Genomic DNA, 56,795 nt, shown 5'->3' with positions numbered 1-56,795 from the left:
ATGTCCAGTCTGGCAGATGCAATTGTCCAGAGTGATCTGGATATCGCCCCCCTGTTGTTGCCCGCGCAAGTGCTGCGCAACGACGCACAAGCCATCAAGGCCGCCCACGAACTGGCGCAGATAGCACGCCTGCACGCGGCCAAACGTGACCAGCAGCGCAAGTTGCCATGGTCGGAAATCGAACAATTCACCCGCAGCGGGCTGGGCAGCATTGGTATCCCGCGGGAGTACGGTGGCCCGCAAGTTTCGTTCGTCACCCTGGCCGAGGTTTTCGCGATCATTTCTGCGGCGGACCCGGCCCTCGGACAGATTCCACAGAACCAGTTCGGCATCCTGAACCTGGTGTTGGGCAGCGCCACCGAAGCGCAGAAAAAACAGCTGTTCAAAAGCGTGCTCGAGGGCTGGCGCATCGGCAATGCCGGGCCGGAGCGAGGCAGCAAGAACACGCTGGACCTCAAGGCGCGCATCACCGCCGATGGCGATGGCTTTGTCCTCAATGGGCAAAAGTTTTACTCCACCGGCGCGCTGTTCGCGCACTGGGTTGCGGTCAAGGCCCTGAACGACGATGGCAGGCAGGTACTGGCCTTCGTCCGTCGCGGCACACCGGGATTGCGCATCGTCGATGACTGGTCCGGTTTCGGCCAGCGCACCACCGCCAGCGGTACGGTTTTGCTCAACAACGTACGGGTCGACGCCGAACTGGTAGTGGACAACTGGAAGATCAACGACAAGCCCAATACTCAGGGCGCCGTCTCGCAATTGATCCAGGCAGCCATTGATGCCGGAATCGCCCGGGGTGCCATCGACGATGCCATCGAGTTCGTGAAAACCCGCTCCCGGCCATGGATCGATGCCAACGTCGACAGGGCCAGTGATGACCTCTATGTGATCGCCGACATCGGCAAACTGAAAATCGAGTTGCACGCTGCCGAAGCCCTGCTGCGCAAGGCCGGACACGTGCTTGATCAGGTCAACGCTGCGCCGCTCACCGCCGAGTCAGCCGCCCGCGCTTCGATTGCCGTGGCCGAAGCCAAGGTGCTGACCACCGAGATCTCACTGTTGGCCAGCGAAAAGCTTTTCGAACTGGCCGGCAGCCGCGCGACCCTCGCCGAATTCAACCTCGACCGCCACTGGCGCAACGCCCGCGTGCACACCCTGCACGACCCGGTGCGCTGGAAGTATCACGCAGTCGGTGCCTATCACCTGAACGGCACGTTGCCGGCTCGCCACTCCTGGATCTGACGACCAGACATCTGGAGAAACACATGACAAGTTCTCAGCACGTCGCGGTCCTGACCAGCGATGAGCAAGCCCTGATTGTCGCCAGCGACCTGGCCGACGATTTCAAGCGCGATAGCGCCCTGCGTGACCGCGAGCGTCGACTGCCGCACCCGGAGCTGGAAGTGTTTTCCCGTTCCGGTCTGTGGGGCGTCAGCGTGCCCAAAGAGTATGGCGGCGCTGGCGTTTCCAACGTCACCCTGGCCAAGATCATCGCGCTGATTGCGCAGGCTGACGGCTCGCTCGGGCAAATTCCGCAGAACCATTTCTATGCCCTTGAAGTGTTGCGCGTAAACGGCAACGAAGAGCAGAAAAAACGCCTGTACGCCGAAGTGCTGGCCGGACAGCGCTTCGGCAATGCGCTCGCCGAGCTCGGCACCAAAACCGCTCACGACCGCGTCACCCGCCTCACCCCTGATGTGCAGGGAGCGCGCAAGGGCTATCGCATAAACGGTCGCAAGTTCTACGCCACCGGTGCGATATACGCCCAACGCATCCCGACCTCGGTGATCGATGAAAACGGCGTGCAGCAATTGGCCTTCGTCCCAAGCAACAGCAAAGGCTTGACCGTCATCGACGACTGGAGCGGCTTCGGCCAGCGCACCACCGGTAGCGGCTCGGTGGTGTTCGAAGATGTCTTCGTCGCCGCCGAAGACGTCATCCCGTTTCAAAGCGCGTTCGAGCGCCCGACACCGGTCGGCCCGTTGGCGCAAATTCTCCATGCGGCCATCGACACCGGCATCGCCCGCGCCGCCTACGAAGATGCCCTGCACTTCGTGCGCACCAAGACCCGCCCGTGGATCGACGCGACGCATGAAAAAGCCACCGACGATCCACTGACCCTCAAGAGCTTCGGCCACTTGAGCATTCGTTTGCACGCCACCGAAGCGCTGCTGGAGCGCGCCGGTGAGTTCCTCGACAAGGCCCAGGCCGACACCAACGCCGAAACCGTCGCCGCTGCATCGATTGCCGTCGCCGAAGTTCGGGCCATCAGCAGCGAAGTTTCCCTGGCCGCCGGCAGCACCCTGTTCGAATTGGCCGGCAGCCAGGCAACCCTGATTGAACACGGTCTGGATCGCCACTGGCGCAACGCTCGGGTGCATACCCTGCACGACCCGGTGCGCTGGAAGTATCACGCGGTGGGCAATTACTACCTCAACGATGAAAACCCGCCACTGCGGGGGACCATCTGATGGCCAAGAAAAAGATCCTGCTCAATGCATTCAACATGAACTGCATCGGGCACATCAACCATGGTCTGTGGACGCATCCCCGGGACACCTCGACCCGGTACAAAACCATCGACTACTGGACCGAACTGGCGCAGTTGCTCGAGCGCGGGTTGTTCGACGGCTTGTTCATCGCCGACATCGTCGGGGTCTACGACGTCTACCAGAATTCGGTGGACGTTCCACTCAAGGAGTCGATCCAGCTGCCGGTCAATGACCCGCTGCTGCTGGTCTCGGCCATGGCTGCCGTGACCAAAAACCTCGGCTTCGGCCTCACCGCCAACCTCACTTACGAGCCGCCGTATCTGTTCGCCCGACGCATGTCGACGCTGGATCATCTGAGCCGTGGCCGGGTGGGCTGGAACATCGTCACCGGTTACCTCGACAGCGCCGCCAAAGCCATGGGCCTGAGCAAACAGGTCGAGCACGACCGCCGTTACGACCAGGCCGACGAGTACCTGGAGGTGCTCTACAAACTCTGGGAAGGCAGCTGGGAAAACGCTGCGGTGCTGAACGATCCACGGCAACGCATCTATGCGCAACCGGACAAAGTGCACAAGGTCGAGCACAAGGGCGAGTTCTATCAGGTCGAGGGATATCACCTGTGCGAACCCTCGCCACAACGCACGCCGGTGTTGTTCCAGGCCGGCAGTTCCGATCGTGGCCTGGTGTTCGCCGGCCGGCACGCCGAGTGCGTGTTCATCAGCGGCCAGACCAAGGCGTCGACCATGGTGCAAGTGGACAAAGTCCGCGCCAGCGCTGTCGACGCCGGGCGCAATCGCGAAGACATCAAGGTGTTCATGGGCCTGAATGTGATCGTCGGCGAAACCGAAGAACTGGCCTGGGCCAAGCACGCCGAATACCTGAGCTACGCCAGTGCCGAGGCCGGGGTGGCGCATTTCTCGGCCTCTACCGGGATCGATTTTTCCGAGTACGCCATTGACGAACCGATCCAGTACGTCAAAAGCAACGCGATCCAGTCAGCGACCAAAAACCTGCAGAACAATGACTGGACCCGACGCAAATTGCTGGAGCAACACGCTCTCGGCGGGCGCTACATCACCGTGGTCGGCTCGCCGCAGCAAGTGGCGGATGAACTGGAATCGTGGATCGCCGAAACCGGCCTCGACGGCTTCAACCTGACGCGGATCGTCACGCCGGAAAGCTATGTGGACTTCATCGAACTGGTGATTCCCGAGTTGCAACGACGTGGCTCGTACAAGACCGCTTATGACGATGGCAGCCTGCGGGAAAAGCTGTTTCGCGAAGGGGCGCATTTGCCTGAGCAACATACCGGCTCTCACTACCGACACTAACCCGATCGTTCCCACGCTCCGCGTGGGAATGCAGCCAGTGACGCTCCGCGTCACAACCGCAGGGACGCGGAGCGTCCCGAGAGGCATTCCCACGCAGAGCGTGGGAACGATCGCACTGACTGGAAAAAACATCATGACCAAGAAGCTCTTCTCTCACCCAGTCAAAGCACTGGCCCTGGCCCTCGGCCTGTTCAGCTCTGCGGTTTTCGCCGCCGACGCTCCGCTGAAAATCGGCACCACCGCCGCCTTCGCCATTCCTCTGGAAGCGGCGGTCGAAGAAGCCGGCAAGCACGGCCTGAAAGTCGAGCTGGTGGAGTTCACCGACTGGATCGCACCCAACGTCAGCCTGGCTGCCGGCGACATCGACGTGAACTACTTCCAGCACATTCCGTTCCTGGAAAACGCCAAGGCTGCTTCCGGTTTTGACCTGGTGCCGTTCGCGCCGGGAATCATCAACAACGTCGGCCTCTACTCGAAAAAATACAAAAGCTTCGACGAGCTGCCGCAAGGCGCCAGCGTCGCCATCGCCAACGATCCGATCAACAGCGGTCGTGGTTTACAGTTGCTGGCCAAGGCTGGCCTGATCACCCTCAAACCCGGTGTCGGCTACAAGGCCACCGAAGAAGACATCATCGCCAACCCGAAGCAAATCAAGATTCTCCAGGTTGAAGCCGTGCAACTGGTGCGTGCCTACGACGACGCCGATCTGGTCCAGGGTTACCCGGCCTACATTCGATTGTCGAAGACCTTCGATGCGGGCTCCGCGCTGCTGTTCGACGGCCTCGATCACAAGGAATACGTGATTCAATTCGTGATCCAGCCGAAGAGCAAAACCGACCCGCGCCTGATCAAGTTCGTCGACATCTATCAGCATTCGCCAGCCGTTCGCGCCGCTCTGGATAAAGCCCATGGCAAGCTCTATCAAGCCGGTTGGGAGAGTTGAGCATGACGGCTGCCACGCAACGGCGACTGGAAACTCCAGCGCCTCACAAAGCACAACAGACCGAGTTGCACCCAGCGCTCAATAGCGCTCACGTGCGCTTCATCGGCCTGGGTAAAACCTACGACGGCAAACAAGGTCCGGTGGCCGCGCTGCACGGCATCGACCTGGCGATCCAGCACGGTGAAGTGTTCGGCATTATCGGTCGCAGCGGCGCCGGCAAGTCGTCGTTGATCCGCACCATCAATCGCCTTGAGCAACCGAGCTCGGGCCGGGTGCTGATCGATCAGATCGACATCGGCGAGTTCGATGAGGACCGCCTCGTAGCGCTGCGCCGGCGCATTGGCATGATCTTCCAGCACTTCAATCTGATGTCGGCCAAGACGGTTTGGCAGAACGTCGAACTGCCCCTGAAAGTCGCCGGTGTCGCCAAGGAAAAACGCGAGCAAAAGGTCCGCGAGCTGCTGGAATTGGTGGGTCTGCAAAACAAGCACAAGGCCTACCCGGCGCAGTTGTCCGGCGGTCAGAAACAGCGTGTCGGTATCGCCCGCGCGCTGGTGCACGACCCGGCGATTCTGCTGTGTGACGAGGCCACTTCGGCACTGGACCCGGAGACCACGCAGTCGATCCTCGGGCTGTTGCGCGAGATCAATCAACGCCTGGGGCTGACCATCATTTTGATCACCCATGAAATGGCGGTGATCCGCGAGATCTGCGATCGCGTCGTCGTCCTCGAACATGGCCGGATCGTTGAACAAGGCCCGGTGTGGGAAGTGTTCGGCAATCCGCAGCATGAAGTCAGCAAGACCTTGCTCGCGCCGTTGCAACATGCCCTGCCGCCGGAGCTGCAAAGCCGTTTGCAGCCTCAACCACGCTCCGCCGAAGACGCTGTGGTACTGCGCCTGCAATTTACCGGAGCGGCCCAGGCTGAACCGGACCTGGCCGCGCTGTTCGCCGCTCTCGGTGGACGCGTGCGTCTGTTGCAGGGTGGCGTGGAACGGATTCAGGGACACGCGCTTGGGCAACTGCTACTGGCAGTGACCGGATCATCCCACGCTGCCGAAGAATTGCAGCAACGCGCCGGCCGTTGGGCGCAACAGGTGGAGGTATTGGGTTATGTGGTTTGATCGCTTGCTGCAAGGCTTCATAGATACGTTTCTGATGGTCGGTGTGTCATCGCTGATCGCCCTGCTGGCGGGTATTCCGCTGGCGGTGATCCTGGTCACCAGCTCCAAGGGCGGCATCTACGAAGCCCCGGCGCTTAATCGCGCATTGGGCGCGTTCGTGAACTTGTTCCGTTCGATCCCGTTCCTGATTTTGATGGTCGCGCTGATCCCCTTCACCCGCCTGATCGTCGGCACCACCTACGGCGTCTGGGCGGCTGTGGTGCCGCTGACCATCGCCGCGACACCGTTCTTTGCGCGTATTGCCGAGGTCAGTCTGCGTGAAGTCGACCATGGCTTGATCGAAGCGGCGCAAGCCATGGGTTGCCGGCGCGAGCACATCGTCTGGCACGTGCTGTTGCCGGAAGCGCTACCGGGGATTGTCGGCGGATTCACCATCACCCTGGTGACCATGATCAATTCGTCGGCCATGGCCGGGGCGATCGGTGCGGGCGGCCTGGGTGACATCGCCTACCGGTATGGCTACCAGCGCTTTGACAGCCAGATCATGCTGACGGTGATTGTGTTGCTGGTGGCGTTGGTGGCAGTGATTCAGTTGGGCGGGGATCGGTTGGCGCGGGGGCTCAACAAGCGCTGAGTAGGCTGGGGGATGGAGGCGCTTTTGTGGCGAGGGAGCTTGCTCCCGCTCGATTGCGCAGCAATCGCAAAAACTGACACCCGCATGTTTCTGATACACCTCTTTGAATGGTCTGGGGGGCTTCTTCGCAGCCCAGCGGGAGCAAGCTCCCTCGCCACAAAGCGTGTTTGTCCTGCATAACAGCTTCCTGGCCATGAGGGATTATTGGACGCAGAAGGGAAGTTTTCCCACAGAGAAATCGGCAATTCCGAAGTCCCGATTCCTTTCCTTTGCAGGTCATTTCCTAGATCATTTCGCTCGCTTGCGCCTGGCAAATTCGCTGGCTAGTCTCGGTTCGTCACTGCTCATCAGTGAACGGGTTTAGTCGCCCGGTTCCTCTAGGCGTACAGCGTCACCTCTTTCAGGTGTTTTTTATTGCCTGAATTTTATGGTGGCTGTGCGCAGGGCACCTTCGGGTGCGCCGGTATTCCTAGAGGCCGGTCGACTAACCTGCGTGCAGCCGCCACCCCTGTTCGTTTAGTCGCGATATCGGTTACCCAATGTAGGCGCTGCCGTAGGTTGCGATCTTTTGAAGCGCGAAAGCGCTTATAGTCGGCACAACTCCTTTACCTGCGCAGCCGACCATGAAACAAACCCCCGACGACCTCAAGCAGATCACCGCCACCACTCTGGGCCATTACAACTCGGTCGCTGAGAACTTTCGTGAGGGGACACGCGATCACGATGTCAGCCAGAATATCGACGCGCTGTTGCGGCACATTCAAGGCACGGCGCCGTTCGACATTCTCGATTTTGGCTGCGGTCCCGGTCGTGATTTGCAGACGTTTACGCGCATGGGCCATCGGGCCGTCGGACTGGACGGTTCGGAAAGGTTCGCGCAAATGGCCCGTGACGACAGTGGCTGCGAAGTCTGGCAACAGGACTTCCTGAAGCTCGACTTGCCGGCCGAGCGTTTCGACGGGATTTTTGCCAACGCGGTGTTGTTTCATGTTCCGCGACAGGAACTGCCGCGGGTGTTGAAACAGTTGTGGGGAACGTTGAAACCGGGAGGGGTGTTGTTCAGTTCCAATCCTCGTGGCGAAAATCAGGAAGGCTGGAACGGGCCACGGTATGGGGCGTATCACGATCTTGCGGCCTGGCAACAGCTGCTGACCGAGGCGGGCTTTGTCGAGCTGGAGCATTACTACCGGCCGGCGGGGCTGCCGCGCGAGCAGCAGCCCTGGCTGGCGAGTGTCTGGCGGCGCGTCGACTGATCGTTCCCACGCTCTGCGTGGGAATGCAGCCAGTGACGCTCTGCGTCATGCCGCAGAGCGTGGGAACGATCACTGCGCGGCGTCTTTCTTCGGCTCGCGAATCTTGTACCAGGCCACATACAGTGCCGGCAAAAACAGCAGCGTCAGCAAGGTCGCGACGATGATCCCGCCGATCATCGCGTAGGCCATCGGTCCCCAGAACACTTCCCGGGCAATCGGGATCATGCCCAGGCTCGCCGCCGCGGCGGTGAGCAAAATCGGGCGCCGCCGGTGTTCGGTAGCTTCCACCACGGCATCCCATGGTGAAGAACCGTCGGCGATGAACGTGTCGATCTGGGTTACCAGGATCACCGAGTTGCGGATGATGATGCCGATCAGCGCCAGGATGCCGAGTATCGCCACAAAGCCCATTGGCGTTCCGGTCGGCACCAGCGCCAACACCACGCCGATCAAGCCCAGCGGCGCGACGCTGGCTACCAGGAACATCTTCTGCACGCTGTGCAGTTGAATCATCAGAAAGGTGGCCATCAGGAATATCATCAACGGCACGACTTTGTTGATCGGCCCCTGGGCCTTGGCACTCTCCTCCACCGTACCGCCCGTGGCGACCTTGTACCCCGCAGGCAATGCGGCGGCGTACTTGTCGATGTCCGGTTTGAGCAGCTTCACCAGATCGGTTGGCTGAATATCACCGATCACTGCGGTCTTGATGGTGATTGTCGGTTTGCGGTCGCGACGCCACACAAGCGGTTGCTCCAGTTCGTAACGCACCGAGGCAAACGCGAGCAGGGGAATCGAGGTGCCGCCCGGCGTGAGAATTTGCAGGTTCTGCAGGGTTTCCGGCGAGCCCCGTTCAGCATCCACGGCGCGGCCGACCACATTGATCAGGTAGATATCGTCGTCGACCTGCGTCACCGTCGAGCCAGTGACGATGCTGTTCATCAGGTTCGCCACGTCTTCGGAAGACAAGCCGAGCTGGCGAGCCTTGTCCTGGGCGATATCGATGCGCAGCACCTTGCCAGGCTCGTTCCAGTCGAAAATGATTTCGCCGATGTGCGGGTTCTTGTCCAGCTGGCTGGCCAGATCGATGGCGTGCTTGCGCACCTGGTCGATGTCCGGGCCGCTGACGCGGTACTGGATCGGCCGCCCCACAGGCGGGCCTAACTCCAGCGCCTGGACGAAACTGCCGATACCCACGAAATCATTGCGCAGACGTTCACGCAGCCGATCGCTGAGGGCGGCGCGCGTCTCGAAGTCTTTGGCGACGATCACCAGTTGCGCGTAATACGGGTTCTGCAGTTGCTGGTCGAGGGGCAGATAAAAACGAATCGCACCCTGGCCGACGTAACTACTCCAGCGCACGATATCCGGGTCACCCTTGAGCGTCGCCTCGAGCTTGTCCACGGCCTTGCGGGTTTCATCGATCGAGGCGTTTTGTGGCAGGTTCAGATCCACGAGGATTTCCGGGCGATCCGAGGCCGGAAAGAATTGGTTCTGTACAAACTGCATACCCACAACCGACAGCGCGAACAGCAGCACCGTGATGCCGATCGCCCACCACCGGTTGCGCATGCACCACAACAGACCGCCGTTGAATGCCCGCCCCAGTCGACCGGGCTCCGCCGCGTGCGGCTTCACATTGGCACTGAGGATGTGCACGCCGATGACCGGCGCAAACAGCACCGCGACCACCCACGAAACCATCATCGCGACGGCAATTACCGCGAACAGGGTAAAGGTGTATTCGCCGGCCGAGCTGCCATTCAAACCAATGGGGACGAAACCGGCGACGGTCACCAGCGTGCCGGTGAGCATCGGGAACGCGGTCGAGGTGTAGGCAAAAGTCGCAGCCTGTTCCTTGGACTCGCCCAGCTCCAGACGCGAGACCATCATCTCGACCGTGATCATTGCGTCATCCACCAGCAGGCCCAGCGCGATGATCAACGCACCGAGGGAAATCCGCTGCATGGTGATTCCGCTGTACTCCATGAACACGAACACCATGGCCAATACCAGCGGGATCGAGCAAGCCACCACCAAGCCAGCACGCAAGCCGAGGCTGATGAAGCTGACCACCAACACGATCACCACCGCTTCGAACAACGCACTGGTGAAGCCGCCAACAGCGGCTTCTACCACAACAGACTGATCGGACACGTTGTGCACACCGACACCCATCGGCAGGTTGGCAGTGAGCTCATTAATACGCTGATGCAGCGCCTTGCCGAATTCCTGGATGTTGCCCCCGGTCTGCATGGCTATGGCCAGACCGATAGCCTGTTGGCCATTGAAGCGGAATTCCGGCGTCGAGGGGTCGACGTAGCCTCGGCGGATATCGGCTATATCGGCCAGACGATAAAAGCGATCATTGAGTCGCAGATTGACGTTGGCCAGATCCTTCTCGGAAATGAACTGCCCTGACGTGCGTACGGAAATCCGCTCGGGTCCCGCCTCGATCACCCCGGCCGGGGTCACGGCGTTTTGTGTTTGCAGACTTTGCACAACCTGTTGCTCATCGATACCCAGCGCCGCCAGTTTGCGGGTCGAGAAGTTCAGGTACAGGACTTCGTCCTGCTGGCCAATCATCTCGATCTTGCCCAAGCCCGGTACGCCGCGGATATCGGCACGGGCCTGTTCGACGTAGTCGCGCAATTGGCGCAATGTCAGACCGTCGGCGGTAAAGGCATAGATCGAACCGAACACGTCGCCGAATTCATCGTTGAACGACGGTCCCTGAATGCCTTGTGGAAACGAATAACGGATGTCGCCGATCTTCTTGCGCACCTGGTACCAGATTTCCGGAATGTCCTTGGCCTTGGTCGTGTCGCGCAAGTAAACGTAGACCGTGGACTCACCCGGTCGGGTATAGCTTTTCACGTAGTCGAGCGAGTCGAGTTCTTCGAGTTTTTTCTCGATGCGGTCAGTGACCTGCTTGAGAGTTTCCTCCTGGGTCGCACCTGGCCAGCGGGTCTGGATAACCATGGTCTTGATCGTGAAGGAAGGGTCTTCCTCGCGCCCCAGGTTCAGGTATGAAAACACGCCCATCAGCAATGCGACGAACATCAGATACCAGACAAACGACTGATGTTTGAGCGCCCATTCGGATAAGTTGAAACTCCCTTTCATTGTGGGCTGCCCTCATCTACTTTCACTTTTTGCCCCGGTTTGAGGCTGTTGACTCCCGCACTGACAATCCGCTCGCCGGACTTCACGCCGCTGGCGACTACGACGGTGCTGTCCGTGCGGCTGATGATGCTGACATCCCTGGGAGAAACGGTTTGCGCCTGGGCATCGATTACCCAGATGCGCGACTTGCCTTCGACTTCCTGCAATGCGCTAAGAGGCAATTCGATCTGCGGCTTGATCGCCGAAATCAATGTCACGCTGATCGCCGTGCCCAGGCGAAATCCGCTGGGTGTTTCGGAAAGGGTCAGGCGCGCGCGTCGGGTACGGGTTGCACTTTGTGCCTGGGGCTCGATTTCCCGCACGATAGCCGTGGTGTTGATCTCCGGGCTCAATTGCGAAGCAACCTGGAACACCACGTCTTCGGGTAACTGATCGACCAGGGTGTCCGGCAGATCGATCACCGCCTCCTTGATGTCCGGTCGCGCCAGGGTAACCACTTGCTGGCCGGCGGTGACCACTTGTCCGGCTTCGGCCATCCACGCGGTGACGACCGCTTTGTGATCGGCACGCAATTCAACGTAGTTGAGTTGATCCTTGGCCTGGCTGACCGCTGCCTGAGCCTGGTCCAGCGAGGCCTGGGTGGTCTTCAGGTCAGTCAGTGCAGCGTCGAGTTGCGCCTGGGAGCCCACGCCTTGATCGAACAGGCTCTGCTGTCGCCGGGCGGTGGCCTGGGCGTTGATCAGATTCGCCCGGATGCTCGCCAGGTCGCCCTCTGCCGAGCGCAATTGGTTCTGCTGATCCGTAGGGTCCAGCGAGGCAAGCAACGCCCCCTTGTCGACCTCCGCGCCGACATCGACGCTACGGCTCGCGATGCGTCCCGGTACACGGAAACCGACATTGCTCTCATAGCGGGCCTGGATGCTCCCCGCGAATCGGCCAAGGTTTTGTTCACCCAGTGCCTCGACCTTGATCGACAACACCGGTCGCACCGGCTCCGCTGGCGCTTCTTTTTCCGAGCAGGCCGCCAGCATCACACTGGTCAGAACCAGTAACAGATGCTTCATGGTTGACTCTCCGCGGCCAATTCCTTGTAGGTGTCTTCAGCGATTTCCACCGTCACGCCGGGATGCAGCAACTGGCCACCGGCAACGACGACTTTTTCACCACCTTTTAGGCCCTCACTGATGATGACTTTACCGGTCAGATAGCGGCCGACGGTGACGGTATGCAACTGCGCCTTGCCTTCGCCGTCTACCAGCCATACCGCGGGCTCGCTGATTTTTTTGGTCAGCGCCGACCACGGCAATTCCACCGCGGACTTGCCCCGGGTATTGGCTGTGGCACTCACCACCGAACCCAGTTGCATGCCGGGCGGCAAGCTGTCGAGGGTGACTTTGACTTGCACAGTGCCAGTCTGCTCGGAGACCGCCGGGGTGATTTCGCGGACTGTACCGGTGGTTTTGATCGCCGGATTATCGAGCAGGCTGACCACAACGCCCTTGTCTGATGGTGGTTCGGCCAGCAGCGATTCATAGACGTTGAACACCGCATCGCGCGCACCGTCCTGGGCCAGGCTGAAGATCGGCACGGTGGCCTGAACCACCTGCCCGACTTCTGCCTGACGCGCAGTGATCACGCCCGGCGCATCCGACATCAACGCGGTGTAACTCAATTGCTCACGGGCATTGGCCAACTGCGCCTGGGCCGCCGCGAGTGAGCTTTGGCTACTGCGCAATGCCGCCTGCGCAGAGTCGTACTCGCTTTGGCTGGTATAACCCTTGGGCAACAGTTTTTGCTGGCGCACGAAAGACGCGGCGTTCTGTTTGACCTTGGCCTGCTCGGCCACCACTTGAGCCTGTGCCGAGTCGAGACTGGTTTGCAGGTCCTTCGGGTCGAGCCGGGCAAGGACCTGCCTGGCCGAGATCCGGTCACCCACATCGACCGTACGCTGGATGATCTTTCCACTCACGCGAAAAGACAGCTCGGTCTGCACCCGAGCCTGCACATCGCCGGTCAAGGTGATGTTGGCAGCGTAATCGGTGAGTTTGACTTCCTGAACGAAAACCCGTGGCCGAGCCTTTTCGAGCGGTTTCTCTTTGTCGCAGGCACTCAGTAAAGCCAGGAGGCTCAGGCCAAGCGCTAATCTCAATCCGGGACCAGCCATGCAGGCTCCTTTGCGTTTAACGGGCGCGATTCGTTTGTCAGCTTAGAACAGGGATTAACCTTCGCCTACGCAAATTCAGCTTTTCCTCTTGTACGAGCTGCCGCGGGCTGCGATCTTTTGATCCTGATCAACTCAAAGGCAAGAGATCGTAGCTGCGGCAGCGCCTGCAGGGTCGGCCAATAGGGACATTTTCCATGCTCAACACCCTCGCGGTGGCCAATTACCGCTCGATCAACAAACTGGTGATCCCACTGGGTCGTTTGAACCTGATCACCGGGCCAAACGGCAGCGGCAAATCGAACCTCTACCGCGCGCTGCGCTTGCTGGCGGAAACCGCTCAGGGTGGCGTGGTCAATGCACTGGCCCGTGAGGGTGGGCTGGGCTCGACCTTCTGGGCGGGACCGCAAACCATCTCCCGGCGCATGCGAAATGGCGAGGTGCCGGTCGAGGCCGGCGTGCGACAGGGCGCCAAACGCCTGCGCCTGGGATTTACCAGTGAGGACTTCGGTTACTCGATCAGCCTCGGCCTTCCTGAATCCAACGGCCACTTCATGCTCCCAGGGCACGACACGCCCCTCCCCTCACGGTTCAGCCTCGATCCGCAGATCAAGCGCGAATGCATCTGGAACGGTGCGTTCTATCGTCCGGCAAGCCTGTTAGTGGATCGCGACGGCCCGATGATTCGCAGTCGGGCCGATCGTCAATGGGATGTACTGGCACAGCACACCCCGAATTTCGACAGCCTTTTTGATCAGGTCGGCAGCTTGCGCACCTCGCCGGAAGTTCTGGAACTGCGCGAATTCATCCGCCGCTGGCGCTTCTACGATCACTTTCGCAGTGACGTCGACGCACCAGTGCGCCAACCGCAATTAGGCACCCGTACGCCGGTTCTGCACCACGACGGCCGCGACCTGGCGGCGGCGTTGCAGACCATTATCGAAATCGGCGACCCCGAGGCATTGCGCGACGCGATCAGCGATGCATTTCCCGGTGCACGATTGCACATCGAACCGCTCGCCGGTGGCCGCTTCGCCATCGAGTTTTATCAGGAAGGATTGTTGCGCCCGCTGTCCGCCGCCGAACTGTCCGACGGCACACTGCGCTATCTACTGCTGGTGGCAGCGCTGCTGACGCCACGCCCGCCGACGCTGATGGTGTTGAACGAACCGGAAACCAGCCTGCATCCGGATCTGTTGCCGGCATTGGCGCGGTTGATTATCCGCGCCTCCGAGCAGTGTCAGGTGTGGGTGGTGTCCCATGCACGACGGCTGATCTCTGCATTGCAGCAGGACCCGGAATGCAACTGCATCGTGCTGGAGAAAACCCTCGGCCAGACCGGGATTGTCGGGCAGCGGATGCTGGACGAACCGGCGTGGTATTGGCCGGATTGAATGACAGGTGTCGAGTTGTTCTAAAAGGATCGGCGGATTTTCATGGCACGCCCGGGATTCTCGACTTGACTGTCGAAACCCATGTTCAAGTTGACATCGGTTCGATGTCTGACTGTTGGAACCTGAAAACTTTCAAAGCCAATCGGCCCGGGCGAAGGAAGCGGAGCTGAAGGAATCGGCGAGCCTGGCGCTGCGGGCGGACTTACCTGCGGGTTTCTGAAGGGACCTGATTTTACTCCTCTGTAGGCAACCTTCACTGCTTCAGCCCGGTTTATCCTGTAAGCACGAAAGTTGAAGGACACCGCAGTTGCTGTAGCGGCAAACGATAAAGCGCTGAAGGCGGCCATGATCGCAAGCAGGGGATCCAGGGCTGAATTATCCGGATCCGCGGCAGCGATACTGGACCTCACGAACCCCGTCCCGGCACCGACGAATCCTGTCACAGCCCCCGTCATACCTGCGTACTTGGCGTGTTTCGAGACGGTTCCAGAGGCCGTGCTGCTAGCGACTTTTGCATTCCTGATAGAGAGCCTTGCCGAGTAAATTCCGACAGCGCCCGACACCAGACCCAGCGCAGACATTGCGACGAACATCCACGATTGCCAGTTTGGCTCGCCCGCATGCCCCGTCGGATCACTGAAATTCACCGGATCCCCCAGGCAATACGCATACGGATTCAGCCCGCCCCGCCCAAACGGACTCAGACTGTCCGGGCTGTTGAAGCGCATCAGCACCGGATTGAATGCACGATGACCATTGCCCAGCAAATAGTGGCCGGTGACCGGGTCACCCCTTTCGCCATTGAAACCCAGAAGACTGCCGAGACCGCTTTCGACCCGGCGATGGCCGTAGGGCGAATAGACCTGCCGTAGAGGTGGATGGGTGAGTTGCTGAATGGATCGTTGGTGGTCAGTCGCCAGCAATCGACTCGCAACGTCATCATGATCGCGACGTTGCTCCGCCAGCAGTTGCGATTCTGTTTGAAACACACTCTGGCTGGTGCAGCCTTGCAATTCCGTCACCAAATGTTGGTGACGATAAAATCGCTGCATTTTTTCTTGCCCCAATGGCTCCAGCCCGATCAGCAGATCCAGTGCGTCGTAACCATAGCGGCACAAATATGTGGTCATCGTCAGCACCTCCGTTCAATGATCGTAGCTTGAAACGACCGGAGGATTCGGAACAACTGGCAAAAGTGCTAGTAATCGAGGAAAAGTGTTTGGCCTGTTTGCCGAGGCGGCGTAAGACGGCTATTTTCCTTTACGCCGTAGGAAGGATCTATTTTTCGATTTGCCCCTCCAAGGACGGACCGTTATTGGCCAGACTCCCTGGCCGAACACTCACAAGGAAGAGAACATGGCAGATGCAAAAGTGCTTGAACCCATGAATCCGCAGGACATCGTAAAGTTATTGGTCGCGTTGCGCAGGGCGTTGCTGGCCAGCACTGCTTGATTTTCAAATACAAAAAAACGCCGACGCTAGCGCTAGCCGTCGGCGTTGGAAACCTTGAAGGGTTTACCTCGCGAATCAGAACGCCGGCAGTACCGCGCCGCTGTACTTCTTCTCGATGAATGCTTTCACTTCCGGGCTGGTCAGGGCTTTGGCCAGTTTCTGGATAGCGGCGCTGTCCTTGTTGTCCTCACGGGCCACCAGGAAGTTCACGTAAGGCGAATCAGCACCTTCGATCACCAGGGCGTCCTTGGTCGGGTTCAACTTGGCTTCCAGCGCGTAGTTGGTGTTGATCATGTCCAGATCAACTTCCTTCAGAACACGTGGCAACAGGGCCGATTCAAGTTCCTTGAACTTGAAGTTGTGCGGGTTCTTGGCGATATCTTTCGGGGTCGCCAGGGCGTTTTTCGGATCCTTGAGTTCGATCAGACCGGCTTTCTGCAGCAGGATCAACGCACGACCGCTGTTGCTGCCTTCGTTCGGGATAGCGATGGTCGCGCCGTCAGGCAGCTCGGCCAGGGTTTTGTATTTGCTCGAGTAGCCACCGAACGGTTCAACGTGCACACCTTGCACGGTGACCAGGTACTTGGCTTTGTCATCCTTGTATTTGCCGGCGTTGAAGCTGTCCAGATAAGGCTTGGTCTGGAAGTAGTTGGCATCCAGGCGCTTTTCGCCAACTTGCACGTTCGGCTGTACGTAGTCGGTGAAGACTTTGATCTCCAGGTCCACGCCTTCTTTGGCGAGGGTTGGCTTGATCAGCTCAAGGATTTCGGCGTGTGGCACCGGGGTCGCGGCAACCACCAGTTTCTCGCCAGCCTGGGCCAGGCCCGCGGTCAGGGCAGCCGCCAGTGCGGTGAACAACAGAACCTTTTTCATGCAGTGTCCTTATCGAATATCACAGTCGCTTGTGGCGACGGCTATCAGTACGTGTGCCAGTGAAGTGCTATCGCTGGCGTGAAGCGGACAATACCGGGATTTTTTATTCCCGAACAATAACCTTTATTCAGCTTCATATTCCATTTTGTTCATACAGCTCTAGCCCGCGCATTCCCTTGGTTGCGAGACTGCTCGCGAGGGTCGCCAAACGATAACGCAGGGCTCCTGAGACTCTGCGGCGTTCTCGGATTACAGGAGGCCGGCCTGCTTAAGTATTTGTTTCAGGGCGGCTTTTTCAGACGCGGAGCCCTTGTCGAGTATCTGCTGGAGTTGCCGTTCAATCTGCGCCAGCCCTTCATCCGGCAAATTCAAATGCTCCGGCAAAATCTCGTCGCCGGTACTCACCAACAACGCAAAGTGAATGACATTTTCCAGTTCGCGGGTGTTGCCCGGCCAACTGTGTCGCTCCAGCACGTGTTGCGCGGTTTCGCTGATCAGTGGCACCGGCAGATCGAGGCGTTGGCTGTAGATACCCAGGAAGTATTCGGCCAACGACAGAATGTCGCCGACCCGCTCGCGCAAGGCTGGCAGTTCGAGTTGCCCCTCGCTGAGGTAGTGATAGAGCCGCTCATGGAATTTCCCGGCGGCAACCGCCTGGGCCAGATCGATGCTGGTGGCCGCTACCAGACGCACATCTACCGGGCTCGGCTGCTGGGCACCAACGCGTGTCACTTCGTGGTTTTCCAGCGCGGCGAGCAGTTTGATCTGGATCGGCAGCGGCAAGTCGCCGATTTCGTCCAGGTACAGCGTGCCGCCGTTGGCCGAACCAAACCATCCCGCGCGACTGCTCGCCGAACCGCTGTAGCTGCCTGCGGCATAGCCAAACAATTCAGCATCGGCGTAGGTCGGGCTGATCGCGCCGCAATTGACCGACACAAACAATCCGCCACGATCGCTGGCGCGATGGATGTGCCGCGCCAACAATTCTTTACCGCTCCCCGTTTCGCCACGGATCAGCACCGAAATCGAGCGCGGTGCCAGTTGTTCCAGCTCCTGGCGCAATTGCCGGGAGCGCGGATCGACGAACACCAACGCCTTGGCGCGAATGCTCAGGGGACTTTTTTCAGCATCGGGAAAGGTCAGCAGCGGCTGACCGAAGGTTTCAAAGCTCATGGCAGACTCCCGCCCAAAACCGCCGGGAGACGGGGGCGTTAACTAAGGAAAGTGTTCAAGCGCGGCGCAGGGCGTGTTGTTCCATGCGGTTCTGCAGGCGATAGAGATAGGCAAATCCCTGCTCCCAACGCTGATGTCCGGACTTGACGTTGATGTGACCGGCACCTGCGAGGATGCCCGCTTCGGCTCCCCAGTTGCGCGCCAGCTCCAACGCTCGCGATGCACTGACGGCACTGTCGTTATCGGAACTGACGACCTGGCTGGGAAATGGCAGCAGGTCAGTCGGAATCGGTGCGAAATTACGCAGGGCCGGCGCACAGGCCGGACGCTCGACGTCTGCCGGTGCGACCAGCAAGGCGCCGCGCACCTGCCGCAAGAACTGCACGGGCGCCGTCGCAGCCCAATGGGCGACGGTGATGCATCCCAGGCTGTGGGCAATCAGAATGACCGGAGTGCTGTCGGCCGCGATCGCCTCAGCCAAGGCCGCTACCCAGTCTTCGCGGCGCGGTGTCAACCAGTCGGCCTGTTCGACCCGTGCGCTGTTCGGCAAACTTTTCTGCCAATGGCTTTGCCAATGATCTTCTGGCGATCCTTGCCAGCCCGGCACAATCAGGTAGCGAATCGGTTCGTTGCGCATGGGGAACTCTCCTGCTGCGTGTCTGTTCCCGATCGAGTATAGGGAGGAGAGTTATATTCGTTAAGGAATAAGAAGCTATTTATTAAGGTCTGATTGGAATATAAAAACAATTGGTGGGTTGGTGTTTCTTGCGGAATAAAAAAGGGGCCGCACCCTGCCAAGGAGACGGCCCCCGGAAACTCAAATTCTGTCAGTGCTGATCAGCAACACCGGAAGCCGATGATTGGCTAAAACGGTTATCCAATAAAGGAATATTTGATTACTTTGTTAGCACTTGATGACATAAGGCGATCCATCGCCGGGCCTCCTTCCTGCGTCATAACCTAACGTCCCTTTAGGTCAGATTTATGACGAACGAACAGATTTGAGTTTCCGGTGTAGTGCTCACACCTGAGCGGTTCGCACTTGCTGTGGTTCTGTAGTTTCCTTGCGCACAAACCGGTTCGCCCGGCCGAAGGTGCCGAGATCGTTGAACCGCACCCCCATCTCGCGCATTACTTTGTGACCAACCGGCACTGTCAGCTGGCGGATGTAGAACGGCTCCTTCACCACAAAATGATGAATCCCGTGGCTGCTGCCGAAATTGAAGCAGAATGCCTGCAACGGCCATAACCACCATGCATTCAGCACTTGGGTTTGCTGCATGACGTTGCCCGGTTCCACGTCGCCGTAGTAGTGCATGTTCGAGCTGATGAAGTGCAGGCAAAACGTGCGCAGTACATTCGGGCCGATGATCACGACTGCCGCGATGTCGATCACCTGCATGACCGACAACGTCGTCGCCGACCAATCAATCGGCGCGCCTATCAGTTGCGCAATGCCATTGGCCGCATGAAAACCGAGAAACACATACCACGCCCCCCAATGCACCAGCGCCAGCGGTGCATAGACCTTCAAGGTGCGCTTGATGATGCTGAACTTGTGTGCCCATGTCCTGGCTCGCAACATGCGGATAAACGCCGACATGATGTTGTCGCCAATCATCAAGAACCGGGCGAAACCCCATGGCTCGCCGTTGGTGATCGCGCGCTCTTCCATGTCGGTTTCAGAGCCGGAAAACTTGTGGTGATTGAGGTGCAGGTGACGGCGAATCCATGGGTTGATGGTGCTCGGGCGGGCCAGCCACACCAGCCCCATCATCAGGTTGTGCGGCACCTTCTGTTTACGGAAGTACATGCTGTGAATCAGATCGTGTTCCAGCTCATGGGTCAGCGAAGCAAAAAACGCGTTAAGCAACAGGCACGCCCACCAGGCCATGTGTCCGCTGATGTAGAGCGCTGCCGAACCGATCATGCCGGCCAATGCGAACGCCAGAATGCTCGCACCGATAGCGTCCTGATGCTTGAGAACCGGGTAGCGCTCCCGCAGTTCGACACCCTTGGCCAGCACCACTTCGCGAATATGTGCCGATCGTTGAGCTGCATTCAGTCGTTGGGGGCTTGCAGAAGTACGGTCCATGCTTCCATCCTCTGGTTATTGATGTTCGCATCCTGCCTGCTGCGCCCGTTTGCAGCGGTAGCCGTGAACGCCAACCTGTTGACCGGAAGCGCCAATCAGCATGACTGAACCGACCTCACTCGCCAGCTGGACCCGCGCCTTGCGCAAGCAACTCGATGCACTGGGCGTCGACAGCACCAGCCTGTGCCGGCAAGCGGGACTCGATCCGCAGTTGATGGAGGACCCGAACGCGCGTTATCCGTTGTCCGGAACCACGCGTCTGTGGGAGTTGGCGGTACAGGCCAGCGGCGATCCGGCGCTTGGTTTGCGCGTATCGCGCTTCGTCAGCCCGACCACCTTTCACGCCCTGGGCTATGCGCTGGTGGCCAGCGGCAGCCTGCGCGAAGTATTCGAGCGCATCGTGCGTTATCACCAGGTGGTCAGCGATGCCCTGGAACTGGAGCTGATCCGCGACGAGGATCGCTACCGCTTCCATCTGAAAATTCCCTGCGGCAACCCGGCCCCGGCCTTCGAAGCCATCGATGCGTTCATGGCGATTTACGTGCGCACCTGTCGCAATCGCCTGGGCCGGGATTACGCGCCACTGGCGACCTACCTGCGGCGCCCGGAACCGGCAGACGCGCACCCATGGCATAAAGCCTTTCGCTCACCCGTGTACTTCGGCGCCGAGGAAGATCGGCTGGAATTCGCCCTTGTCGACTTCGACAGCCACCTGGATGACGCCAACCCGGAGCTGGCCGAGCACAACGAAACCGTGCTCAAACGCACCCTCGCGCAACTCAAGCCGCTGACATGGGAGCGCAAGGTCCGCGACGCCATTGAAGAACAACTGCCCGAAGGCGAACCCAGTGCCGAACACATCGCCAAGGCCCTGCACCTGAGCCTGCGCAGCCTGCAAAGGCACCTGGCGGACGAAGGCTGTCGCTTCGATACGCTGCTCAACGAAAGCCGCGAGAACCTCGCCCTGCTGCACCTGCGCGACCCGCAGGTTTCGCTGAGCGAGATCAGTTATCTGCTCGGATTCGCCGACACCAGCAGCTTCAGCCGCGCGTTCAAACGCTGGACCGGGATGACACCGGGACAGTTTCGGGATGGGTTGCGCTGATTAGTTTTTTACCAGACTACGCGCAATGCCTGCTTGCCACTGCTCCAGCATTTGCGCGCCTATCCGGGCAAAGGAACCGTTTGCCTTGATATGCTGGACCATCTCGTCCATCGCTACTTCCATACCATGGCCGACTTGTTGCAGTAACTCGTTGCAGCGCCCTTCGGTCAAGTTGCAGGCAGACCGACCAAAGCGCATCAGCATTTTGTACTTTGGCCACGCCTTCGATCCCCCCAACAGTAACGCCATGCTGTCGGCCTTGATGTAGACCGACGTAGTGATGATGTCGTAGGTAGGGGCCAGACTGATTTGCGCATCGGCTGCGCAATCCTCATAGAGAACGCCAAAGTTTTTCAGGTGCGCGTCGCCGTTCTTCAAACCCGATGAAAGTGCGACGATTTTGAAAAACGACTCAAGCGCCTGATTGAGCATTGAAGGAGAAACGAACGCTTTGATCTGTCTGGCAATACCTTCATATGAGCCGTCGTATTTGGCTTTTGAAGGCCAGGCGTTAAGCACGCAAAAATCCTCGAAACCCAAATAACCTTTGTCGTTCAGGTCGAAGCGTTCAACGATCAGGAATCTACCTTGATCACTCAGTTCAAACTTCGGCACCTCAAGCCCCGAGTGCAATGCAGCCCGCATGCAGAAATATTCGTTTGCAGCGAGTTGCGGGTATTGTTCCGGGTGAAAGGTTTTAACCAGATGTGTCGCCCCCCGATGGGACAGTCGATCGATGGTTGACCCGCTATCACGAATCAGAACTTTCGGCTGCACACCGGAAACGCCCGAGTACTGGCCATACGTGTGCAAGAGGTCGTCGAACAATCCTTGCGCACCATCATGCACAAGAAGGTCCGCCAAGCTGGTTTCAGGTGGCTGGTCGAGCCCGTCCTGCGCCGGTGAAATGCTCACTCTGCCGAGTTGGTGCGGGCCGACGATAGCAAGCATCGAAAAGTCGTCAAAGCCTCGGACAGCCTTGCTGAAACGACGAGTCAACTCATCGCGCAAAGTCCCCTCCGGCAAGTTCATCTCGAAAACCGGAGGAACACCTGGCTCCCACGCGTAGCTCTCCAGGCGTACCGGCATGATCAAAGAAACGGCATCTTGCTCTGATGCGTTTTCGGCGTAGGCAAAAACGCTGTCAGCGGACGATTGGCCTCGACCAAGAATTCCGACGGCATTGCTGGAAACACTGATCGCCAGCCGATCCCTTTGCTGCAGCTCAACCATGGAAGTTCACCTTTTTCAGGCTATCCAGTGTCGGCCGCTTCGATTGCCGCGGTACGGCGGTAAGTTCATAACCAAATCCGTTGAGGATTGCCTCGACCTTGCGCAGGCCAATTTCGGAGAGGGTGTTGTTTTCGATTCCAGAGATAGTCGCACGGCTCATTCCGTACTGCTGTGCCAGTGCCTGTTGGGAGAGTTTTCTTTCTTTGCGTAAGGTTCGGATCAGCTCACCCAGATTTTCCATAGTGCTACCTTGCCTCGTATACAGTGCAAAATTGAAATTTGTCACACTTTGCATTGTATTTAATGCATCTCCGAATTAAAGTCCAGCCGCTTTTTTACCCACACGAGGCATCAAACCATCGCCAATGCCCGCAATCGCACGGCATCGAGGATTTCAATTTCGCCGTAGCTCAACCCGATAATCCCCTGCCCCTGCAAATCCTTGAGGATCTGATTGGTGGTCTGGCGCGACAGCGACAACATCGACGCCAGTTGTTCCTGCGGCAATTGCAGGACGCGGCGCGGTGGGTCGTTTTCGCCGTAGCCTGTGGCAATCATCAACAAGCGGTGGGCCAGTCGAGTGGGGGCCGGCATCAGGCTCAGTTGTTCGAGATTGATAAAGGTCAGGCGCAGTTTCTGGCTCATCAATAACGCCAACTGGCGCCAATGCATCGGCTGTTCTTCGAGCAACGCCAGCAAAACCGATTGCGGGATATGCGCCAGGGTGCAATGCCCCAGGCCGAACGCATCGTGGGTGCGCGGCTGGCCATCGAACAGGCCGATTTCACCGAACCAGTGCGGTGCCTCCACCACGCTCAACAACGCCTCTTTACCTTGCTCATTCACCGCACCGATGCGCATCGCACCTTCAAGCACCGCATACAGCCCACAGGGCGGATCGCCGCGCTTGAACAGGCGCTGCCCCGGAGACAGGCGCCGCAACCTGGCCGCTGCCAACAGACTATCCTGTAGGGAAACAGGCAGATGACTGAACCACTGACCGCGCAGCAGGCGTTGACGCCAGACCTGCATATCCATGAAAACTCCTAGAGATTGTCGCCTGGCTGACAGAGCGAAGAACGGCCCCGGGGCATGATCGATCACCCTACAGGAGGAATAACAATGAAAAAAAGCCTGGTTGACCATCTCAGTCAATACGCCGCGTACCACCGTGATCCGCGCAACATCGCCACTCACTTTATCGGCATTCCGCTGATCGTGGTGGCGGTGGCCGTGTTGCTGTCGCGTCCGCAGTGGGCCGGGGGCTGGTTATCACCGGCAATGCTGGTGGCGTTGGCGTCGGCGTGGTTTTACCTGCGCCTGGAGCTGCGCCTCGGAATACTGATGACCGTGTTGCTGGGGCTGTGCGTCTGGGCGGGTCAAGTACTGGCGCAGCAAAGCACCCTGGTCTGGTTGAGCAGCGGCATGGCGATGTTCGTGATCGGTTGGGCGATCCAGTTCGTCGGGCATCACTACGAGGGGCGCAAGCCGGCCTTTGTCGATGACGTGACGGGATTGATCGTCGGGCCGTTGTTTGTGGTGGCTGAACTGGCGTTCTTGCTGGGGATGCGGCATGAGCTCAAGGAGCAGATCGAGGCGCGGGCGGGTGGTGTGCGTTTGCGTCAGAAAGGCGCTGCGGCGTAGATCGCCTTCGCGGAAAAGCCTCGCTCCTACTGATCGTTCCCACGCTCTGCGTGGGAACGATCAGCTGGAGGGATTAAATGTTGGCGACTTTCTGCCAGACTTTCGGCTTGAAGAACAACGTCTCGCCCTTGGCCAAGCCGATCAGACTGTCGTGATCCTTCACCACTTCGGCTTCGATCAGATCGCTCTGCCCTTCAACCTTCAAAGTCACCCGCGTCGTCGCGCCCAACGGACGAATATCACGCACTTCGGCCGCATGGTGATCGTCCAGTTCATGCCGCGACAACGACACCTCGTGCGGGCGGAACAGCACGTGATTGTCCTCGCCCAGATGCAACCGGTTCGAGTCACCCAGGAAGTGATAAACGAAATCGCTGGCCGGGTTTTCGTAGACGTCGCCCGGTGAGCCGATCTGTTCGATCACGCCCTTGTTCATCACCACGATGCGGTCGGCGACTTCCATCGCTTCTTCCTGGTCGTGGGTCACGAAAACGGACGTCAGGTTGATGTCTTCGTGCAGGCGCGCCAGCCAGCGGCGCAGCTCTTTACGGACCTTGGCGTCGAGGGCACCGAAGGGTTCGTCGAGCAGCAGCACTTTGGGCTCCACCGCCAAGGCACGGGCCAGCGCAATCCGCTGACGCTGACCACCGGAGAGTTGTTCCGGGTAGCGATCCGACAACCAGTCCAGTTGCACCATGTTCAGCAGTTCGTGGACTTTCGCCGCGATCTGGCTTTCGTTCGGGCGCTGGTTCTTCGGCTTCATGCGCAGGCCGAACGCGACGTTATCGAACACCGTCATGTGGCGGAACAGGGCGTAGTGCTGGAACACGAAACCGACGTTGCGATCACGCACGTCATGGCCGGACACGTCTTCTCCGTGGAACACGATGCTGCCGTTGTCCGGGGTTTCCAGGCCGGCAATGATCCGCAATAGCGTGGTCTTGCCACAGCCCGATGGGCCGAGCAACGCGACGAGCTCGCCGCTCTGAATGTCCAGGCTGATGTTGTCCAGCGCTTTGAACGCATTGAAATTCTTGCTGACGTTACGCACTTCGATCGACATGAATTATTCCTCCGCGGCGCTGGCGCGCAGGCGGTTGATACGGTTTTCGCTCCACTGCTTGAGCAGCAGGATGAAGAGCGCCAGGATCAGCAACAGGCTCGCCACGGCGAACGCGGCCACGTGGTTGTATTCGTTGTAGAGGATCTCGACGTGCAGCGGCAAGGTGTTGGTTACCCCGCGAATGTGCCCGGACACCACCGACACCGCACCGAACTCACCCATGGCCCGCGCAGTACACAACACCACGCCATAGATCAGGCCCCATTTGATGTTGGGCACGGTGACGTGCCAGAACATCTGCCAGCCATTGGCCCCGAGCAAACGCGCGGCTTCTTCTTCCTGCGTGCCCTGCTCTTGCATCAGCGGGATCAGCTCACGGGCCACGAACGGCACGGTGACGAAAATCGTCGCCAGCACAATGCCCGGCAAGGCGAACACGATCTGGATGTCGTGATCCTGCAGCCACGGGCCGAACAGGCCCTGGGCGCCGAACATCAGCACATAGACCAGACCGGCGATCACCGGCGATACCGAGAACGGCAGGTCGATCAGCGTCACCAGCATGCTCTTGCCACGGAACGTGTATTTGCTCACGCACCACGCGGCGCTGACGCCGAACACCAGGTTCAACGGCACCGAAATCAGTACGGCGATCACCGTGAGTTTCAGGGCGGACAACGCATCCGGCTCGAAGATGGCGGTGAAAAACGCACCGATACCGAGCTTCAAACCCTGGGACACCACGATGAACAGCGGCAGCAACAGAAACAGGGCAAAGATCAGCCAGCCGAGGCCGATCAGGATGCGCCGCGAAGTCGCACTGCCACGACGGGCAGCGTTGGCCGAAGAGGCGGCCGCGATAGACGATTGGGACATGTTCGCGCCTCCTTATGGGGTTTCGATGCGCCGCTGCAACAGGTTGATCAGCAGCAGCAGAATGAAAGAAACCACCAGCATCAGTACACCAATGGAGGTAGCGCCGGTGTAATCGTACTGGTCGAGCTTGACCATGATCAGCAGCGGCAGGATTTCGGTTTTCATCGGCATGTTACCGGCGATGAAAATCACCGAACCGTACTCGCCAACCCCGCGGGCAAAGGCCAGGGCAAAGCCGGTCAACCAGGCCGGCAGCAGTGCCGGTACGAGGATATGACGGAACACCTGCCATGGCTTCGCCCCCAGGCACGCCGCCGCTTCTTCGACTTCACGGGGGATATCGGCCAATACTGGCTGTACGGTACGTACTACGAATGGAAGCGTCACAAAAGTCAGGGCAAGGGTGATGCCCAGCGGGGTGTAAGCGATCTTGAAACCCAGGTCCGTGGCGAACTGACCGACCAGCCCGGTGGGGGCGTAAAGCGCAGTCAGCGCGATACCCGCCACTGCGGTGGGCAACGCGAACGGCAGGTCGATCATCGCATCGATGACTTTGCGCCCCGGGAAGGTATAGCGCACCAGCACCCACGCCAGCAGCGTGCCGATGATGCCGTTGATGATCGCGGCATACAGTGCGGTGCCGAAGCTCAGCTTCAACGCCGCCAGCACCCGTGGCGCCGAGATGATTGCCCAGAACTGATCCCAGGTGAGTTGAGCGGCGTGCACGAACATCGCCGCCAGTGGTATGAGCACAATCAGACTGAGGTACACCAAGGTGTACCCCAGCGTCAGCCCGAAGCCGGGTATGACGGGGGAGATACGACGCGACATAAAAGTCCTTGGTTGTGTGGCGAGGGAGCTTGCTCGCGCTGGACTGCGCAGCGGTCCCTGCTTCTAATGAGCGCTTCGCACTCAAGCGGGAGCAAGCTCCCTCGCCACAATGAATCCGGATTGTTCAGATTACTGCGCCTGGTAGATCTGGTCGAACACGCCGCCGTCATTGAAGAATTTCGGTTGCGCGGTTTTCCAGCCGCCAAAATCCTTGTCGATGGTCACCAGCTCCAGTTTCGGGAACTGCTGGGCGTACTTGGCGGCCACGTCCTTGTCACGTGGACGATAGAAGTTTTTCGCCGCAATTTCCTGACCGGCCGGGCTGTACAGGTGCTTGAGGTACGCCTCGGCGATCTCGGTGTTGCCCTTTTTCTCGGCGTTCTTGTCGACCAGCGCCACCGGCGGCTCGGCGAGGATCGACAAAGAAGGTACGACAATGTCGAACTTGTCGGCGCCGCCATCTTCTTTGAGCGCCAGGAAAGCTTCGTTTTCCCAGGCCAGAAGCACGTCACCCTGCCCGTTGTTGACGAAGGTGATGGTCGAACCGCGAGCACCGGTATCCAGCACAGGTACGTGCTTGAACAGGGTCTGCACATACTCTTTAGCCTTGGCTTCGTTGCCGCCATTGGCTTTCAGCCCGTAGGCCCACGCCGCAAGGAAGTTCCAGCGTGCGCCGCCGGAAGTCTTCGGGTTCGGCGTGATCACCGACACGTCGTTCTTGATCAGGTCGCCCCAATCCTTGATGCCTTTAGGGTTGCCCTTGCGCACCAGGAACACGATGGTCGACGTGTACGGCGTGCTCGCTTCCGGCAGCCGCTTTTGCCAATCCGCTGGCAGGGTTTTGCCAAGCTTGGCGATTTCGTCGATGTCACCGGCCAGCGCCAGCGTCACCACGTCGGCACGCAGACCATCAATGACCGCCCGGCCTTGTTTGCCAGAACCGCCGTGGGATTGCTGGATTTTCACCGTATCGCCCGCATGATCCTTCTGCCAGGACTTGATGAATTCGGCGTTGTATTCCTGATAGAGCTCACGGGTCGGGTCATACGACACGTTCAACAGCTCGTAATCCTTGGCAACCGCAGTACCGGCAAAAAGAGCACTGGCCAGAGCGGCCAAAGCGAAATGGCGAATCGACGACATGGTGAAAGCTCCTGGAATTCTATTGGCTAGTTCTTATGGATTTTAGGAATCGCGGTGCCGGCTCAAGGATCGCAAGCTTCAGCCCGGCTTGTTGCCCGGCTGCTGCAAACGGAATTTTTCCTTGCGTTCGATCTGGACCACCTGGGCGTTGTGCACTGTGATTTCCACGGCGCCGAATCGCAGATCGCGCAGGGCGCTCTGGATTTCACGCAGAATGGTTGCTTCGTCCTGACCGTCAACGCTACGCAGAGATGCGCTCATGATGCTGCTCCTTCGACTGTGTGGTTGCCTGGCAGTGGCGGCACTGCTTACGGCGTGAAACCAATAGTAGAGAGGCGCAGATATTCTTAAAAAGACTATTTGAGAATGTTTATATAACCAAAAGACTTATCTTCCCACGCACCGCGTGGGAATGCCGCCGGGGACGCTCTTCGTCCCTGATCTCAGGGTGACGCAGAGCGCCACGGGATGCGTTCCCACGCGGAGCATGGGGAACGATCAGATGATGGGGGTTCGGGCCCAATCCAGCTCCATTGGCGGCACCGGCCGACCAAACCAGTACCCCTGGCCCTGATCAGCGCCGTGCTCAAGCAGGAACGCCGCCTGCTCGACCGTTTCGACGCCCTCCGCCTGCACTTGCATTCCCATGCTCTGCGCCAGGGCGATGATGACCCGCACAATGGCCGAGTCGTCTTCATCCCAAGGCAGACCGGCGACGAAACCCTGATCAATCTTGAGTTTCTGCACCGGCAAGCGTTTTAGCCGCAGCAATGACGAATAACCGGTGCCGAAATCGTCGATGGCCAGGCGCACGCCCAATTCGCGCAGTCGATGCATTTGCTCAAGCGCGACCTCCGGGTCCTCCATCACCGCGCTTTCGGTGACTTCCAGCTCCAGGCAAGCAGGTTCCAGCCCGGTTTCGTGCAGGACCTGCGCCACTTGCCCATAAAGCTCACGACGAGCGAACAATCGCGAAGAAACATTCACCGCGACAAACGAAATTTCAACACCGGCCTGCCGCCACTGACACATCTGCTGACACGCTTGCTGCATCACCCAGGCATCGATTTCGGCGATCAACCCAGTGCGCTCGGCGACAGGGATGAATTCTGCCGGCGACACCAGGCCGCGCAGTGGATGCTCCCAGCGCACCAGCGCCTCGACACCGATCAAGCAGCTGGTTTGCAAGTCATGCACCGGCTGGTAATAAACCCGTAATTGCTGCTGTTCCAGCGCCTGACGCAATTGGAATGCGACTTCGACCCGTTGCTGAGCATGGGCAGTCAATTCTTCGGTGTAGAGCGCATATCCGTTGCGACCCGCGCTTTTGGCCTTGAACAGCGCCGAATCGGCATTGCGCAACAGTTGTTCGGCGCTCAACGCATCGCTGGGGAACAGGCTGATGCCTATGCTCGCATTGATAAACAGTTGGCGCCCCTCGATAGCGAAAGGCTCTTTGAGGCCGTTGATGATCCGTTGCGCCAGCGCAGCTGCCTGGATCAATTGCGGACAGCAATCGGCCAACACGGCAAATTCGTCGCCGCCCAGTCGCGCCAGTGTGATGCCCGGGTCAAACATGCCTTTCAGACGCCCGGCTACAGCCTTGAGCAACTGATCCCCAATGGGATGCCCAAGGCTGTCGTTGATCATCTTGAAGTGATCGAGATCCACCACCAGCAATGCACAACCGCGTTTGTGAAGCTGCGCCGAGGCCAGGGCTTGTTCGGCACGATCGGTGAGCAGCAAGCGATTGGGCAAATCAGTCAGCGGGTCGTGGTGCGCCAGGTGCATCAGCTCGTGTTCGGAATTCTTGACCGCACTGATATCGGAAAACACCGCCACAAAATGGCTGCGTCGCCCCTGATCATCGAAAATGAGGCGGATGGTTTGCCATTGCGGGTAAATTTCCCCGCTTTTGCGCCGATTCCAGATTTCCCCGCTCCACTCGCCCAAATTGTCCAGGGTGGCAAACATTGCCTGATAGAAATCCGCCGAATGACGACCGGATTTGAACAGACTGGGTCGCTGCCCCAACACCTCTTCACCTTGATAGCCGGTGATCTCCATGAAGGCGCGATTCACATGGACAATCAGCCCGTCGCTATCGGTGACCAACACCCCTTCGCGGGTGCAATCAAACACGGCGGCCGCCTGACGCAATCGCTCGCGATCCTCACTGCGTTCGCGCAGTTTGGCGCCGATCCCAAGACATCGAAACAGCCGGGCACGGGCAATGAAGATCAACCCGGCGCTCACCGCCACCCAGAGGTAACCGTTGATCAGTTGCCATCGCAACCGCTCGAGCGAGTGATCGAAGAAACTGTTCAATAAATAGTCACTAGCCTGCAGCCAGACCACAGAAAGCAACAGGTAAAGCAGCGCTGCGCGCAAGGCATCGCGATAGCTGGCAGACATACGACGGTCCATGTCCCTACAAAATTGCCGGGATTATAGATTTAAAGAAACATCCAGCCACTCTTATCTGAAAGGGCGACTGGTTTTCTGCGCGGGCTTAGTGATAATGCAACGGCTGTTTTTTTATTTATCGAGGGCCCTATAGCCTATGTGGTACGAAGGTTTTCTCGGCTTGTCGCCCTGGTCGCTGGTGGCAGTCACCCTGCTGATGACCCACGTGACAATCGTCGCCGTCACGGTCTATCTGCACCGTTATTCAGCCCACCGCTCGCTGGAGCTGAATGCGGGCCTGAAACATTTTTTCCGTTTCTGGCTGTGGCTGACCACCGCGCAGAACACCCGTGAGTGGACCGCTATCCACCGCAAGCATCACGCCAAATGCGAAACCGAAGACGACCCGCACAGCCCAGTCGTCAAAGGCCTGTCCACCGTGCTGCGCAAAGGCGCCGAGCTTTATCGCGCCGAAGCGGAAAACCCCGAGACCCTGCGCATCTACGGCAAGAACTGCCCCGAAGACTGGATCGAGCGCAACCTTTACTCCCGCTTCCCGCTGCTGGGCGTGGCGATCATGGGCGTCATCGACCTGCTGCTGTTCGGCACCATCGGCATCACCATCTGGGCCGTCCAGATGATGTGGATTCCCGTGTGGGCCGCCGGCGTGGTCAATGGCCTGGGACATGCCGTCGGTTACCGCAACTTCGAATGCCGCGATGCGGCGACCAATCTGGTGCCCTGGGGCATTCTCATTGGCGGCGAAGAACTGCATAACAACCATCACACCTACCCTAACTCGGCCAAACTGTCGGTGAAGAAGTGGGAATTCGACATGGGCTGGGCATGGATTCAAGTGTTCAGCTTCCTGCGTCTGGCCAAGGTCCAGCGGGTCGCGCCGATTGCACACCGCGTCGAGGGCAAAGGCAGCCTCGACATGGACACCGCGATGGCGATCCTCAACAACCGCTTCCAGATCATGGCCCAGTACCGCAAATTGGTGATCGGCCCGCTGGTCAAGCAAGAGCTGGAGAAAGTCGATCACTCGGTCCGTCACCAGTTCCACCGCGCCAAGCGCCTGCTCTCCCGGGAGACCAGCCTGCTGGATGACAAGCACCACGTACGCATCCAGAACATGCTCGAGCACAGCCAGGCGTTGAAGGTCATTTACGAGAAACGCCTGGCCCTGCAGCAGATCTGGGTCAAAACCAGCTCAAATGGTCATGACATGCTGGCTGCCATCAAGGACTGGGTACACGAAGCTGAAGCCAGCGGGATTCAATCCCTGCGTGATTTCGCTGACCAATTGAAAACCTACTCCCTGCGCCCTACCGCCTGACTGTGGCAAGGGAGCTTGCTCCCTGCGCCCTATTTCCTGACTGTGGCGAGGGAGCTTGCTCCCGCTCGGCTGCGAAGCGGCCGCCAACCTGACAAATAAAACGCGTTGTCAGGACCGCCCAGCGGGAGCAAGCTCCCTCGCCAAAAAAAGCGGGAACTTCGCTGCAAATCCCCCATCTCAAAGACACTTCGCCGCCCCGGCGGGCTTCGTTATGGCCGCTTTCGAACCTCAAGCGGCGCACGTCCTTTGAGATTTGTGCCAATGGTCAATAGAAACCAACAAGACTCATCCCCTGCGCAGTGGCCAGAAGCCGCACAAACCCTGTTGGCGCTGATGCACGCTCAAGGCGAAGTGGCGCGCCTGAGTGAGCGCGAACAGCTGTTCAGCACCCTGCTGGTCAGCGTCAACGCCGTACTTTGGGCATTCAACTGGGAAACCCGCCAGGTGCTGTATGTCAGCCCCGCTTATGAACGGATTTTCGGCCGCTCCGCCGACCTTTTGCTGTCCGACTTCAATCAGTGGCGCGACAGCATCTATCCCGACGACCTGGAATACGCCGAGAGCAGCCTGGCACAGGTGCTGGAAAAAGGTGCTGTCGAAGACCGCGAATACCGGATCATCGATGGGGACGGAAAGGTGCGCTGGCTCAGCGACAAATGTTTTATCAACCGTCAGACGGACCCCGGCCTGCCGCTGATCATTGTGGGTATCGCGGAAGACATCACCGAAAAAAAGCAGATGGAAACCGAATTGCAACGCCTGGCCACTACCGACGCCCTGACCCAGAGCAGCAATCGCCGACATTTCTTCGACGGTGCGCATCAGGAATTCGAACTGGCAAGGCAGCAAGGCATGCCGCTGTCGTTCCTGATGCTGGACATCGATGATTTCAAAGTGATCAACGACACTTACGGTCACCAGGAAGGCGACAACGTGCTGCAACGGATTGCTGACAGCGGCCGCGCAGCGCTACGTCGCGGCGATCTGTTCGGGCGAATTGGTGGTGAAGAGTTCGCAGCGATTTTCCCCGGCTGCACACCGGAGATGGCTCTGCAGGTGGCCGAGCGTCTGCAACGGGAGATCCAGCGCTTGAGCTTTAACCATGACGGCCAGACATTTGGCATCACCGTCAGCCAGGGCCTGACCAGCCTCACAGCTGAAGACGAAAACATCGACAGCCTGTTTGCTCGCGCAGATGCCGCGATGTATCAGGCCAAGCGCGAAGGCAAGAACCGGATCGTCACCGCCTGACCGGCTCAGCACAGCCCCCTGTAGGCTCGCTCCCACAGTGTTTAGGGGTGAGTCTATTTTTTGCGCATCCGCATCAACTCCGGCAACCCGATCTTGAGTAACCTCGCCGTTCGGCTCCTGGCCAGCTCTTCGATGCCTTCATGCTCAGTCAACCGCGCCAGTTGCGCCGCCATGTTCATCACCAGGGCTTCGCGCGAATAAACCCCGCCACCGAGCTGGTAGACCGCGGCAATCAGCTCTCGCAGCTCCAAAGGCAGCCGCCAGCGCGTACGTAATGCCGAACCATAGGCGGCGCCGAATTCGGCCAGCGCTTCTCCGACCTCCTCTTGCTCGTCCAACTCGCCACCGGCCTGCTTCCATTCCTGCAAGCAACGCAGCAACGCCAAATCACCCAAGCGATGCAGCATGCCCGCGCAATAACAACGTGCCTGATCCAGGTCGAGCAGGCGCGCCAGGGTTCGCGCGTATTCCGCCGTGTGCAGCGACAGGTCCCAATAGCGCTCGGCGTAGTCCGCCAGATACGGGTCGCTGAGCCGGGCACTGCGTTTGAGCGCCAGCCCCAGAATCAGGTTCATGCTTTGTCCGGTACCCAGTCGATGCAGCGCCTGAGACAAGGTTTGTACGGCGGCACCATGGTGCTGGGCCGCACTGTTGGCGGCAGCGATCAGCACGGCAGTAATCTGGGGATCGGTGCGAATTTCACTTTCCAGCACCGTCAGGTCGAGACCATTGGGGTTGAGGCTGCGTTTGACCGCCAACTGCACATCGGTCATCAACGGCGCGCCTTCGGCCAGTTCACGACGACGCTCCAGGAACACTGACAATGTCATGCCTGGCGCCAATGCCGGGATTTCGCACGACACCTCCTGGCCGGCGCTGAGCAGCAGATCCTGCAGCCGTTGGGTCAGGCTTTCCATGTTCAGCGGCTTGGTCAGGTACGCGGTAGGCGCCAAGGGCAACGCCTCGCGCACACTCGCACTGTCGTTGCGGCTGCTCATCAGGATGAAGGGCAACGGAGGATTGCGTTTGCGTTGACGGACATTGCGCAACACATTCAGGCCATCGACGCCCGGCAATTCCCAGTCGACGATCACCAGGTCATACGGGTTTTGCGCCAACAGCTCCAACGCCCGATGGCCATCGGCGCACAGATCCAGTCGCGCGTCGCAGCGAACGTTCAACAACACTTCCTTGAGCAGATCCCGGGACCAAGGGTCGGCTTCGGCAATCAGTACTCTCGGAACGGCGGGTAAATTGACGACGGTCATACAGCTCTCCCTGGCAATGACTGAACCTTAGCGAATGCTGGCCTTTCGATACAGCGCTAATGCGCGGGTTACATTTCGGTTGGCATAAAAAAACCCGCCGAAGCGGGTTTTTTGTCGATCAGGTCACACTAGGAGATCACAGCTCGGAGAAGCACTCTTCGATGATCGCCAGACCTTTGTCCAGTTGCTCGTCCGGCGAAGTCAGCGGTACCAGAACGCGCAGAACGTTGCCGTAGGTGCCGCAGGACAGCAGGATCAGACCCTTGTCGCGCGCCTTGGCCACGACGGACGCTACAGCTGCAGCGTTCGGCTTGTGGCTGTCGCCGTTTTCGAACAGCTCGACCGCGATCATCGCGCCCAGGGCACGGACTTCGCCGATCACCGGGTACTTGGCCTGGATAGCTTTCAGGCCAGTCACCAGACGCTCACCGACCGCTTTGCAACGATCCAGCAGGTGCTCTTCTTCGAAGACTTCCATCACGGCCAGGGCCGCGGCGCAAGCGATCGGGCTACCGGCGTAGGTGCCGCCCAGGCCGCCAGGTGCGATGGCGTCCATGTATTCGGCCTTGCCGCAGACACCGGCCAGCGGGAAGCCGCCAGCGATGGATTTGGCGAAAGTGGTCAGGTCGGCGGCAACGCCCATCTGTTCCATGGCGAAGAAAGTACCGGTACGGCCAGCGCCCGTCTGCACTTCGTCAGCGATCAGCAGGATGCCGTGCTGGTCGCACAGGGCACGCAGACGCTTCATGAATTCTTTAGGCGCAACGTAGAAACCACCTTCGCCCTGAACCGGCTCGATGATGATCGCGGCGATGTCTTTCGGCTCGGCGTCGTTCTTGAAGATGCGTTCGATGGAAGCGATCGAGTCGTCGATGCTCACACCGTGCAGTTCGTTCGGGTACAGCGCGCGGAAGATGCCGCCTGGCATCAGGCCCATGCCGGCCGAGTAAGGCACGACTTTACCGGTCAGGCCCAGGGTCATCATGGTACGACCGTGGTAAGCGCCGGTGAACGCGATCACGCCGGCACGGCCAGTGGCGGCACGGGCGATCTTGATGGAGTTTTCCACGGCTTCGGAACCGGTGGTGACCAGCAGGGTTTTCTTGTCGAAATCACCTGGCACCTTGGCGTTGATTTTTTCGCACACTTCTACGTACGGCTCATAAGCCAGAACCTGGAAGCAAGTGTGGGTCAGCTTGTTCAGCTGCTCGGTCACCGCGGCAATGACTTTCGGGTGCACGTGGCCGGTGTTCAGCACAGCGATGCCGCCGGCAAAGTCGATGAACTCACGACCTTCAACGTCGGTTACGGTCGCGTTCTTCGCGGAGTCGGCGAAGATCGGGTGGATCTGGCCAACACCACGTGGAACAGCAGCAGTGCGGCGGGCCATCAAAGAAGCGTTAGTCTTGCTCATACATTCCTCATTCACCGCTCATCGGGCGGTGTGGTTCAAGGATAAAGCGACGGGGAACAGCGGCGGCAGCATGCGATGATCGACTGCCACAGCGTTCCCGGTCGCCGAGAAAATTCCGGTTTGAAGCGGCGCAAAGGGACAGCGCTCTCGTGCCCTTTGCGCTTGAAGCGATCCTTTACCGGGCTTAGATGCCCAGGCAGAGGTATTTGATTTCCAGGTAATCTTCGATGCCGTACTTGGAGCCTTCACGGCCCAGGCCCGAGGCCTTGATGCCGCCGAACGGCGCGACTTCGTTGGAGATCAAGCCGGTGTTGACGCCGACCATACCGTATTCCAGAGCTTCTGCCACACGGAACACACGACCCAGGTCGCGAGCATAGAAGTACGAGGCCAGGCCGAATTCGGTGTCGTTCGACATCGCGATCACATCGGCTTCATCTTTGAAGCGGAACAGCGGCGCCAGTGGGCCGAAGGTTTCTTCCTTGGCCACGGCCGCGTTGTTCGGCACGTTGGTCAGAATAGTCGGCTCGAAGAAGTTACCTTCCATCGACTTGCCACCGGACAGCACAGTAGCGCCTTTGGCAACGGCGTCAGCAATGTGCTCTTGCACCTTGGCCACGGCTTTTTCGTCGATCAGCGGACCGGTGGTGGTGCCGTCTTCCAGACCGTTACCGATCTTCAGCTTGGCGACTGCCACTTTCAGCTTCTCGGCGAACGCATCGTAGACCGAATCCTGGATGTACAGGCGGTTGGCGCAAACGCAGGTCTGGCCGTTGTTGCGGTATTTGGAAATGATCGCGCCTTCGACGGCCTTATCCAGGTCCGCGTCGTCGAACACGATGAACGGCGCGTTGCCGCCCAGTTCCAGGGACACTTTCTTGATGTCCTTGGCGCATTCCGACATCAGTTGACGGCCGATTTCGGTCGAACCGGTGAAGGACAGCTTGCGCACGATCGGGTTGCTGGTCAGCTCGCTGCCGATGTCGCCAGCGCTGCCGGACACCACGCTGAACACGCCAGCTGGAATGCCAGCACGCTGGGCCAGTTCAGCCAGGGCGAAAGCCGAGAAAGGCGTTTGCGAGGCAGGCTTGAGCACCATGGTGCAACCGGCGGCCAGGGCCGGGCCGGCTTTACGGGTGATCATCGCGGCCGGGAAGTTCCACGGTGTGATGGCAGCGGTCACGCCGATTGGCTGCTTGATCACGATCAGGCGCTTGTCAGGCTGGTGGCCCGGAATCACGTCACCGTAGATGCGCTTGGCTTCTTCGGCGAACCACTCGATGAAGGACGCGGCGTAAACGATTTCGCCCTTGGCTTCGGCCAATGGCTTGCCTTGTTCCAGGGTCATCAGGCGAGCCAGGTCATTCTGGTTCTCGATGATCAGCTCGAACCAGCGACGCAGCTTGTTCGCACGTTCTTTGGCAGTCAGTGCACGCCAGGCCGGCAGCGCTTTGTCAGCAGCTTCGATGGCACGGCGGGTTTCGGCAGCGCCCATCTTCGGCACGGTGCCCAGAATTTCGCCCGTTGCCGGGTTGTTGACCTTGATCGTCTGACCATTGTCCGCATCAACCCAAGCGCCATCGATGAAGGCTTGTTGGCGGAACAACTGGGTGTCTTTAAGCTGCATGTCGGCTTTCCTTAACAGCACCGCAATGTATGCGGAGCAAATTATGATTGTAGAAAGGCGCCTCGGTAGGCTGCCGTCAGGGAAATCATTCACCGGGCTGAAGCACAAAATAGCGCACGGAATGAACGCGTGCGGTTCAGCACCCAGACAAGAGCGTTTGAAATCTCAAACGAATCCTAGGATCAAAGGGGGTAAAGGACAATAGGGCGTTCGAAAAAAAGAACGAAAAGGTCTTTTTTACTCAATTTTTCTGATCAACGTAGCAAACGCAGCTTACGCTTTGGAAAAACGCAGGCGATTCAGCAGCATGGACGCCCGCAGTGCATATGAGTATCATGGCGCCCGCATCGCACCAGTAGCTCAGCTGGATAGAGTACTGCCCTCCGAAGGCAGGGGTCGTGGGTTCGAATCCCGCCTGGTGCACCATACGCTGTAAACAGAAAGCCTCAGGCCCTTTGGGACTGGGGCTTTTTTGTTGCCACAAAAAAACCGCCGAAGCGGTTTTTTCTCACTCTGTCGTCCAGTCAAACTCGTCGTACTCATCATCTTCGTCGTCCTCAAAGAATTCCTCTTCGAGATCGTCTTCTTCAGCAACGGCTTCTTCCGGCTGATTGAGCAGAAAATCCTTACGACTTTCGGTCACTGCTCGCCGCAGTTCCTCGCCCTTTTCCGGGCAGTTGAGCATTTGGGCGATGCGGTCGATTTTTTTTGTCACGGCATCCTCCAACGCATCGACTATGGCTCGATAGTGCGCGCTTTCGGGCCTTTATGCCAAATTGTCGAGCGTGTTAACCGATCGGTTTTCCTGCAATTCCTGAGTCGGGGCGCAAAAATCTTCAGCGATGGTAACGCCGCACCACGCTGCTGTTTTTCAGCACATGGCCTTTGATTTTTTCCAGGAACTGCGTGCGGGTCAGGCCGGCGGGCAGTGCATCCGGGGCCAGGTCCAGGGCGTAGAGCTGGATGATGTAATGGTGCGCGCTGTCGCCCACCGGCGGGCATGGGCCGATGTAACCGGTGGTGCCTTTGCTGTTGGTGCCGCCCACGCCTTCAAGCGCGGATTTGGCGCCGACGCCGGACGCAATCTGATGCGTGCTGGCCTTGATGCCGTAATGCAGCCAGTGATCGACGCCCTGCCCTTTTTGGCCATCCGGATCGTGCATGACAATGGCGTAGCTGAGGGTGCCGGCCGGGCCGGCGTTCCAGGCCAATGCCGGTGAAACGTTATGCCCGCCACAGCCCGGCGCATCGCTGGCGGCGGCCGATGTGAACAAGCGGTCGTCCGATACACCCGGGATGTTCAGGGTGAAACGCTCCTGGGCGGCGTGTGCCGGAAGTTGCACGCAAAAAACCACGGCTACGGCCGCGAGCCAAGGTTTCAGAGAGGTCAATCGGGGCATTCCGGAGCACCTTGTGCGTGTTGGGCCGTCGTCGGCGTGCAAACTATAGCCGGACCGTTCACGCGGTGGCAGTGCCAATTGGATGAACCTCGCAACAGGCACCAGACTCTTTAGAGAAACGCCTGTCTGGAGAGCGATCATGACCCTGCATCGCGTTGCCCGTTTTACCGACGTCCCTGAAAACCAAGGTCTGGAAGTGCAGATCGAGCAGCGCAAGATCCTGTTGCTGAAGGTGGGCGATCAATTGCGTGCCTATCAGGGTGAGTGCCCCCACGCCGGAGCGCCACTCGCCGAGGGTGCACTGTGCAATGGGCGCCTGACTTGCCCTTGGCACAAGGCACAGTTTCGCATCGAAGATGGCGGGTTGTGTGAGCCACCCGCACTGGACAGCCTCAAGCGTTATCCGCTCGAAGTGCGTGATGGTGAGGTCTGGGTAGACGATCAACCGCTACAGGATGCGCATACCCCGCCCGCCGATGACGCGCGTACTTTCGTGATTGTCGGTGCCGGCGCCGCAGGTACCGCGGCGGCATCGGCCTTGAGGGAATTGGGTTTCGGCGGCCGAGTGCTGTTGATCGACCGCGAAGCCGGCGCCGGATACGACCGTACGGTGCTGAGCAAATTCGTGATTGCCGGCGAAACGCCTCCGGAAGAAATCCCTGCGTTGCGTGATGACGACTTCTACCGCGAGCAACGCATCGAGCGCATCAATGCCGAAGTAACGAGCCTCGATTGCGCCAACCACACGTTGCAACTGAGCGACGGCCAGTCGCTGCAGTATGACGCCGCCCTGCTGGCAACCGGCGGCGCACCGAAACAATTGGAGCTACCCGGCGCCGACCTGCCACAAGTATTCGTTTTGCGCTCAAGAGCCCATGCACAACAGATTCTGGAAAGTGCCAGACCCGGTCAGCATGCAGTGATCATCGGCGACAGTTTTATCGCCATGGAGTCCGCTTCGGCCCTGCGCCAGTTCGGGCTCGAGGTTACCGTCCTTGCGCGTCAACCGGTGCCATTCGCAAAACAGTTCGGCGAGACCGTCGGCAAAGCGATTCTTGCCCTGCACCAGGCCAATGGCGTGGTGTACCGAGCCGAGGGCGAAGCGACGCAGATAGAAGGAACACATAAAGTCGAAGCCGTACGCCTGGACAATGGCCAGCGACTGCCAGCGGACCTGGTGCTGGTGGGGATCGGCGTCAGCCCAGCCACGGCACCGTTTGCCGACCTGCCCCAGGAAAAGGATCATTCGCTGCGCGTCGATGGCGGCATGCGCGTGACCGACGGGCTCTGGGCCGCCGGTGACATCGCCACCTTCCCGCTCAACGGCCAGCCCTGCCGCATCGAACACTGGCGCCTGGCCCAGCAGCAGGCACGGATTGCAGCGGCCAACATGCTCGGCGGCGATGAGCATTACCTCGATGTGCCGTATTTCTGGACGTGGCACTTCGGCAAGAACTACGACTACCTTGGCCATGCGCAAAGCTGGGATGAAGTCGAGTTCAAAGGTGATCCGTTCAAGCCGCCCTTTATCGGGCTGTTCGGCAAAAACGGCCTGGTGATCGCCGCCGTTGCCTGCGATGAGGAGCGAAACATGGCAATGCTCGCCGAACGGATGAAACAGCCGCTGCCGGTGGATAACGCATGGCGACTTATCCGTGATGCACCTTGAATTCGGTCGGATGCTCGCGCCAGCCGATGATCGACGGGCGCGCTCAGCCGTACTATCACCAGACAGCAAAACGCCCGGCGCCTGCTGTGTGCAGAGGCCGGGCGTTGCGGTGTAACTAAAGGTTTTTACTGGACTTCGCCAACCCCACCGAACTTGCTCATCACGAACCCGACGAACTCTTCCAGGGTCATTTTCTGGCCGTTGAAGTCCACCTGATTGTTGGCGTAATGCAATTTAGTGACGATGTTGTTGCCGTCCAGTTTCGCCAACTGCGAGCCCACGGCCATGCTGCTGAACATGTCGGCGGTAGCCGTGGCCTGATCGGCGATCAGCTTGGCGTCGGTCTGGCCGTCGATCTGCGACTGTACGGTAAGTACGTCAACGAGCATTGGCTTGGACACTTGCAGATTGAAGTCCAGCAATGCAATCAGCTGTCTGACCAACTGATCGGCCGGTAGATCGATCGATTGCGGCTTGGTCAGGTCCAGCACCAGGTTGGCTTTACTCTGGCCGTTACTGGTATTGAACGAGAGGTTCTCCAGGGCCACTTGCGGTCCGGCGGCGAGCAATTGCTCCAGATTGGTCTTGAGCTGCGCTTCTTCGGCTTCCGTCAGATTCAATTCCGGAACCGGTTGCCCGGCTTCGGCGGCCTCGGCAGCGGCCTGCTCGTAGGGTTGCAACTTGGTCTGATAAATCTGCATCAATGCCATGGTGGACGGGATGTCGAGATTCTTCAGACTCAAGGCCATGTGCGCAGAACCCACGGCCTTACCGTTCAGCGACACTTCACCGATCTTGTAATCGGCCCGCCCGGAAGCGCTGGTGCCAGACTCCTCGGTGTGGTTCTTCATTTCGAAATTCTTCAACCCGAGCACCGATTGCTTGGCGCCATAGGTGGTTTTGCTGTTGCTCAGCTCGACGGTGTTGTCGCCGGTGTAGTAGCCATAGGTGCTTTTGCTCAGGTTGCTGGCCAGGGTCAGACCGTTCAATTCGACCTGAACCGGCGCTTGATCCTCGGAGACGGTGGTCAGCTTCAGGCTGTCCATGTAGCCATCGGCCTTGACCTTCTGCGCCTGGGCGCTGGCCGCGACGTCCACCTTCAGGCCGGAAAACTTCAGGCTGGACTTGTCATCCAGCGCCGTTTCCAGTGGCAGCAGTTCCAGCGTGCCGTTGGTGGAGTTGTCGTAGCCGATGTTGACTACACCCTTGAGCGGAGAGGCGTCCTTGGCGGCGACGAACCATTTTTCGGTGAGTGGCGTCTTTTCCAGTTCGTAATGACTGGTGGCCATGACGGGCAGCCACTTCAGCGACATCAGGCGCGAAAATGGCAACGGGCCGTGTTCGATGTGATCGACAAACAGCAATTCCACCGGAGCCTCACCGAACATTTCACCCTCGCCCTTGAGGCGATAGTGCGCGGTGCTGCTGAATACATGACGCTCCAGCGAGACCAGCTCCAGCGATGCGGTGCCCTTGTAACCGACCAGCGCGGCCTGCAGTTGCTTGTTGGCATCCGCCAGGGAAGTGTTCAACACCCCTTCGATTTTGGTGCCGGTAAACCAGGCACCGCCAGCGCTGATCGCACCAATGGCGACAACAATTCCCAGAAGCACGCCTGCTGATTTATTCATGTATGACCCGTTCAATGTCCGTTGTTGAAGGTGTGGTCGTCTTCCCTGAACCCATGACGGGTTACGGTCACGACTGCGCTGAAAGTGAGGTGCAGATTAGCATCAGGCATGCGCAGCGGCCCAATGATTAAAGGTGAAAGAGTGTCCGGGCGCTTTTGTAAGGCAGGAATGTTTTAGTGTTGATGAGATCGCTTTCGCGGGCAAGCCTCGCTCCTGCAGGTTTGGCGTAACCCTGTAGGCGCGAGGCTTGCCCGCGATGGCGTAGGTTCGGCCAACGCGGAGTCAGGAATACTGCACTTCAATCTCATCGAGCTGATGATCAAAGGTTTTCAGTCGCGCGGTCCAGGTGTACACCAGCACTTCAAAATCCCGGTTGATCACCGCCCCGCCCGTCACTTCTGCACGCGGGTCGCAGAAATCCAGCTGATAGCGTTCACGGGCCATGGCGGTGGCGACATCGGCCAGTTCCCGGGCGTTGTTCAGCCAGTGCCGGCCGTCGTCCTCGACTTGTTTGTCCAGTTCCAGGCATTGCTTCTTCAGGGTTTCCAGGCTTTTTTCCAGCGGCGTGCCGGTCAGTTCACCCATGACTTCCTGGAAGGTACGTCCCGGCTGCCAGTAACTGCCCCAGAAATAACGATCGAACACCGTTTCGACCCGACGCAACGCGACCTTGGTGTCCCAGATCAGCAGCAACGTCTTGCCTTGCTGGAGTTGTCTTTTTTTGATCCGTTGAGTCTGGACGCACGCCCAGGCCGCCACCGCAACGGACATCACGGCGATCAGCGCCACTGCGCTGTCGAGGAACACCAGCGCCTTGTCGATCTGATGCGCCAGCATGATGCCGTAGAAATAGGTGGCCGAAAGCAGCAATAACGCCACGACGGCGCACCAAAAGCCGAGAGCATAAGGGTTTTTCATTATTGGTTTCCCCATGACCTGCGCGAGCCTTGTATGCGGCAAGGGCGCTTTGCACGGGGCGCCCTTCCAACACTTCAAAGCATAGCAACGGCCTCAGGGTTTGCCGGAGTTCGACGCTTGCGTTCGTCCGCTTTCCCAGCCACCGCCCAACGCCAGGAACAAATTGATCTGGCTGGCGGCAACCTGGGTATTCGCCGCCGCCAGTTGCGCGGTGACGTCGATGTAGGTGCGCGTCGCCTGCAAGTCGGCCAGAAAGGAGGCGCGGCCGGCCTGGAAGAACCGGTGAGTCTGGTCGGCCGCCAGTTTCGCCGATTGCTCGGCGTCCGCCAGGGCATCACGGCGTTGCAGCAATGCCGAATACTGGGCCAGGCCGGTCTGGGCTTCGCGGATCGCGTTGAGCACGACACCGTCGAAATGCGCGAGCGCGCCCTGGGTGGCCGCCTCGGCTTCGTGAATGCGCGCTCGGGCGCCGTTGGTCGGCACCGTCCAGGATAACGACGGCCCGAAGCCCCAGCGATTGGTCGACGGCTCGCCGAGGTTGTCGAGAATACCCACGGTGCCGATGGTCGCGCCAATGCTGATGTCCGGGTACAACTGCCCCGTGGCGACGCCAATGGTGGCGGTCGCTGCCGCCAGTCGACGCTCGGCCTGCCGTATGTCGGGACGCCGCTTGAGCAACGATGCGCCATCGCCCACCGGCATCAGTTGGGCGATTTTCGGCAATTCTGCACAGGTCGCCGTGCCCGACGGCAGTTGGTCCACCGGTTTGGCCAACAGCATCGACAACTGGAACAGCCCTGCCTGACGCGCCGCCTCATAACGTGGCATATCGGCGCGCAAGGATTTGAATTGGGTTTGCGAGCGCGTGACCTGGGTTTCGTCGCCACGCCCGGCGTCGCGCAAGCGCTGGATCAGCGAGGTGCTCTGGGCTTGCAGATCAAGGGAGTGCTGGGCAATTTCCCGCTCTTCGTTGGCCGCGCACACCTGGGTGTAGGCGCGGACCACATCGGCCACCAAGGTAATGCGTGCGGTATCCGCGGCAGCCTGGGTCGCATCGGCATTGGCCTTGGCCGCTTCGATGCCGCGTTGCAATGTGCCGAACAGGTCAAACTGGTACGAGGCGCTGATGCCGATATCGCCGATGTTGGCCACCGGCACTTTTTCCGGCAACAGGAACGCTTCCCCGGATTCCTGCAAGCGCTGGGCGCCCATTTTCACCCCGCCACTCCACCCGCCCGCGGCCTCAGCCTCATCGACCTGAGCCCGCGCCCTGGACAGGTTGGCTGCGGCCACGCGCAAATCGCTGTTGGAGGCCATGGCTTGCTGGACCAATTGGTCGAGTCGCGGGTCTTGATACAGACGCCACCAATCGGCCGGCACCGGCTGCGAAACCACCGGCTTGCCCTCCACCGCCAGTTCACCCTGCAAGTCCTTGCGCTGGATGGCGGCTGCGTCCGGCACTTTATAATCCGGGCCGACCACCTGACATGCCGACAGCAACAGGCCTAATCCGGCAACCGCCAAACCCGAAGCCTTGCTCATTGCGCGGGCCCCCGGTTGTGATCGTCGATGATCGATACCGTCGCCGTGCGTCCGGCGATCATGCGGAAATCCGCCGGCACGTCATCAAAAGCAATCCGCACCGGAATACGCTGGGCCAGCCGCACCCAGCTGAACGCCGGGTTGACGTTGGGCAACAGGTTATTACCGCTGGTGCGGTCGCGGTCTTCGATGCCGGCGACGATACTTTCCACGTGTCCGCGCAAGCGCGCATTGTCGCCGATCACACGGATATCGACGCTTTGGCCGATGTGGATACCGTTGAGCTTGGTTTCTTCGAAATAGCCGTCGATGTGGAAGGAGTTACTGTCGACCACCGACAACACCGGGCGCCCGGCGCTGACGAACTCCTGGGTGCGCGGCGCGCGGTCGTTGACGTAGCCATCGACAGGACTGCGGATCACCGAGCGGTCGAGGTTGAGCTGCGCACTGTCGACCGCCACCTGCGCTTCCATCAACGCGACCTGGGCGCGGGCCACCCGCGACTGGCTTTCTTCCAGTTGCTCGCCCGGCACCAGATTGCCCAAGCCCTTGTTACGTTTGGCCTCGCGCTGGGCCTGGGCCAAGGTCTCCTGGCGGTCGGCGACCGCCGCTTTCGCCTGGCGCAGGGCCAGTTTGAAGCGGTCCTGGTCAATGCTGAACAACACCTGGCCACGCTTGACCAACTGGTTGTCGCGCACTTCCACTTGCTGGATCAGCCCGGAAACGTCCGGCGCGATCTGCACGATGTCGGCACGGATGTGCCCGTCCCGGGTCCAGGGCGCGAACATGTAATACATCACCATGCGCCAGACCACGACCACGGCGAAGCTCACGATCAACAGGGTCAGCACCACGCGACCAAGGGTTAGAAACGGTTTTTTCATGTCATCAGGTATCGACTGAGTGAATCCACGGCGCCAAGCAACAAGGCGTAGAGGGCCACGTTGAACAATGCCCGGTGCCAGACCAGACGGTAAAAGTGCAGGCGCGTCAGCACCCCGTGCACCAACAGGTAGAGCAGATATGTAATACCCATCAACACCAGCAGCGTGGGCAGGAACACCCCGCTGATATCCAGATCACCGATCATAAAGGCGCTCCATCGATGCCATGGGGAAGCGGTTCTTCAGGCTCGGCAGAACCCACGAATTCGACACCGGGCAACAACGCCAGGCGCAAGCCACTCAAGGCGTGCAGCAGATGCCGACGGGTTTCATCGTCACCCGCGCCGGCAAGGGCGCGTCGGGTACGGTCGAGGGTCATCAGCAACGGACTCGGTGCCGGCAGGCGTTCACCGGCCTTGAGGCAAACCTTGAAATACTCGCCGACTTCGGCCACCACTTGATGCAACAACGCCTGCGGCACGCCGTGAACCCGTGGCGTGTAAGCGAGCAGGTCGAGCATATTCAACGCCACACGGACCTCCCGCAGCGCGATGCCGGTGTCCTGACCGGTCATGGCCAGACGCGGCAAATGCTGCATCAGCCGATCCAGGACCTGCACACCCAGTTTGCGGTGATCGGCCAAAGTGGCCGGTTCGCTGAGGCTGACAATGTCGTGCCAGGCAAAACGGGTCAGGCGCTTGGCCGCCAGTTCTGCACCGAATGGGCGGGCGATCAGGGTCCAGACGAACGCGAACAGCAACCCCACAGGCCCGGCGAGGTTGGAATTGACGAAGCTGAGGAAGTCCGCGTCGTAGGCGCCTTGAATGCTGATGAACGACGACGTGTTGACCAGCGTCAACAGCATGCCGAGGTAGAACTGCGGCTTGACTGTCAGGGTGCCAATGACGATGAACGGCACGGCAAACGCCAGCACCAGCATTGGAAAATCATGCAGGTTGGGCAGTACCAGAAACAGATAGAGGCTGGCGAACAACACCGACATCGCCGTCCAGAAGAAAAACCGGTAAATCTGCGGCGCCGGGTCGTCCATCGAAGCAAAGAAGCTGCACGCCACTGCCGCCAGAATCACCGCCGCGCCGCCATCGGTCCAGCCAAGCAGAATCCACAGCACCGAAGCGACAATGATCGCCATCACAGTGGACGCGGCGGAATAGAGCATCAGCCCCCGATCCAGGAAGGCCGTCAGACGTCCCAGGCGCCAGTGTCGATAGACCGCACGCCAGCTGTCCTGGCTTTCGCATTGGATGGCCTGTTGCAGGCTGCGGCAGTCTTGCCACAAGTCGATCCATTCACCGAGGCGATAGATGGCGTTGGAGAACAGCAGTTGCTTGCGATCTTCCAGCGCGGCGGCGTCGGGTTGCAGGGCTTGGAGCTGGTCTTTCAACGCCTGCCAGCGGTCGAGGTCCGCCTCCTTGTGCTCGAGCCATTGCGTGGCGGCGACCAGCAGCGGCGTGAACTTCTCCACAAGCTCCGGTGTGCGCCGCTCCAGCGCGTAGAGCGCATCGTCGAGGTCATCGATCACCGGCAACAGGTGAATCATCCGCCCGCGCAGTTCCTTGGTGTTGCGCACGGTTTGCGGTCGCGCGCCTTCGTGGGGCAACTGGCCGATCATCAACTCAAGGGTGTTGAAGGTGGTCACCATCGAAGCGCGTAATGCACTGACTTCCTCCGGCTGCACATCGCGCCCAAGAAAACGCAGGCTGTAAGTCGAAGCGTCGGCGAACCACTTGCTCACCGAGTCATTGAACACCGGGGCCAAACGCCGGGGCCAGAACATGGCGCCCACCACCGCCGCGACGGCGATGCCGAGGAAGATTTCTTCGGTACGCGCTTCGGCCACGTCCCACACACCCAATGGATTGTTCACCACCGGCAGCGCGATCAACGGCAAGGTGTAGCCGGCCAGCATCAAGGCGTAGTTGTTGGCGGTGCGCAAATGCATGGACAGGAACAGCAGAATTCCGGTCCATAGCGCGATGACCACCACCAATACGTATGGACTCTGGACAAACATCGGCACGAACAGAACCGCAGCAGCGGCGCCCAGGAAGGTGCCGACTGCACGGTATAGCGCCTTGGAACTGGTAGGGCCGACAAACGGGCTGGAAACGATATACACCGTGGCCATCGCCCAATAAGGACGCGGCATCTGCATGAGCAACGCGATGTACAGCGCGATCATGGAAGCCGCGAAAGTGCGTACGCCGTAGAACCAGTCGCGCGCTGGAGGCATGCCTGCAAAAAAGCCGCTCACGGGTGCGTTTCCGAAGGGTGCCCGGCCGCCTCGAAGGCCTTCAATACACGCAGAGCGGCTTCAAGGTCCCGCGGGTCAATGCCCTCGAGCACTTCGTTACGCAGTCGCACCAATTCGACTTCGACGGCTTGCACCAGGGTTCGCCCCGTTTCGGTGAGGCTCAGGCAATTTGCGCGCCGGTCCTGGGTATCGGCGGTACGACAGACGTAACCGGCATGGCACAGCTGATCCAGCAAGCGCACCAGGGACGGACTTTCCATCCCCGCCGCCTGAGCCACCGTCACCTGCCGCACACCCTCGCCCAATCGCCCGATCATTAATAAGGGGACGGCACAGGCTTCGGAGATTCCATAGTTGACCAGCGTGGTCTGGCAGATCTTTCGCCAATGCCGGGCGGCCACCACCATGGAGCTGCTGATGTTCATCTGGAGAGCGTCGAGGGAATTTGGCACGGGGGGAAACACACACTGTTAGCTTGCTAACTATCAATATCGCATTCGAGGGGATTTTTCGTCAAGTTTTGAAACAAATTCCCCGCCAGTCGGAGAGCGTGCGCCCTTGGTGCCAACTGCGATACTGAAAACGTATATACTTTTTCAATACAAATGCCGAGAAGTCCAGCCATGTCAAAGCAAGCGGTTTTTACAATGAAACTTGAGTCTGAATTGCGCGAACAGTTTATGGCCGAGGCGGAAGCTGCTCATCGTCCAGCCTCGCAAATAGTGAGGGAGTTGATGCGTCAGTTTGTTCAATCCCAACGAGAGTCGCGCGAGTACGATGCGTTCTTGCAACGCAAAGTGGACATCGCTCGTGCTTCGATACGCAACGGCGACGTTCTGACGAACGATAAGGTTGAAGCAGAGTTCGCTGCCAGGCGCATGCAGGTGTCCCTGCAAGAATGAAAATAATCTGGACGAAACAAGCAGCACAGGACCGTGCAGACATTTGGGATTATTTGCATCCCATCAATCCAAAAGTAGCCAGCGAAATGGATACCCGTTTCAGTGATGCGATAGCCCGGCTTGCCCATTACCCGGAAAGTGGCCCTGCAGGAGTCATTGCAGGCACGCGCGAACTGATCCCCCACCAGAATTACCGCATTGTTTATGAGTCTTGGGCGGACTCCATCTGGATACTCGCGGTGGTTCACACGTCCCGACAGTGGCCGCCTGAGAAGAGTTGAGCCCCTACAGTCCCCGCCCCTTCCTCAACATCACATCCAACTGATCCACCACCTCGGCCCAATCGGCGTCATCCAGAATTTCATTGCGCAAAAGCTCCGCCTGGCTCGGACTCCAGAAAAACGCGTCCGCCAGATGCAGTTCGGGTTTGAGCGGTGAATGGGTGGCGATGAATTTGTCGATGCTTTCAGCGTCGTCGTCCAGGCCCAGTTGCTTGAACAGGGATGGGAGGCTGTGGGTTGGGTTTTCCATGTCTGACTCCATTGGGTGACGTAGGTGACTCGCAGCATTCGCGGGCAAGCCTCGCTTTGCAGGAGCGAGGCTTGCCCGCGAAGACGGCAGCACAAGCACAGCAAAATTCAAATTCAGTGGCTCAATTCCCGCACCTCCGCATGCGGCAGCATTTTCAGGAAGTCCGGCATGTTCATGTGTAGCAGGTTGGTGTGGTTGCCGGCTTCCAGGTAGATGTCTTTTTGCCGGGTCAGCAATGGATCGATGACCACGTCCAACCCATAGGCTTCACCCAGGGCAGGCACTGCACCGCGTTCGCAGTCTTCGAACAGATGCGGCAGATTGCTTTCCCGGGATACCTGCCACTCACCACTGCTGCGGACCTTGCTCAGGTCCAGATGACGGCTGGCGGGCAGCACGGCCATCAGATAATGCCCATGGTGATCATCCAGGATCACCGACTTCGCCACCCGCTCCGCAGGAATGCCGGCGACTCGCGCCGTTTCCAGGCTGCTGGCCGAGTGGGGATGGCTGACGATGTCATAGTCGCATTGAGCCTTCTCCAGGCTTCGCTGCACGGTTCTTGCCATACGCATGATGCACCTCGATGTCCGCAACAATGCCTGGCGGACGCTGGTTAACGCTGTTCTGCGTAGTAAAAGTCTAGGCCCGCCGGGCCGGTTCGACGGGAAATCCGCCCATCGGACAAGTCGACATCTGAGCAAAAATCATACAGATGCCGGGTCAACTAGACTGAATACAGAACCACTGGCGACTCTCCCGGAGGGTCACGTGAAAACGCGTTGTTGTGCCTTTGCATTGTTGTTGGCATTAAGCGGCTCTGCGCTCGCCGCGGATGCCGGCCTGCCGGCAACCAATCCCGTCGGAATCTGGCTCATTACCTTTGGTATCGCCTTTCTGATTGCCGAGGCTGCCCTGCCCAATTACGGCGTGATCGGCCTGGGCGGGATTGTGATGTTCGTGATCGGCGCGGTAATCCTGACCAACGCCGAAATGCCCGTGCCGTTGATGATCGGCCTGGGAATGATCAGCGCATTGCTACTTATATTCCTGCTGATCCGTGCCCTTAAAACCCGACCACGACAAAACGTCAGCGGCGACGCCGGCTTGCTGGGCAGCGTGACGCCAGTGTTGTCATTGCAGGCTGGCGATGCTTTTCACGGCTGGGTGCATTTGCAGGGTGAACGCTGGCAAGTGTCGAGCACCAAACCGCTGCACATCGGGCAGCGGGTCCGCGTGGTGGGGCGCAACGGATTAACGCTGGAAGTGGCCGCGACTGACGCGGTGGCGGCTGGAGAATAGCCATGGGTTTGCAACTGGGTTTTGTCGCGCTACTGCTGCTGTTGATCGCATTGGCAGGGGCGACTTTGCGCATCCTGCGTGAATACGAACGCGGTGTCGTATTCCAGCTCGGACGCTTCTGGCAGGTCAAAGGCCCCGGCCTGATCCTGTTGATTCCGGTTATCCAGCAAATGGTCCGCGTCGACTTGCGCACGGTGGTCCTCGACGTACCGGCGCAAGACGTGATCACCCGCGATAACGTTTCGGTCAAGGTCAACGCGGTGCTGTACTTCCGCGTGCTCGATCCGCAAAAAGCGATCATCCAGGTCGAGGACTTTTTCATGGCCACCAGCCAATTGGCGCAAACCACGTTGCGCGCCGTGCTCGGCAAACACGAGCTCGATGAATTGCTGGCCGAACGCGAACGGCTCAACACCGACATCCAGCAAGTGCTCGACGCCCAGACTGACGCTTGGGGAATAAAGGTCGCCAACGTCGAGATCAAGCATGTCGACCTCAATGAATCGATGGTCCGCGCCATCGCCAAACAGGCCGAAGCAGAGCGCGAACGCCGGGCCAAAGTGATTCACGCCGAAGGCGAACTGCAAGCCTCGGAAAAACTCATGCAAGCGGCCGAAATGCTCGGCCGCCAACCCGGTGCGATGCAACTGCGGTATATGCAAACACTGAGTTCGATTGCCGGCGACAAGAGTTCAACCATCGTCTTTCCGTTGCCGATCGAGTTGCTCAAGGGCATGGCGGATTTGTCGTCGAAGCCTTGAGCGGTCCTCAGCGTTGCGCCGCCAGCGGATACAGCGACTGCCAGCCACCACCCAAGGCCCTGTACAAGCCAACCGCCGCCAGCGACACGCCAGCAGAACTCTCGACCCATTGCTCCTGGGTCGCCAGCAACGCGCTTTGAACGGTGAGTACGTTGACGAAATCCACCACTCCTTCGGTGTATTGCCGTTGCGCGGTCTGCAGGGCGACCCGGTTTTGCCGCACCGCTTCGGCCAGGCTGTCGCGGCGCAATTGACTGGCGTTATAGGCACTCAACTGATCGTCGATTTCATGCCAGGCACGCAGTACGGTTTGCTGATAGGCAATGGCGGCTTCCTGTTGTTGGGCTTCACGCAGGTTCAGCACGCCGCGCAAGCGTCCGCCGTCGAACAACGGCAAGCTGAACTGCGGGCCGATGCCGAATGCCCGTGAGCCCCACGAGCCGAAATTGCTCAGTTGCATGGCCTGTGATCCGACATTGCCCGACAGCGTGATGCGCGGATAAAAATCACCCTTGGCCACGCCGATGCTCGCAGTCGCGGCATGCAAACGGGCTTCGGCTTCGCGGATGTCCGGACGGCGTTCGGCCAGTTGCGATGGCAGCCCGATGGCGACCTGACGAGGCGTCTGCGGCACTGGCGCGTCGCTGGACAACTCGGCAGCCAACGCTTGTGGCGGCTCGCCCATCAACAGGCTCAAAGCGTTGATCAATTGCGCCTGACGTTGCTCAAGCGCCGGCAGGCGCGACTCGATAGCGGCGACTTGCGCGGCGGCTTCGGCAACATCCAGATCGGTCGCGACACCGTCCGCCAGACGCAGTTGCGACAGCTTCAAGCTGTGGCGAGCGACATCGAGGTTCTGCTCGGTGACGGCGCGGGTATTTTGCACACCGCGCAACTGAATATAGTTTTGTGCGGTGTCGGCGAGCACCAACAACAACACGCCGCGACGATCGTTTTCGGCGACCTCGAGAGTGGCGTCGGCGGCTTCGGTTTCGCGGCGCACCCGGCCCCAGAAATCCAGTTCCCAGGACGCGGAGAAACCGCCGTCCCACAAATTGAAGGCGGCGTTGCCGTTGTTCCCCGACGGGTCCATCAGGCCTTCGCCGCTGTTGCGTTTACGTGCGTAACCGCCGCCGACGGCGGTTGTGGGATAGCGATCGGCCGTCACCACCTGGCGCACGGCGCGGCTCTGTTGCAAGCGACTGCTGGCGAGCTTCAGGTCGAGGTTGTCGGTGAGGGCGCGCTGGCTCAGGGCCGAGAGTTTCGGGTCATTGAAGACTTCCCACCAACGCTCACCCAGGGTCTCGTTGACGACCTGACTGGCGGCGGCTTTTGCAGGCTTGGCCCACTCGGTCACTTGAGGCGATTCGGGCTTATGGAAATCCGGGCCGACGGTGCAGGCGCCCAACGCAAACAAACTAAAAACCCACACTGCTGACTGGGCTAGCGCCTTGTGGCGAGGGCGCTTGCACCCGCTGAGCGGCGAAGCGGCCGAAAAATCCGTGAGCGCTGCGCACTCAAGCGGGAGCAAGCTCCCTCGCCACAGGGATCGATGTTTGTCTGAAAAACTCATCGCTGAACAACCTCGTTCACCTTGCCACTGGCCGTATCAATCCGCGCCTCCACCGACATCCCCACGCGCAACCGTTCAGCCATCGGCTGCCCCGGTTCCAGCACAATCTTCACTGGAATCCGCTGCACAACCTTGGTGAAGTTCCCGGTCGCGTTGTCCGGTTTGACCGAAGCGAACGTCACGCCAGTAGCCGGCGCGATACTTTCGACATGACCGTTCAGCGCCGCACCGCCAAAGGTATCGACCCGCACCTGCACAGCTTGCCCCGGTTGCACATTCGTCAATTGGGTTTCCTGAAAGTTGGCCACCACGTAGGCCTGCGCCAAGGGCACTACCGCCAACAACTTGCTGCCGGGCGTGACATAGGCGCCGACCCGTACGGCGCGTTCGCCAACCATGCCATCCTGCGGCGCGACGATGCGTGTGTACGACAGCTCATAACTGGCGATTTCCAGTTTCGCTTGCGCGCGTTTCAAGCCACCTTCAGCCCCGTCACGTTGCGCCGCGAGAATGTCGACCTGCTTGCGCTCCGCCGCCAGCACCGCCGTGGCATTGGTCAATTGCGCGCTGGCCTGATCGATGCGCGTGCGGGCCTGCTGTGCATTTTGCACCGTACCCGCACCGACCCCGGCGAGGTGGTTGTAGCGATTCAATTCGTGTTCGGCAAACGCCATTTCCGCCTTGGCCGAAATCACTTTTGCTTGCGCCTGGGCGATCACCGAGGCTTGACGCTCCAGAGTCGCCCGGGCGTTTTGCAGTTGCGCCTGCGCCACCAGCGATTCGGCTGCGGCGGCCTCAGCGGCGGCGCGCAGATCGCGGTCATCGATCAGCGCCAGCAACTGACCGGCCTTGACCTGCTGGTTGTCCTCCACCAGCACTTGCTTGATGAAACCGGCAACGCGCGGCACCACCAGCGTGTAGTCCGCCGAGACGTAAGCGTCATTGGTGCTCTGCTGCGTGCGCTGGCCGAACAGGTTGGGCGAAAGCAGATAAACCAGAACGCCCAGCGTGATCACGACCGCAACGCTCACGGCCACTTTTTGCTTTGATTGAGTCGTCATAAAAACCTTCAGTTTCAGTGGAGCATTCAGGTCGGTGCGCGCGGCGGATAGATCCGCGTCGGCAGCCAGAAAATCAGCAGGATCAGCGCTACGGCGACACCGGCCATGCACAGGTAAAGATCCGAAGCGGCGAGCACCACGGCTTGCTCATGCAGGCGACGGGCAAGGCCCGGAGTGTCGCTATCGACCAGAGGCGAATTGCCGAGACGGTCCACCAGCATCGTCGAGTGAAAGTGCAGACGCTGGGTGGTCAAGGTTTCCAGCACCCCGGTGGCGATGACTGCCGCCAGGCCTTTCACGGTGTTGAACCAGGCCGACGCGAACGGCCCGTCCATGGGTTGAATGCTGCCGGTCGAGAGCATCAACAGCGGCAACACCGCCATCGGTTGGCCGAATATCTGCAGCAGTTGCAGCACATAGAAATCGTCGCGAATCCACGCCGAGGTCAGCTGCGAACCGCCCATGCAGGACAGCGTCAACATGCCCAGGCCGATCCCCAGCACCCAACGGCAGTCAACCCAACGCAAGTTGCACAGCGCCGCCACCAACGGCAGCGCGATCAACTGGGGCAATGCTGCAATCAGCGTGATCGGTGCGGTTTGCACCGGGCGGTATCCCTGAACCTGTGCCAGATAGCTCGACGGAATAATCACCACCGCCAGCAACACCACCAGCACCCCGGCCAGGGTGATCAGGGCAAACGACAGGTTGCGGATGCCGAGCATCTGCATCTTGAAAAACGGAATCGGCTGCGACCACTCGTTGATCAGAAACAGCACCAGCAACAGCACCCCGCCCACCAGCAAACCGCAGATCAAACTCGACTCGAACCAGTCCAGCCGATTGCCCTGCAGAATGCCGATCACCAGCATGCAAATCGCCGGGAACCCCAGCAGCAGACCGCGCCAGTTGAACTGCTTGAAGCGCTCCAGGCGCAGCGGATCCTGAGGTATGCCATAGCCCACCGCGACCATGGCAATCAGGCACGGCACGACGATTTGCCAGAAGGTCCATTGCCAACCGACATATTCTGTCCAGAGCCCGGCCAGCGGCGTGCCCAGTCCGGGGCCGAAGGTGGCCGTCAGGGTGTAACCGGCCAAACCGTAGAGCTTGACGTTGGCCGGCAGAAATCGCAGGGCGACGGTCATCAGCATCGGCGGCAGTGCTCCGCCGGCCAGGCCTTGCAAAGTACGCAGTACCAACAGGCTTTCGTAGTTCGGCGCCAGCGGGCACAGCACCCCCAACAGGGTGAATGCACTGATCGCGTACAGGGTGAAGCGCCGCAACGAAAACGTCACCGAGCACCACGGGGCAAACGCCGCCGCGGCCACCGAAGTCGCAGCGTAACTGGCGACCAGCCAGGTGCCCTCGTCATAGCCGATGGCCAGGGCGCCCCGGATATCCGCCAGGGCGACTTTGGTCACCATCTCGTTCAGGCCGGAGACCAACACAGCCAGCAACACGCCCACCAGGCCAATGATAAGCCGTGGGCCAAACACCATCGGCGCAGCCGCTGTCATGGGCGCAGCCAAAGGCGCCGAGGCCGTCAGGGAGGTCATCGGTGTACAACTCCGAAAAAAGAAGGTGGCAGTCTACGAACGCTCATCGCTGACGAAAACTGACTTATCGGCAATTTATAAGTGCGTCGGACGCAGCATTTGAACCACGTCAATCAAGCGATAGCGATCACGGCCTCATCAGGAAAATGACGGAAAAAACTAACACCGCCGCGTCAGCGCAACCACCATCCATAGGTGTTAATGGCCCTTGCGGCCATCAAGGCTGAGCGGCCAGCCACGTCTCGTCGCAGCAGGCTTTCAGGGTTTCTCGCAGCCAGCGATGGGCGGGATCGTTGTCGAAGCGTGGATGCCAGGCCTGGCTGAGCACGATGGTGGGCAGCGGGATGGGCAGGGTGAACGAACGCAACTTCAGCCCCAAACGCCGCACGCTCAATAGTGTCTCCCGGGGCACCGGCAGAATCAGGTCGGAATCGGGCAAGGCGAACATTGCCGCATGAAAACTCGGCGCGATCACCGCCACCCGCCGCTCCAGCCCCAAGGCGTTGAGTGCCGCATCGATCGGCCCGCGGGCGATACCGCGCCGGGACATGCTGATATGCGAGTAACCGGCAAAACGTTCGGCGGTGATTTCCTGATCGAGCAAGGGATGATCCTCGCGCACCAGGCCGACAAACTGGGTGGAAAACAGATTCTGCACTTTCACTTCCGGCATCAGCGGCCGATTGTTGCTGACGCTCAGATCGATGCGGCCCTCGCGCAATGCTTCGTCATCGCCGTCGCCCTCCGGGGCGAAACGCAATTCGCAATGCGGGGCCTGGCGCTCCATGGTGTCGAACAACTTGCCGCCGTAGATGCCAATGAAAAAGTCATTGGCCCGTATGCTGAAGCGCCGCCGCAAACTGCCCAGATCCACCACGCGAGCCGAGTGAAACAACTGCGCGGCCTGCTCCACCACATCGCGCACCTGTTCGCGCAACTCCAGCGCCTTGGGCGTAGGCACCAGACCGCGCCCGGCGCGCACCAGGATCGGATCACCGATCGCCTCGCGAACCCGCGTCAATGTTCGACTCATCGCCGCCGGGCTCAGATTCATCCGCCGCGCAGCACCGACCACACTGCCCTCGTCGAGCAAGGCGTCGAGGGCGACCAAAAGGTTCATGTCGGGCAGTTGCATGGCGAGCACTCGTTTCTGGTCTTGGTTGATTCAGACGCAATGCTAGCAAACAACCACTGGATGTGGTGCAGGCCAGACCCGGCCTCATCGCGAGCAAGCTTTGCTCCTACAGGAGATTTGGGTGACTGCAAGATCTGTGATCGACGACGTTCCCTGTAGGAGCAAAGCTTGCTCGCGATGGCGGCCGAACTAACCCACCTACACACAAGCAAGCCCAAAAAAACGACTCACGCCACTATCAGTTCTGATAGTTCTCAAAGCCGATTCATACGAGTAAAACTGAAGGCCTGCCCCGTTTACGTAGAGACTCCGGCATGAGCCAACCTGGTGATCAAGACGACCGCAGCCGTTCACGCACAGTGTTGCTGGCTACCGACAGCAGCCAATCGGTCATTGGCGAA

Annotated in this window: 52 protein-coding genes and 1 tRNA gene; 18 read left to right on the top strand and 35 right to left on the bottom strand. The window is 59.5% G+C overall.

The window, feature by feature from the left end; genetic code table 11:
- The 7 genes from ASD60_RS00340 (at position 1) to ASD60_RS00310 (ending at position 7,777) form a co-directional block, all read left to right on the top strand.
- Positions 1-1,242 carry an SfnB family sulfur acquisition oxidoreductase gene (locus ASD60_RS00340; protein ID WP_056852087.1) on the top strand — a complete coding sequence of 414 codons (1,242 nt, stop codon included), beginning with the start codon at positions 1-3 and terminating at the stop codon, positions 1,240-1,242.
- 23 nt (positions 1,243-1,265) lie between these two features.
- Positions 1,266-2,471, top strand: a complete 1,206-nt coding sequence (locus tag ASD60_RS00335) for an SfnB family sulfur acquisition oxidoreductase (protein ID WP_056852086.1) — start codon at positions 1,266-1,268, stop codon at positions 2,469-2,471.
- Positions 2,471-3,823: an LLM class flavin-dependent oxidoreductase gene (locus ASD60_RS00330; protein WP_056852085.1), complete on the top strand. Its 1,353-nt coding sequence runs from the start codon at positions 2,471-2,473 to the stop codon at positions 3,821-3,823. The genes ASD60_RS00335 and ASD60_RS00330 overlap by 1 nt, the downstream gene beginning before the upstream one ends.
- Before the next feature lie 133 nt (positions 3,824-3,956).
- Complete coding sequence (locus ASD60_RS00325) at positions 3,957-4,766, top strand: MetQ/NlpA family ABC transporter substrate-binding protein (RefSeq protein ID WP_056852084.1); 810 nt, start codon at positions 3,957-3,959, stop codon at positions 4,764-4,766.
- A gap of 2 nt (positions 4,767-4,768) precedes the next feature.
- Entirely contained in the window at positions 4,769-5,890 is a 1,122-nt protein-coding gene (locus ASD60_RS00320) for a methionine ABC transporter ATP-binding protein (protein ID WP_056852083.1), read from the top strand.
- Entirely contained in the window at positions 5,880-6,524 is a 645-nt protein-coding gene (locus tag ASD60_RS00315; RefSeq protein ID WP_020795820.1) for a methionine ABC transporter permease, read from the top strand. Before ASD60_RS00320 ends, ASD60_RS00315 begins: the two co-directional genes overlap by 11 nt.
- 623 nt (positions 6,525-7,147) lie before the next feature.
- The gene (locus tag ASD60_RS00310; protein ID WP_056852082.1) at positions 7,148-7,777 is read left to right on the top strand and encodes a class I SAM-dependent methyltransferase; all 630 of its coding nucleotides are present in this window, start codon (positions 7,148-7,150) and stop codon (positions 7,775-7,777) included.
- 69 nt (positions 7,778-7,846) lie between these two features.
- Here ASD60_RS00310 and ASD60_RS00305 read toward each other — a convergent pair whose 3' ends face one another.
- From ASD60_RS00305 to ASD60_RS00295, 3 genes are read right to left on the bottom strand one after another with little or no spacing between them, the layout of a single operon-like run.
- Entirely contained in the window at positions 7,847-10,903 is a 3,057-nt protein-coding gene (locus ASD60_RS00305; protein WP_056852081.1) for an efflux RND transporter permease subunit, read from the bottom strand.
- Positions 10,900-11,967, bottom strand: coding sequence for an efflux RND transporter periplasmic adaptor subunit (locus ASD60_RS00300; RefSeq protein ID WP_056852080.1), 1,068 nt, complete (start codon positions 11,965-11,967; stop codon positions 10,900-10,902). The genes ASD60_RS00305 and ASD60_RS00300 overlap by 4 nt, the downstream gene beginning before the upstream one ends.
- Positions 11,964-13,067 (bottom strand): efflux RND transporter periplasmic adaptor subunit, encoded by a 1,104-nt coding sequence (locus ASD60_RS00295; RefSeq protein ID WP_056852079.1) that lies wholly within the window; start codon positions 13,065-13,067, stop codon positions 11,964-11,966. The genes ASD60_RS00300 and ASD60_RS00295 overlap by 4 nt, the downstream gene beginning before the upstream one ends.
- A 194-nt stretch (positions 13,068-13,261) precedes the next feature.
- Here ASD60_RS00295 and ASD60_RS00290 point away from each other — a divergent pair, with 194 nt between their 5' ends.
- Positions 13,262-14,458, top strand: coding sequence for an AAA family ATPase (locus ASD60_RS00290; RefSeq protein ID WP_056852078.1), 1,197 nt, complete (start codon positions 13,262-13,264; stop codon positions 14,456-14,458).
- Between the two features lie 20 nt (positions 14,459-14,478).
- Here the strand turns inward: ASD60_RS00290 and ASD60_RS27895 are convergent, their stop codons facing one another.
- The 5 genes from ASD60_RS27895 to ASD60_RS00265 all read right to left on the bottom strand — a co-directional run bounded on the left by ASD60_RS27895 (position 14,479) and on the right by ASD60_RS00265 (position 20,051).
- Positions 14,479-15,588, bottom strand: coding sequence for an RHS repeat-associated core domain-containing protein (locus tag ASD60_RS27895; RefSeq protein WP_082557508.1), 1,110 nt, complete (start codon positions 15,586-15,588; stop codon positions 14,479-14,481).
- Positions 15,589-15,985: 397 nt separating this feature from the next.
- Entirely contained in the window at positions 15,986-16,783 is a 798-nt protein-coding gene (locus ASD60_RS00280; protein ID WP_056852077.1) for a MetQ/NlpA family ABC transporter substrate-binding protein, read from the bottom strand.
- A 249-nt stretch (positions 16,784-17,032) separates the two neighbouring features.
- Entirely contained in the window at positions 17,033-17,956 is a 924-nt protein-coding gene (locus ASD60_RS00275) for a sigma 54-interacting transcriptional regulator (protein WP_056852076.1), read from the bottom strand.
- 55 nt (positions 17,957-18,011) lie between these two features.
- Positions 18,012-18,593 carry an alpha/beta hydrolase gene (locus tag ASD60_RS00270; protein ID WP_056852075.1) on the bottom strand — a complete coding sequence of 194 codons (582 nt, stop codon included), beginning with the start codon at positions 18,591-18,593 and terminating at the stop codon, positions 18,012-18,014.
- Between the two features lie 384 nt (positions 18,594-18,977).
- Entirely contained in the window at positions 18,978-20,051 is a 1,074-nt protein-coding gene (locus ASD60_RS00265) for a fatty acid desaturase (protein ID WP_056852074.1), read from the bottom strand.
- 100 nt (positions 20,052-20,151) lie between these two features.
- On the opposite strand from ASD60_RS00265, the gene ASD60_RS00260 reads away from it, so the two are divergent.
- Positions 20,152-21,156: an AraC family transcriptional regulator gene (locus ASD60_RS00260; protein WP_056852073.1), complete on the top strand. Its 1,005-nt coding sequence runs from the start codon at positions 20,152-20,154 to the stop codon at positions 21,154-21,156.
- Here ASD60_RS00260 and ASD60_RS00255 read toward each other — a convergent pair whose 3' ends face one another.
- The 3 genes from ASD60_RS00255 to ASD60_RS00245 all read right to left on the bottom strand — a co-directional run bounded on the left by ASD60_RS00255 (position 21,157) and on the right by ASD60_RS00245 (position 23,427).
- Positions 21,157-22,389: a type II toxin-antitoxin system HipA family toxin gene (locus ASD60_RS00255; RefSeq protein WP_056852072.1), complete on the bottom strand. Its 1,233-nt coding sequence runs from the start codon at positions 22,387-22,389 to the stop codon at positions 21,157-21,159. It lies immediately after the preceding gene.
- Complete coding sequence (locus ASD60_RS00250; RefSeq protein WP_056852071.1) at positions 22,382-22,630, bottom strand: helix-turn-helix domain-containing protein; 249 nt, start codon at positions 22,628-22,630, stop codon at positions 22,382-22,384. The genes ASD60_RS00255 and ASD60_RS00250 overlap by 8 nt, the downstream gene beginning before the upstream one ends.
- Positions 22,631-22,740: 110 nt before the next feature.
- Entirely contained in the window at positions 22,741-23,427 is a 687-nt protein-coding gene (locus tag ASD60_RS00245; RefSeq protein ID WP_056852070.1) for a Crp/Fnr family transcriptional regulator, read from the bottom strand.
- Between the two features lie 84 nt (positions 23,428-23,511).
- Between ASD60_RS00245 and ASD60_RS00240 the strand changes: the two genes are divergently transcribed.
- A complete protein-coding gene (locus ASD60_RS00240) occupies positions 23,512-24,033 on the top strand; it encodes an Mpo1 family 2-hydroxy fatty acid dioxygenase (protein WP_056852069.1) in 522 nt (173 codons plus the stop codon).
- 73 nt (positions 24,034-24,106) lie between these two features.
- On the opposite strand, the gene ASD60_RS00235 is transcribed toward ASD60_RS00240, so the two are convergent.
- The 6 genes from ASD60_RS00235 to dibA form a co-directional block, all read right to left on the bottom strand.
- The gene (locus ASD60_RS00235; protein WP_056852068.1) at positions 24,107-25,096 is read right to left on the bottom strand and encodes a sulfate/molybdate ABC transporter ATP-binding protein; all 990 of its coding nucleotides are present in this window, start codon (positions 25,094-25,096) and stop codon (positions 24,107-24,109) included.
- 3 nt (positions 25,097-25,099) lie between these two features.
- Entirely contained in the window at positions 25,100-25,972 is an 873-nt protein-coding gene (gene cysW / locus ASD60_RS00230) for a sulfate ABC transporter permease subunit CysW (protein WP_056852067.1), read from the bottom strand.
- Positions 25,973-25,984: 12 nt separating this feature from the next.
- Positions 25,985-26,803, bottom strand: a complete 819-nt coding sequence (gene cysT / locus ASD60_RS00225) for a sulfate ABC transporter permease subunit CysT (RefSeq protein WP_056852066.1) — start codon at positions 26,801-26,803, stop codon at positions 25,985-25,987.
- A 129-nt stretch (positions 26,804-26,932) separates the two neighbouring features.
- A complete protein-coding gene (locus ASD60_RS00220) occupies positions 26,933-27,946 on the bottom strand; it encodes a sulfate ABC transporter substrate-binding protein (RefSeq protein WP_056852065.1) in 1,014 nt (337 codons plus the stop codon).
- A 78-nt stretch (positions 27,947-28,024) separates the two neighbouring features.
- On the bottom strand, positions 28,025-28,207 hold the full coding sequence (gene oscA / locus ASD60_RS00215) for a sulfur starvation response protein OscA (protein ID WP_007975618.1): 183 nt from the start codon (positions 28,205-28,207) through the stop codon (positions 28,025-28,027).
- A 237-nt stretch (positions 28,208-28,444) separates the two neighbouring features.
- The gene (gene dibA / locus ASD60_RS00210; RefSeq protein ID WP_056852064.1) at positions 28,445-30,361 is read right to left on the bottom strand and encodes a phosphodiesterase DibA; all 1,917 of its coding nucleotides are present in this window, start codon (positions 30,359-30,361) and stop codon (positions 28,445-28,447) included.
- 148 nt (positions 30,362-30,509) lie between these two features.
- On the opposite strand from dibA, the gene desA reads away from it, so the two are divergent.
- Both desA and ASD60_RS00200 read left to right on the top strand, forming a co-directional pair.
- A complete protein-coding gene (desA, locus tag ASD60_RS00205; protein ID WP_056852063.1) occupies positions 30,510-31,691 on the top strand; it encodes a delta-9 fatty acid desaturase DesA in 1,182 nt (393 codons plus the stop codon).
- 261 nt (positions 31,692-31,952) lie between these two features.
- Positions 31,953-32,942 (top strand): GGDEF domain-containing protein, encoded by a 990-nt coding sequence (locus tag ASD60_RS00200; RefSeq protein ID WP_056852062.1) that lies wholly within the window; start codon positions 31,953-31,955, stop codon positions 32,940-32,942.
- Positions 32,943-32,995: 53 nt separating this feature from the next.
- On the opposite strand, the gene ASD60_RS00195 is transcribed toward ASD60_RS00200, so the two are convergent.
- From ASD60_RS00195 to gabD, 3 genes are all read right to left on the bottom strand, one after another.
- A complete protein-coding gene (locus ASD60_RS00195; protein ID WP_056852061.1) occupies positions 32,996-34,210 on the bottom strand; it encodes a response regulator in 1,215 nt (404 codons plus the stop codon).
- Positions 34,211-34,346: 136 nt separating this feature from the next.
- Positions 34,347-35,624 carry a 4-aminobutyrate--2-oxoglutarate transaminase gene (gene gabT / locus ASD60_RS00190; RefSeq protein WP_007994487.1) on the bottom strand — a complete coding sequence of 426 codons (1,278 nt, stop codon included), beginning with the start codon at positions 35,622-35,624 and terminating at the stop codon, positions 34,347-34,349.
- Positions 35,625-35,808: 184 nt separating this feature from the next.
- The gene (gabD, locus tag ASD60_RS00185) at positions 35,809-37,251 is read right to left on the bottom strand and encodes an NADP-dependent succinate-semialdehyde dehydrogenase (protein ID WP_056852060.1); all 1,443 of its coding nucleotides are present in this window, start codon (positions 37,249-37,251) and stop codon (positions 35,809-35,811) included.
- 349 nt (positions 37,252-37,600) lie between these two features.
- Between gabD and ASD60_RS00180 the strand changes: the two genes are divergently transcribed.
- Positions 37,601-37,677: transfer RNA gene (locus ASD60_RS00180), tRNA-Arg, on the top strand.
- 82 nt (positions 37,678-37,759) lie between these two features.
- On the opposite strand, the gene ASD60_RS00175 is transcribed toward ASD60_RS00180, so the two are convergent.
- Complete coding sequence (locus ASD60_RS00175; RefSeq protein ID WP_236708393.1) at positions 37,760-37,990, bottom strand: hypothetical protein; 231 nt, start codon at positions 37,988-37,990, stop codon at positions 37,760-37,762.
- A 97-nt stretch (positions 37,991-38,087) separates the two neighbouring features.
- Positions 38,088-38,651 carry a YbhB/YbcL family Raf kinase inhibitor-like protein gene (locus ASD60_RS00170; RefSeq protein ID WP_056852058.1) on the bottom strand — a complete coding sequence of 188 codons (564 nt, stop codon included), beginning with the start codon at positions 38,649-38,651 and terminating at the stop codon, positions 38,088-38,090.
- A 139-nt stretch (positions 38,652-38,790) separates the two neighbouring features.
- Here ASD60_RS00170 and ASD60_RS00165 point away from each other — a divergent pair, with 139 nt between their 5' ends.
- The gene (locus ASD60_RS00165; RefSeq protein WP_056852057.1) at positions 38,791-40,320 is read left to right on the top strand and encodes an apoptosis inducing factor family protein; all 1,530 of its coding nucleotides are present in this window, start codon (positions 38,791-38,793) and stop codon (positions 40,318-40,320) included.
- Between the two features lie 125 nt (positions 40,321-40,445).
- Here the strand turns inward: ASD60_RS00165 and ASD60_RS00160 are convergent, their stop codons facing one another.
- From ASD60_RS00160 to ASD60_RS00130, 7 genes are all read right to left on the bottom strand, one after another.
- Positions 40,446-41,951, bottom strand: coding sequence for a YdgA family protein (locus ASD60_RS00160; protein WP_056852056.1), 1,506 nt, complete (start codon positions 41,949-41,951; stop codon positions 40,446-40,448).
- 282 nt (positions 41,952-42,233) lie between these two features.
- Positions 42,234-42,869 carry a hypothetical protein gene (locus ASD60_RS00155; RefSeq protein WP_056852055.1) on the bottom strand — a complete coding sequence of 212 codons (636 nt, stop codon included), beginning with the start codon at positions 42,867-42,869 and terminating at the stop codon, positions 42,234-42,236.
- A 93-nt stretch (positions 42,870-42,962) separates the two neighbouring features.
- Positions 42,963-44,411, bottom strand: a complete 1,449-nt coding sequence (locus ASD60_RS00150; RefSeq protein WP_056852054.1) for an efflux transporter outer membrane subunit — start codon at positions 44,409-44,411, stop codon at positions 42,963-42,965.
- Positions 44,408-45,295: an efflux RND transporter periplasmic adaptor subunit gene (locus ASD60_RS00145; protein ID WP_056852053.1), complete on the bottom strand. Its 888-nt coding sequence runs from the start codon at positions 45,293-45,295 to the stop codon at positions 44,408-44,410. Before ASD60_RS00145 ends, ASD60_RS00150 begins: the two co-directional genes overlap by 4 nt.
- On the bottom strand, positions 45,292-45,501 hold the full coding sequence (locus ASD60_RS00140) for a DUF1656 domain-containing protein (RefSeq protein ID WP_056852052.1): 210 nt from the start codon (positions 45,499-45,501) through the stop codon (positions 45,292-45,294). The genes ASD60_RS00145 and ASD60_RS00140 overlap by 4 nt, the downstream gene beginning before the upstream one ends.
- Positions 45,498-47,570: an FUSC family protein gene (locus ASD60_RS00135; protein ID WP_056852051.1), complete on the bottom strand. Its 2,073-nt coding sequence runs from the start codon at positions 47,568-47,570 to the stop codon at positions 45,498-45,500. The genes ASD60_RS00140 and ASD60_RS00135 overlap by 4 nt, the downstream gene beginning before the upstream one ends.
- Positions 47,567-47,995, bottom strand: a complete 429-nt coding sequence (locus ASD60_RS00130; protein ID WP_056852050.1) for a MarR family winged helix-turn-helix transcriptional regulator — start codon at positions 47,993-47,995, stop codon at positions 47,567-47,569. Before ASD60_RS00130 ends, ASD60_RS00135 begins: the two co-directional genes overlap by 4 nt.
- 198 nt (positions 47,996-48,193) lie before the next feature.
- Here ASD60_RS00130 and ASD60_RS00125 point away from each other — a divergent pair, with 198 nt between their 5' ends.
- Complete coding sequence (locus ASD60_RS00125; protein WP_056852049.1) at positions 48,194-48,472, top strand: hypothetical protein; 279 nt, start codon at positions 48,194-48,196, stop codon at positions 48,470-48,472.
- Positions 48,469-48,753 carry a type II toxin-antitoxin system RelE/ParE family toxin gene (locus tag ASD60_RS00120; RefSeq protein ID WP_056852048.1) on the top strand — a complete coding sequence of 95 codons (285 nt, stop codon included), beginning with the start codon at positions 48,469-48,471 and terminating at the stop codon, positions 48,751-48,753. Before ASD60_RS00125 ends, ASD60_RS00120 begins: the two co-directional genes overlap by 4 nt.
- Before the next feature lie 4 nt (positions 48,754-48,757).
- On the opposite strand, the gene ASD60_RS00115 is transcribed toward ASD60_RS00120, so the two are convergent.
- Positions 48,758-49,003, bottom strand: a complete 246-nt coding sequence (locus ASD60_RS00115) for a DUF2789 domain-containing protein (RefSeq protein WP_056852047.1) — start codon at positions 49,001-49,003, stop codon at positions 48,758-48,760.
- A gap of 113 nt (positions 49,004-49,116) precedes the next feature.
- Complete coding sequence (locus tag ASD60_RS00110) at positions 49,117-49,578, bottom strand: aminoacyl-tRNA deacylase (protein ID WP_056852046.1); 462 nt, start codon at positions 49,576-49,578, stop codon at positions 49,117-49,119.
- A gap of 196 nt (positions 49,579-49,774) precedes the next feature.
- Here ASD60_RS00110 and ASD60_RS00105 point away from each other — a divergent pair, with 196 nt between their 5' ends.
- Both ASD60_RS00105 and ASD60_RS00100 read left to right on the top strand, forming a co-directional pair.
- Positions 49,775-50,305 (top strand): NfeD family protein, encoded by a 531-nt coding sequence (locus ASD60_RS00105; RefSeq protein ID WP_056852045.1) that lies wholly within the window; start codon positions 49,775-49,777, stop codon positions 50,303-50,305.
- A 2-nt stretch (positions 50,306-50,307) separates the two neighbouring features.
- Positions 50,308-51,066 (top strand): slipin family protein, encoded by a 759-nt coding sequence (locus ASD60_RS00100; protein ID WP_056852044.1) that lies wholly within the window; start codon positions 50,308-50,310, stop codon positions 51,064-51,066.
- 7 nt (positions 51,067-51,073) lie between these two features.
- Here the strand turns inward: ASD60_RS00100 and ASD60_RS00095 are convergent, their stop codons facing one another.
- From ASD60_RS00095 to ASD60_RS00080, 4 genes are all read right to left on the bottom strand, one after another.
- The gene (locus ASD60_RS00095; protein ID WP_056852043.1) at positions 51,074-52,639 is read right to left on the bottom strand and encodes an efflux transporter outer membrane subunit; all 1,566 of its coding nucleotides are present in this window, start codon (positions 52,637-52,639) and stop codon (positions 51,074-51,076) included.
- Entirely contained in the window at positions 52,636-53,700 is a 1,065-nt protein-coding gene (locus tag ASD60_RS00090; protein ID WP_056852042.1) for an HlyD family secretion protein, read from the bottom strand. Before ASD60_RS00090 ends, ASD60_RS00095 begins: the two co-directional genes overlap by 4 nt.
- 26 nt (positions 53,701-53,726) lie before the next feature.
- Complete coding sequence (locus tag ASD60_RS00085; RefSeq protein WP_056852041.1) at positions 53,727-55,259, bottom strand: MFS transporter; 1,533 nt, start codon at positions 55,257-55,259, stop codon at positions 53,727-53,729.
- 217 nt (positions 55,260-55,476) lie between these two features.
- Positions 55,477-56,394: a LysR family transcriptional regulator gene (locus ASD60_RS00080; protein ID WP_056852040.1), complete on the bottom strand. Its 918-nt coding sequence runs from the start codon at positions 56,392-56,394 to the stop codon at positions 55,477-55,479.
- Positions 56,395-56,795: the final 401 nt, after the last annotated feature.

The organism is Pseudomonas sp. Root562 (assembly GCF_001427125.1).
Taxonomy (GTDB): Bacteria; Pseudomonadota; Gammaproteobacteria; order Pseudomonadales; family Pseudomonadaceae; genus Aquipseudomonas.
The sequence above is the reverse complement of the archived record's forward strand: the minus strand, read 5'-3'. Positions and strand labels throughout refer to the sequence as shown.

Coding starts and splice junctions, on each gene's coding strand:
- ASD60_RS00260 (WP_056852073.1), top strand. CDS start 20,152: ATGACTGAACCGACCTCACTCGCCAGCTGGACCCGCGCCTTGCGCAAG.
- gabD (WP_056852060.1), bottom strand. CDS start 37,251: ATGCAGCTTAAAGACACCCAGTTGTTCCGCCAACAAGCCTTCATCGAT.
- ASD60_RS00340 (WP_056852087.1), top strand. CDS start 1: ATGTCCAGTCTGGCAGATGCAATTGTCCAGAGTGATCTGGATATCGCC.
- ASD60_RS00130 (WP_056852050.1), bottom strand. CDS start 47,995: ATGAACATCAGCAGCTCCATGGTGGTGGCCGCCCGGCATTGGCGAAAG.
- ASD60_RS00200 (WP_056852062.1), top strand. CDS start 31,953: ATGGTCAATAGAAACCAACAAGACTCATCCCCTGCGCAGTGGCCAGAA.
- ASD60_RS00110 (WP_056852046.1), bottom strand. CDS start 49,578: ATGCGTATGGCAAGAACCGTGCAGCGAAGCCTGGAGAAGGCTCAATGC.
- ASD60_RS00275 (WP_056852076.1), bottom strand. CDS start 17,956: ATGAGCTTTGAAACCTTCGGTCAGCCGCTGCTGACCTTTCCCGATGCT.
- ASD60_RS00245 (WP_056852070.1), bottom strand. CDS start 23,427: ATGGATATGCAGGTCTGGCGTCAACGCCTGCTGCGCGGTCAGTGGTTC.
- ASD60_RS00295 (WP_056852079.1), bottom strand. CDS start 13,067: ATGGCTGGTCCCGGATTGAGATTAGCGCTTGGCCTGAGCCTCCTGGCT.
- ASD60_RS00235 (WP_056852068.1), bottom strand. CDS start 25,096: ATGTCGATCGAAGTGCGTAACGTCAGCAAGAATTTCAATGCGTTCAAA.
- ASD60_RS00325 (WP_056852084.1), top strand. CDS start 3,957: ATGACCAAGAAGCTCTTCTCTCACCCAGTCAAAGCACTGGCCCTGGCC.
- desA (WP_056852063.1), top strand. CDS start 30,510: ATGTGGTACGAAGGTTTTCTCGGCTTGTCGCCCTGGTCGCTGGTGGCA.
- ASD60_RS00335 (WP_056852086.1), top strand. CDS start 1,266: ATGACAAGTTCTCAGCACGTCGCGGTCCTGACCAGCGATGAGCAAGCC.
- ASD60_RS00315 (WP_020795820.1), top strand. CDS start 5,880: ATGTGGTTTGATCGCTTGCTGCAAGGCTTCATAGATACGTTTCTGATG.
- ASD60_RS00145 (WP_056852053.1), bottom strand. CDS start 45,295: ATGAAAAAACCGTTTCTAACCCTTGGTCGCGTGGTGCTGACCCTGTTG.
- ASD60_RS00290 (WP_056852078.1), top strand. CDS start 13,262: ATGCTCAACACCCTCGCGGTGGCCAATTACCGCTCGATCAACAAACTG.
- dibA (WP_056852064.1), bottom strand. CDS start 30,361: ATGTCTGCCAGCTATCGCGATGCCTTGCGCGCAGCGCTGCTTTACCTG.
- ASD60_RS00300 (WP_056852080.1), bottom strand. CDS start 11,967: ATGAAGCATCTGTTACTGGTTCTGACCAGTGTGATGCTGGCGGCCTGC.
- ASD60_RS00330 (WP_056852085.1), top strand. CDS start 2,471: ATGGCCAAGAAAAAGATCCTGCTCAATGCATTCAACATGAACTGCATC.
- ASD60_RS00195 (WP_056852061.1), bottom strand. CDS start 34,210: ATGACCGTCGTCAATTTACCCGCCGTTCCGAGAGTACTGATTGCCGAA.
- ASD60_RS00270 (WP_056852075.1), bottom strand. CDS start 18,593: ATGCGCAACGAACCGATTCGCTACCTGATTGTGCCGGGCTGGCAAGGA.
- ASD60_RS00165 (WP_056852057.1), top strand. CDS start 38,791: ATGACCCTGCATCGCGTTGCCCGTTTTACCGACGTCCCTGAAAACCAA.
- ASD60_RS00125 (WP_056852049.1), top strand. CDS start 48,194: ATGTCAAAGCAAGCGGTTTTTACAATGAAACTTGAGTCTGAATTGCGC.
- ASD60_RS00115 (WP_056852047.1), bottom strand. CDS start 49,003: ATGGAAAACCCAACCCACAGCCTCCCATCCCTGTTCAAGCAACTGGGC.
- gabT (WP_007994487.1), bottom strand. CDS start 35,624: ATGAGCAAGACTAACGCTTCTTTGATGGCCCGCCGCACTGCTGCTGTT.
- ASD60_RS00310 (WP_056852082.1), top strand. CDS start 7,148: ATGAAACAAACCCCCGACGACCTCAAGCAGATCACCGCCACCACTCTG.
- ASD60_RS00095 (WP_056852043.1), bottom strand. CDS start 52,639: ATGAGTTTTTCAGACAAACATCGATCCCTGTGGCGAGGGAGCTTGCTC.
- ASD60_RS00080 (WP_056852040.1), bottom strand. CDS start 56,394: ATGCAACTGCCCGACATGAACCTTTTGGTCGCCCTCGACGCCTTGCTC.
- ASD60_RS00120 (WP_056852048.1), top strand. CDS start 48,469: ATGAAAATAATCTGGACGAAACAAGCAGCACAGGACCGTGCAGACATT.
- ASD60_RS00155 (WP_056852055.1), bottom strand. CDS start 42,869: ATGAAAAACCCTTATGCTCTCGGCTTTTGGTGCGCCGTCGTGGCGTTA.
- ASD60_RS00250 (WP_056852071.1), bottom strand. CDS start 22,630: ATGGAAAATCTGGGTGAGCTGATCCGAACCTTACGCAAAGAAAGAAAA.
- ASD60_RS00150 (WP_056852054.1), bottom strand. CDS start 44,411: ATGAGCAAGGCTTCGGGTTTGGCGGTTGCCGGATTAGGCCTGTTGCTG.
- ASD60_RS00305 (WP_056852081.1), bottom strand. CDS start 10,903: ATGAAAGGGAGTTTCAACTTATCCGAATGGGCGCTCAAACATCAGTCG.
- ASD60_RS00320 (WP_056852083.1), top strand. CDS start 4,769: ATGACGGCTGCCACGCAACGGCGACTGGAAACTCCAGCGCCTCACAAA.
- cysT (WP_056852066.1), bottom strand. CDS start 26,803: ATGTCGCGTCGTATCTCCCCCGTCATACCCGGCTTCGGGCTGACGCTG.
- ASD60_RS00100 (WP_056852044.1), top strand. CDS start 50,308: ATGGGTTTGCAACTGGGTTTTGTCGCGCTACTGCTGCTGTTGATCGCA.
- ASD60_RS00280 (WP_056852077.1), bottom strand. CDS start 16,783: ATGAAAAAGGTTCTGTTGTTCACCGCACTGGCGGCTGCCCTGACCGCG.
- ASD60_RS00265 (WP_056852074.1), bottom strand. CDS start 20,051: ATGGACCGTACTTCTGCAAGCCCCCAACGACTGAATGCAGCTCAACGA.
- ASD60_RS27895 (WP_082557508.1), bottom strand. CDS start 15,588: ATGACCACATATTTGTGCCGCTATGGTTACGACGCACTGGATCTGCTG.
- ASD60_RS00240 (WP_056852069.1), top strand. CDS start 23,512: ATGAAAAAAAGCCTGGTTGACCATCTCAGTCAATACGCCGCGTACCAC.
- ASD60_RS00255 (WP_056852072.1), bottom strand. CDS start 22,389: ATGGTTGAGCTGCAGCAAAGGGATCGGCTGGCGATCAGTGTTTCCAGC.
- oscA (WP_007975618.1), bottom strand. CDS start 28,207: ATGAGCGCATCTCTGCGTAGCGTTGACGGTCAGGACGAAGCAACCATT.
- ASD60_RS00220 (WP_056852065.1), bottom strand. CDS start 27,946: ATGTCGTCGATTCGCCATTTCGCTTTGGCCGCTCTGGCCAGTGCTCTT.
- ASD60_RS00170 (WP_056852058.1), bottom strand. CDS start 38,651: ATGCCCCGATTGACCTCTCTGAAACCTTGGCTCGCGGCCGTAGCCGTG.
- ASD60_RS00160 (WP_056852056.1), bottom strand. CDS start 41,951: ATGAATAAATCAGCAGGCGTGCTTCTGGGAATTGTTGTCGCCATTGGT.
- ASD60_RS00090 (WP_056852042.1), bottom strand. CDS start 53,700: ATGACGACTCAATCAAAGCAAAAAGTGGCCGTGAGCGTTGCGGTCGTG.
- cysW (WP_056852067.1), bottom strand. CDS start 25,972: ATGTCCCAATCGTCTATCGCGGCCGCCTCTTCGGCCAACGCTGCCCGT.
- ASD60_RS00140 (WP_056852052.1), bottom strand. CDS start 45,501: ATGATCGGTGATCTGGATATCAGCGGGGTGTTCCTGCCCACGCTGCTG.
- ASD60_RS00085 (WP_056852041.1), bottom strand. CDS start 55,259: ATGACCTCCCTGACGGCCTCGGCGCCTTTGGCTGCGCCCATGACAGCG.